Source organism: Paraburkholderia sp. CI2, assembly GCF_014201055.1.
Classification (GTDB): Bacteria; Pseudomonadota; Gammaproteobacteria; order Burkholderiales; family Burkholderiaceae; genus Paraburkholderia; species Paraburkholderia tuberum.
The window spans coordinates 57672-115342 of record NZ_JACHDL010000009.1 but is presented as its reverse complement, the minus strand read 5'-3'; the positions used below and the strand labels follow the sequence as shown (position 1 = coordinate 115342).

45 protein-coding genes (2 of these 45 cut by a window edge) are annotated in these 57671 nt (G+C 61.8%); 19 read left to right on the top strand and 26 right to left on the bottom strand.

Annotated features, from left to right (window positions below; translation table 11 throughout):
* From HDG32_RS15010 to HDG32_RS14995, 4 genes are all read right to left on the bottom strand, one after another.
* Positions 1–236: the 5' end (the start) of an ABC transporter ATP-binding protein gene (locus tag HDG32_RS15010; protein ID WP_184068285.1), read on the bottom strand. The gene continues 895 nt to the left of window position 1, outside the view; only the first 236 of its 1131 coding nucleotides appear in the window; the start codon lies at positions 234–236; the stop codon falls past the left edge of the window.
* A gap of 69 nt (positions 237–305) precedes the next feature.
* Positions 306–1136: a carbohydrate ABC transporter permease gene (locus tag HDG32_RS15005; RefSeq protein WP_184068281.1), complete on the bottom strand. Its 831-nt coding sequence runs from the start codon at positions 1134–1136 to the stop codon at positions 306–308.
* 3 nt (positions 1137–1139) lie between these two features.
* A complete protein-coding gene (locus HDG32_RS15000) occupies positions 1140–2057 on the bottom strand; it encodes a carbohydrate ABC transporter permease (RefSeq protein WP_244144714.1) in 918 nt (305 codons plus the stop codon).
* 60 nt (positions 2058–2117) lie between these two features.
* Positions 2118–3413, bottom strand: a complete 1296-nt coding sequence (locus HDG32_RS14995; RefSeq protein ID WP_184023555.1) for an extracellular solute-binding protein — start codon at positions 3411–3413, stop codon at positions 2118–2120.
* A gap of 246 nt (positions 3414–3659) precedes the next feature.
* Between HDG32_RS14995 and HDG32_RS14990 the strand changes: the two genes are divergently transcribed.
* Positions 3660–4736 carry a LacI family DNA-binding transcriptional regulator gene (locus HDG32_RS14990; RefSeq protein WP_311539890.1) on the top strand — a complete coding sequence of 359 codons (1077 nt, stop codon included), beginning with the start codon at positions 3660–3662 and terminating at the stop codon, positions 4734–4736.
* On the opposite strand, the gene HDG32_RS14985 is transcribed toward HDG32_RS14990, so the two are convergent.
* The 9 genes from HDG32_RS14985 to HDG32_RS14945 form a co-directional block, all read right to left on the bottom strand.
* On the bottom strand, positions 4715–5104 hold the full coding sequence (locus HDG32_RS14985; protein WP_090810623.1) for a type II toxin-antitoxin system VapC family toxin: 390 nt from the start codon (positions 5102–5104) through the stop codon (positions 4715–4717). The two genes, HDG32_RS14990 and HDG32_RS14985, sit on opposite strands and share 22 nt — an antisense overlap.
* Entirely contained in the window at positions 5104–5334 is a 231-nt protein-coding gene (locus HDG32_RS14980) for a type II toxin-antitoxin system Phd/YefM family antitoxin (protein ID WP_008921569.1), read from the bottom strand. The genes HDG32_RS14985 and HDG32_RS14980 overlap by 1 nt, the downstream gene beginning before the upstream one ends.
* 654 nt (positions 5335–5988) lie before the next feature.
* Positions 5989–7119, bottom strand: a complete 1131-nt coding sequence (locus tag HDG32_RS14975; RefSeq protein WP_184068275.1) for an ABC transporter ATP-binding protein — start codon at positions 7117–7119, stop codon at positions 5989–5991.
* Positions 7120–7231: 112 nt separating this feature from the next.
* A complete protein-coding gene (locus HDG32_RS14970) occupies positions 7232–8569 on the bottom strand; it encodes a GH1 family beta-glucosidase (protein ID WP_184068272.1) in 1338 nt (445 codons plus the stop codon).
* Between the two features lie 59 nt (positions 8570–8628).
* Positions 8629–9459, bottom strand: a complete 831-nt coding sequence (locus HDG32_RS14965; RefSeq protein ID WP_184068269.1) for a carbohydrate ABC transporter permease — start codon at positions 9457–9459, stop codon at positions 8629–8631.
* Positions 9456–10490: a carbohydrate ABC transporter permease gene (locus tag HDG32_RS14960; protein WP_184068266.1), complete on the bottom strand. Its 1035-nt coding sequence runs from the start codon at positions 10488–10490 to the stop codon at positions 9456–9458. Before HDG32_RS14960 ends, HDG32_RS14965 begins: the two co-directional genes overlap by 4 nt.
* A 129-nt stretch (positions 10491–10619) precedes the next feature.
* The gene (locus HDG32_RS14955) at positions 10620–11867 is read right to left on the bottom strand and encodes an ABC transporter substrate-binding protein (RefSeq protein WP_184068263.1); all 1248 of its coding nucleotides are present in this window, start codon (positions 11865–11867) and stop codon (positions 10620–10622) included.
* A 189-nt stretch (positions 11868–12056) separates the two neighbouring features.
* A complete protein-coding gene (locus tag HDG32_RS14950; protein WP_184068260.1) occupies positions 12057–13148 on the bottom strand; it encodes a LacI family DNA-binding transcriptional regulator in 1092 nt (363 codons plus the stop codon).
* 199 nt (positions 13149–13347) lie between these two features.
* The gene (locus HDG32_RS14945; RefSeq protein WP_184068257.1) at positions 13348–14502 is read right to left on the bottom strand and encodes a porin; all 1155 of its coding nucleotides are present in this window, start codon (positions 14500–14502) and stop codon (positions 13348–13350) included.
* Positions 14503–15346: 844 nt separating this feature from the next.
* On the opposite strand from HDG32_RS14945, the gene HDG32_RS14940 reads away from it, so the two are divergent.
* On the top strand, positions 15347–15655 hold the full coding sequence (locus HDG32_RS14940) for a BON domain-containing protein (RefSeq protein ID WP_090810637.1): 309 nt from the start codon (positions 15347–15349) through the stop codon (positions 15653–15655).
* Positions 15656–16026: 371 nt separating this feature from the next.
* Positions 16027–17181 (top strand): endo-1,4-beta-xylanase, encoded by a 1155-nt coding sequence (locus HDG32_RS14935; protein WP_260336474.1) that lies wholly within the window; start codon positions 16027–16029, stop codon positions 17179–17181.
* A gap of 113 nt (positions 17182–17294) precedes the next feature.
* Here the strand turns inward: HDG32_RS14935 and HDG32_RS14930 are convergent, their stop codons facing one another.
* The 3 genes from HDG32_RS14930 to HDG32_RS14920 form a co-directional block, all read right to left on the bottom strand.
* On the bottom strand, positions 17295–18860 hold the full coding sequence (locus HDG32_RS14930; RefSeq protein ID WP_184068251.1) for a carboxylesterase: 1566 nt from the start codon (positions 18858–18860) through the stop codon (positions 17295–17297).
* Between the two features lie 467 nt (positions 18861–19327).
* Complete coding sequence (locus HDG32_RS14925) at positions 19328–19546, bottom strand: YMGG-like glycine zipper-containing protein (protein ID WP_018422694.1); 219 nt, start codon at positions 19544–19546, stop codon at positions 19328–19330.
* A gap of 11 nt (positions 19547–19557) precedes the next feature.
* Entirely contained in the window at positions 19558–19935 is a 378-nt protein-coding gene (locus HDG32_RS14920) for a hypothetical protein (protein WP_184068248.1), read from the bottom strand.
* An 898-nt stretch (positions 19936–20833) separates the two neighbouring features.
* Here HDG32_RS14920 and HDG32_RS14915 point away from each other — a divergent pair.
* Together HDG32_RS14915 and HDG32_RS14910 are read left to right on the top strand one after the other, a co-directional pair.
* A complete protein-coding gene (locus HDG32_RS14915) occupies positions 20834–21277 on the top strand; it encodes a helix-turn-helix domain-containing protein (RefSeq protein ID WP_184068245.1) in 444 nt (147 codons plus the stop codon).
* A gap of 2 nt (positions 21278–21279) precedes the next feature.
* The gene (locus tag HDG32_RS14910; protein ID WP_184068242.1) at positions 21280–22605 is read left to right on the top strand and encodes a type II toxin-antitoxin system HipA family toxin; all 1326 of its coding nucleotides are present in this window, start codon (positions 21280–21282) and stop codon (positions 22603–22605) included.
* Between the two features lie 40 nt (positions 22606–22645).
* On the opposite strand, the gene HDG32_RS14905 is transcribed toward HDG32_RS14910, so the two are convergent.
* On the bottom strand, positions 22646–23323 hold the full coding sequence (locus tag HDG32_RS14905; RefSeq protein ID WP_184068239.1) for a FadR/GntR family transcriptional regulator: 678 nt from the start codon (positions 23321–23323) through the stop codon (positions 22646–22648).
* 220 nt (positions 23324–23543) lie between these two features.
* Between HDG32_RS14905 and HDG32_RS14900 the strand changes: the two genes are divergently transcribed.
* The 4 genes from HDG32_RS14900 (at position 23544) to HDG32_RS14885 (ending at position 28680) form a co-directional block, all read left to right on the top strand.
* Entirely contained in the window at positions 23544–25328 is a 1785-nt protein-coding gene (locus HDG32_RS14900) for a gamma-glutamyltransferase family protein (RefSeq protein ID WP_184023593.1), read from the top strand.
* 69 nt (positions 25329–25397) lie between these two features.
* Entirely contained in the window at positions 25398–26825 is a 1428-nt protein-coding gene (locus HDG32_RS14895; protein ID WP_184068236.1) for an MFS transporter, read from the top strand.
* A gap of 38 nt (positions 26826–26863) precedes the next feature.
* Positions 26864–27427, top strand: a complete 564-nt coding sequence (locus tag HDG32_RS14890) for a GAF domain-containing protein (RefSeq protein ID WP_184068233.1) — start codon at positions 26864–26866, stop codon at positions 27425–27427.
* Positions 27424–28680 (top strand): MFS transporter, encoded by a 1257-nt coding sequence (locus HDG32_RS14885; protein ID WP_184068231.1) that lies wholly within the window; start codon positions 27424–27426, stop codon positions 28678–28680. The genes HDG32_RS14890 and HDG32_RS14885 overlap by 4 nt, the downstream gene beginning before the upstream one ends.
* 98 nt (positions 28681–28778) lie before the next feature.
* On the opposite strand, the gene HDG32_RS14880 is transcribed toward HDG32_RS14885, so the two are convergent.
* The 7 genes from HDG32_RS14880 to HDG32_RS14855 all read right to left on the bottom strand — a co-directional run bounded on the left by HDG32_RS14880 (position 28779) and on the right by HDG32_RS14855 (position 35367).
* Positions 28779–29114, bottom strand: coding sequence for an RcnB family protein (locus HDG32_RS14880; protein ID WP_184068227.1), 336 nt, complete (start codon positions 29112–29114; stop codon positions 28779–28781).
* A 409-nt stretch (positions 29115–29523) separates the two neighbouring features.
* A complete protein-coding gene (locus tag HDG32_RS14875) occupies positions 29524–30714 on the bottom strand; it encodes an arginine deiminase (protein ID WP_409340033.1) in 1191 nt (396 codons plus the stop codon).
* A gap of 125 nt (positions 30715–30839) precedes the next feature.
* The gene (locus HDG32_RS14870) at positions 30840–32261 is read right to left on the bottom strand and encodes a basic amino acid/polyamine antiporter (RefSeq protein WP_184023610.1); all 1422 of its coding nucleotides are present in this window, start codon (positions 32259–32261) and stop codon (positions 30840–30842) included.
* Between the two features lie 527 nt (positions 32262–32788).
* Positions 32789–34132 carry an ATP-binding protein gene (locus tag HDG32_RS14865; protein ID WP_184068221.1) on the bottom strand — a complete coding sequence of 448 codons (1344 nt, stop codon included), beginning with the start codon at positions 34130–34132 and terminating at the stop codon, positions 32789–32791.
* A complete protein-coding gene (locus HDG32_RS14860) occupies positions 34129–34869 on the bottom strand; it encodes a response regulator (RefSeq protein ID WP_184005401.1) in 741 nt (246 codons plus the stop codon). Before HDG32_RS14860 ends, HDG32_RS14865 begins: the two co-directional genes overlap by 4 nt.
* A 7-nt stretch (positions 34870–34876) precedes the next feature.
* Entirely contained in the window at positions 34877–34999 is a 123-nt protein-coding gene (locus HDG32_RS36395) for a hypothetical protein (protein ID WP_260336473.1), read from the bottom strand.
* Entirely contained in the window at positions 34996–35367 is a 372-nt protein-coding gene (locus HDG32_RS14855; RefSeq protein WP_090810665.1) for a GFA family protein, read from the bottom strand. The genes HDG32_RS36395 and HDG32_RS14855 overlap by 4 nt, the downstream gene beginning before the upstream one ends.
* Positions 35368–35935: 568 nt before the next feature.
* Here HDG32_RS14855 and HDG32_RS14850 point away from each other — a divergent pair.
* Positions 35936–36979, top strand: a complete 1044-nt coding sequence (locus tag HDG32_RS14850; RefSeq protein ID WP_184068218.1) for a patatin-like phospholipase family protein — start codon at positions 35936–35938, stop codon at positions 36977–36979.
* A gap of 2 nt (positions 36980–36981) precedes the next feature.
* Positions 36982–38478, top strand: coding sequence for a GntP family permease (locus tag HDG32_RS14845; protein ID WP_184068215.1), 1497 nt, complete (start codon positions 36982–36984; stop codon positions 38476–38478).
* 123 nt (positions 38479–38601) lie between these two features.
* Here HDG32_RS14845 and HDG32_RS14840 read toward each other — a convergent pair whose 3' ends face one another.
* Complete coding sequence (locus HDG32_RS14840) at positions 38602–40005, bottom strand: replication initiation protein (protein ID WP_167368809.1); 1404 nt, start codon at positions 40003–40005, stop codon at positions 38602–38604.
* Positions 40006–41050: 1045 nt separating this feature from the next.
* Between HDG32_RS14840 and HDG32_RS14835 the strand changes: the two genes are divergently transcribed.
* Together HDG32_RS14835 and HDG32_RS14830 are read left to right on the top strand one after the other, a co-directional pair.
* Complete coding sequence (locus HDG32_RS14835) at positions 41051–42262, top strand: ParA family protein (protein WP_184068212.1); 1212 nt, start codon at positions 41051–41053, stop codon at positions 42260–42262.
* Positions 42259–43233, top strand: coding sequence for a ParB/RepB/Spo0J family partition protein (locus tag HDG32_RS14830; protein ID WP_184068209.1), 975 nt, complete (start codon positions 42259–42261; stop codon positions 43231–43233). Before HDG32_RS14835 ends, HDG32_RS14830 begins: the two co-directional genes overlap by 4 nt.
* A 2101-nt stretch (positions 43234–45334) precedes the next feature.
* On the opposite strand, the gene HDG32_RS14825 is transcribed toward HDG32_RS14830, so the two are convergent.
* A complete protein-coding gene (locus tag HDG32_RS14825) occupies positions 45335–47395 on the bottom strand; it encodes a triacylglycerol lipase (RefSeq protein ID WP_184068206.1) in 2061 nt (686 codons plus the stop codon).
* Positions 47396–48662: 1267 nt separating this feature from the next.
* On the opposite strand from HDG32_RS14825, the gene HDG32_RS14820 reads away from it, so the two are divergent.
* The 6 genes from HDG32_RS14820 to HDG32_RS14795 all read left to right on the top strand — a co-directional run.
* On the top strand, positions 48663–49637 hold the full coding sequence (locus tag HDG32_RS14820; RefSeq protein WP_184068203.1) for an efflux RND transporter periplasmic adaptor subunit: 975 nt from the start codon (positions 48663–48665) through the stop codon (positions 49635–49637).
* Positions 49634–52693, top strand: coding sequence for an efflux RND transporter permease subunit (locus HDG32_RS14815; protein ID WP_184068200.1), 3060 nt, complete (start codon positions 49634–49636; stop codon positions 52691–52693). Before HDG32_RS14820 ends, HDG32_RS14815 begins: the two co-directional genes overlap by 4 nt.
* Positions 52690–54186, top strand: coding sequence for an efflux transporter outer membrane subunit (locus tag HDG32_RS14810; RefSeq protein ID WP_184068198.1), 1497 nt, complete (start codon positions 52690–52692; stop codon positions 54184–54186). The genes HDG32_RS14815 and HDG32_RS14810 overlap by 4 nt, the downstream gene beginning before the upstream one ends.
* Before the next feature lie 141 nt (positions 54187–54327).
* Entirely contained in the window at positions 54328–55764 is a 1437-nt protein-coding gene (locus HDG32_RS14805) for a basic amino acid/polyamine antiporter (RefSeq protein ID WP_184068529.1), read from the top strand.
* 69 nt (positions 55765–55833) lie between these two features.
* Positions 55834–57261: a basic amino acid/polyamine antiporter gene (locus HDG32_RS14800; RefSeq protein ID WP_184068195.1), complete on the top strand. Its 1428-nt coding sequence runs from the start codon at positions 55834–55836 to the stop codon at positions 57259–57261.
* Positions 57262–57577: 316 nt separating this feature from the next.
* A protein-coding gene (locus HDG32_RS14795; protein ID WP_184068192.1) for a hypothetical protein crosses the window boundary here: on the top strand, positions 57578–57671 show its start. It continues 203 nt past the right edge of the window; only the first 94 of its 297 coding nucleotides appear in the window; the start codon lies at positions 57578–57580; the stop codon falls past the right edge of the window.

Here is a 57671-nt window from a genome sequence, read left to right as displayed (position 1 = left end):
GCGACCTGGCGTTTCGCGGGTTCGACGTTGTTCATCAGTTGACCGTCGATGCGCAGTTCGCCGTCGGTGATCGATTCGAGACCGGCGATCATGCGCAGCAGCGTGGACTTGCCGCAGCCCGACGGCCCGAGGAACACGCAGAATTCGTCCCTGCCGACTTCGAGGTTGGCGTCGCGGATCACCGAGTTACCGCTCGTATAGGACTTCTGTACGTTAGTGAGAGAGATGCTTGCCATATCGTTTATGCGAAGTTCGGTGTGCGGGCCACTTTGGTCCACACGATTCGAGGTGAGGTGCGATGCGGATCAGCCCTTGAGCGAGCCGGCCATCATCCCCTTGATCACGCGCTCCTGACCGAACGCGTAGGCAACGATCAGCGGCAACGACGTGAGAACGAGGACAGACAGCATCGAGGGTATGTTCGACGCGTATTGCCCCATGAAGTCCCAAATCGCGAGCGGCAGCGTACGGTGCTCGGCCGTCGACGTGAGCATGTACGCGAAGATGAACTCGTTCCACAGACCAATGCCGTTGAAGATCGTCACGGTGGCGAGCCCCGGTGCCGAAAGCGGGAAGAAAATACGCCAGAAGATGCGGAACGGACTGCAGCCGTCGAGCTGCGCCGCTTCTTCGAGCTCGCGCGGAATCTGGCGCATGAACTCGGTCAGGATGAAGATCGACACCGGCAGACTGAGGGCCACATAAGGGCCGAGCAGCGCGAACGCGGTGTCGTAAAGGCCGAGGTTGCGCGTGAGCAGATAGATCGGCACGAGCGTCGCATGCAGCGGCACGATCATGCCGGCGACCACCAGACCGAACAGCGTCTTGTTCAGCGAGAAGCGCAAGCGCGCAAACACGTAGGCCGCCATCGCACTGATGATGACGATCAGCAGCACCGACACGCCCACCGTGAACACGCTGTTACGGAAATAAGTGAAAAACGGCCCCTGCAGCACAGCCGCGTAGTTACCCCAATACAGGCGGCTCGGCGGCGCCCACACTGACGTCGCGAAGGTCTCTTCCTGGCTCTTGAAGCTCGATGCGACCATGAAGAGAAACGGAATCGTCGTGACGGCCAGCCAGATCAGTGCCAGCAGAGGAACCCCCACGCGGGGGAAGCGTAGTTTCTTGTTCATGGTTCAGACCTCGGTTGCATAACGGCGGGTGAAGTACATCGACACCGCCGCCACCGTGATGACGATAAGGAACATCGCCGAGCCGATGGTGCTGCCGTAGCCGAGTTGAAACGAACTGAACACCGTGCGATACATGTAGGTGGCCATCACCTCGGACGAGCCTTCGGGGCCGCCACCGGTCATGACGAAGACGAGATCGAAGTAACGCAGCGACCCGAGCACCGACAGCAGCACAGCGGTGCGCACCGTGCCTTGCAGGTGCGGCAGCTTGATGCGCCAGAAAATGGTCCACTCGGATGCGCCGTCGAGGAGCGCAGCCTCGTTGACCTCGGCCGGCATCGACGAGAGGCCGGCGAGAAACAGAATCATGTAGAAAGGCGCGTTCTGCCAGATGATCACGGCGATGGTCGCAGCCAGCGAAAAATGCGGATCGCCCAGCCAGTCCTTCGCGAGGCCATCAAGCCCGAATGCCTGCAGCGCGACGTTGATCGGACCGAAATTCGGATCGTAGATTTGCTTGAACAGCACACCGATCGCCACGCTCGACATCAGCAGCGGCAAGAAATAGAGAACCTTGAGCAAGCGCGAGCCACGACCGGCCTTCTCCAGCAGCACGGCGAGCGCGAGCGCGATCGGAAGCTGGACGACGATCGACGCGACAGCAAGAATCACGTTGTTCTTCAGCGATTGCCAGAACACCATGTCGTGCGCGAGCCGCGCCCAGTTCGCGAGCCCGATATAACGGGCAGTGTTGCCGAGGCCGTTCCAGTCGAGCAGCGACAGCCGCAGGCTGGAGACGAGCGGATAAAGCAGGAACACGGCCAGCAGCAGCAGCGACGGCGCAAGAAACACAACCGTGACGAGCGTTTGCGATGAAAATCTCAGCCGGCGTTCGGGTGTAGCGGAAAGTGCGATATTCACGGGCTTGTATGCCGACCGGCACCTCGCGGTGCCGGTCGGACTTTTCTTTAAGACTGGAGATCAGCCGCCCTTCTTCGAAGCGGCTTCCATTTGCTGCGCAGCAGCCTCGGGCGTCAGCGACAGACCGAACAGTGCTTGCGTCGTGTCCTTGTGCAATTCACCGAGGGCCGGCGGCAGTGCCTGGTCGTACCAGAGCTGCACGCTCGGAGCGGCGGCAAGCATTTGCTGCAGACGCTGCGTGAACGGATCGTCGATCTTGACGTGATTGACCGGCGGGAGCTTGTGGTCATCCGACGCGCGAGCCTGCATCGCCTGCTCGTCGGTCAGTGCCTGGATCAGCTTGAACGCTGCGTCCGGCGTCTTGCACTCGGTCGAGATGCTGAGGAAGCCGTCGCCGACCGTGCCGATCAGGTCGCGCGGATCACCCTTGCCACCCGGCACGCTCGGGAACGCGAAGAAGTCGAGATCCTTCGAGAACGTCGGATTTTCGTTCGCGATCGTCGAAGCTTCCCAGGCGCCCATCAGCTCCATGGCAGCCTTGCCCGTGTACAGCAGGCGGCGCGAGGCGCCCGAGTCGTAATCGAGACCGTTGATGCCCGGTGCGAACGCGCCAGCCTTCACGAGTTCCTGAATGCGCTTGCCGGCTTCGACGAACGCCGGATCTTCGAAGCCCTTGCCCTTGCCTTCGATCGCGTCCTTCACGACTTGCGGACCGCCGATACGGTCGACGAGGTACATGTAGTACATCGAACCGGTCCACTTGTTCTTGTTCGCGAGCGAGAACGCTGCAACGTTGTGCGACTTCAGCACTTCAACGACGTGCATCAGTTCATCCCACGTCTTCGGCGGCGTGATGCCGTACTTCCTGAACACTTCCTTGTTGTAGAAGATCACTGCGGCCGCCGCGTTTTCGGCGGCAACACCGTAGGTCTTGCCGTCGAACGTCGTGACATTCCATGACGCTTGCATGAAGCGGCTGCGGTACGCCGGATCCTTCTCCAGGTACGGCGTGAGGTCGGCGATCTGGCCGGATTTCACGTACTCGTGCAACCCGCCGCCGCCCCAGTTCTCGAACACGCACGGCGGCTGGTTCGCGCCGAAAGCGACCTTCAGCTTAGTCTTGTACGCCTCGTTCAGGACGTGCGAATTCTCGACCTTGTAGCCCGGAACCGCCTTTTCGAATCGATCCGACGCGTCGCGAATGATCTTGCTCGACGACGCATTGGTCTGCTGGTCCCATACCGTGATCGTTTTGGAGTCCGCCGCTACGGCGTTCGAAACAACTGCAGACAACGAAAACAGCAGCGCCGTCGCGCCGATGATGGACCGCGCTTTAAACAAAGCCGGGTACGCCATGGGTGTGTCCCCTCTTCTGGATTTATAAGAAATCACTAAAACATTAACGTTAGCCTTAACGTTAGTGAATGTTAGGTCGATGCGTGAAGTAAGGCTATGCGGGATTTTACCTGGTCCCGGCGGGGCTGCGACGCAACTGCCGGATAAGATGGACCGATTGTGGGAAAGCTGAAATATAAAGGGTTCTGCTAGAATAACGACTACATAAACGTTATCGCTAACGCGATTAGCGAGTCGACCCATCCAATGACCTCTCGCACACCTTCGACCCGCATGGCAAGACAGACCCCAACGCTTGAGCACGTTGCCAAGCTTGCCGGGGTGTCCCAGATGACCGCGTCGCGCGCTCTCAACGGCCGTCCAGGCGTGTCGCGCGAAACCCGCGACGAAGTCCTGAGAATCGCGTCGGACATCGGTTACGTCGTCAACCGCACCGCGCAGAAACTGTCGGGCGGCCGCAACGGCATCATCGGCATCATCACGCCGACACTCGACACGCAATTCTCCAGCGAACTGATTCTCGGCGCGGGCCGCGCGGCGCGTGGCGCAGGCTGCGAGATGCTGGTCTACACCGTGTTCGACGAAGATCGTCATACGCATCACGACCTGCTAGGGCTCATTCAGCAATTCTCCGACGGTATCCTCGCCATTCTTCCGCGCGAGTCGCTGTGCCTCGAGGCGCTCGCCACCGCGAAGGTACCGGTCGTCGTCGTCGATCAGCGCGGCACGCTGACGGGCTTCCCGTCGGTGTCGGTCGACAACTACGGCGGAGCCTGTCTCGCGGTCGAGCACCTCGCCGAGCTCGGTCACAAGCGCATCGCGTTTCTGGCCGGCGACGAAACGATCGAAGGCGTGCGCGACCGGCAACGCGGCTATCACGACACGCTGGCTCGCCTCGGCCTGCCGCGCGAAGACGCGCTGGTCGCCGCGGGCGACCTGTCGCAAATGATGGCGTTCGACGTCACGTTCGACCTGCTGAACCTCGCCGAGCCGCCCACCGCGATCTTCACGGCCAACGACCAGAGCGCGTTCGGCGTGATCGCCGCGATCCGCGAAGCAGGTCTGCGCGTGCCGGACGACATCTCGGTGATCGGCTTCGACGACATCCCGATGTCCGAGCAGTTTCACCCGGCGCTCACCACGATCCGCCAACCGTTCCAGCAAATGGCGCGCTCGGCGGTCAATACGCTGCTCGCGCAGATCGCCGGGATCGACGCCGCTTCGCAGCGCATCACGCTCCCGGCGGAACTGGTGGTGCGCAATTCCACCGGCCCAGTCCGCACCAGGCAGCGCCGCAGCCGTCACCAGATCGTTTCGACGTAAGTCGACGCGCGCACCTTCGCATCCGAAGTCACGAGCGCGCCGCCATGCGTGCGCGCGGTCGCGACGATCAGGCGTTGATGCAAGGCGAGCGTGGGCGGCAGCGTGGCCGCGCGAAACGCGATCTCGGTGTCGACCGGAATCATCCGCACGCCGTCGAGCGACAGAAACGTCGACATCCAGCTGCGCGCGTCCATCGACAGCCCGAGACTGCCGACCTTCACGAACTCCGCGATTTCGAACGCACTGATTGCCGAAATCAGGATCTCGCCGCCGGCGAGCTCCCGATCGATCGCATCGTGCGCGGCCTGGCTCAGCGCTTTTTGCCTGCCGAGCCAGCACACGAGCGCAAGCGTGTCGAGCGTGATCATTACTCGTCCTGCTCGGCAGTGACAGGCTGCAACGCGTGCTTCAGGTTGAAATGCGTAATCGACGCGCGCAGCAGTTCGAGCGGATTTTCCTGCTTGCTGCGATACGGCCGGATTTCGATGGTGGGTTGCCCGCGGTCGGTGACGACCACGGTTTCGCCCAATGCCTCGACCTGACGGAACAGCTCGCAGGCCCGGGACTTGAAAATGGCTTTAGATACTCGCTTTTCCATGACGCTCTCCACCCAGCAAAAATCCAACGGTATTTTTTGTATCGGGCCGGTGCGCCCGCAGGCGAACACCCGCGATGCGTGCCCGACATTCTTTATCAACCTTGCTCTCAGTCGTTGCTTCCCAGCCTACTGCCAGGAGCTCCCTCGAGCTCCAATCCAACTCGCGGCGACAACTACCGTAACCGCGACACAGCCTGCAACGGTCGCGCCAATTCCTGCGCGCAACCGCTGCACTTTCACCTAATCAATTGGTTTTACACAGACCGCTCTGGCCATACCGGGTCGTGGCGGATAGCCGCGCGCCGCGTCTTGGGTTTGAATGTTTTGCCCCGTTTTTTAGCTCTTCGAATAGATGCAAACGTCCCCGAACGTTACCCTTAACGTTAGCGGATGTTAATGGCGGACATTCGCCGCCGCCATGCGGAGTTTACCTAAGCTCCAAACCACTATCCGACCCCTCGACTGGACCCTCTAAATCAAGCCCGGCAAGGAGAAAGCTCCATGCAAGACGTCGAAAGTACTGCGTAATATTTAATGCGAACTGGCTAACGTCATCGCTGCTTGCGTCAGTCTTCGTCGTTCGATGCAGGGGGCCCGGATGAAGGCTCCTATCCGCCATCGGTGTACCGTTGGTCACCCGCCGACATCGGCCTGTCAAACCACCGCGCCGACGTCCTCGCCGACTTCGGGTCGCGCGAGGCTCACCGCCGCGCCATTCGCATCGAACAGCGTGACCGACGACGACGCCACCTTGATCCCGACACGCGCGCCGACCGCGTGCTGCGCGTCCTTCTTGTCGAGCTTCAGCGCGATCGCGTGCGCCATGCCATCGAGTCGAGCATGCAGGATCGAGACGTCGCCGAGATGCTCGACCAGTTCGACACGCGCGGCGAGACCTTCGTCGAGCGAGCCGATGCCCAGATGCTCGGCGCGCACCCCGAGCGTCAACTCGCCACTGACCGGCTGCGCCAGCCGGCCGGGCAGCACGATGCGCTGGCTCGCGCCGGCAAGCGCCACGACGGTTTGCGCATCGCTTCGCGACACCAGCGTCGCGGCCAGCATGTTCATCTGCGGCGAGCCGATGAAGCCGCCAACGAAGCGGTTCGCCGGCCGCTCATACAGATCGAGCGGCGCGCCGGTCTGCTCGATGCGGCCTTTGTTGAACACGACGATCTGCTGGCCCAGCGTCATCGCCTCGACCTGATCGTGCGTGACGTAGATCATCGTCGTGCCGAGTTCGCGATGCAGCTTCGCGAGTTCGATACGCATCTGCACGCGCAGCGCAGCGTCGAGATTCGACAGCGGTTCGTCGAACAGGAACACGCGCGGCTTGCGCACGATTGCCCGTCCGATCGCGACGCGCTGGCGCTGGCCGCCCGACAGCGCCTTCGGTTTGCGCTCCAGCAGATGTGTGATCTGCAGGATCTCGGCGGCACGGCCCACCGCCTCGCGCACTTCCTTTTTCGACTTGCCCGACAGCTTCAGCGAAAAGCCCATGTTTTCCGCGACCGTCATGTGCGGGTAGAGCGCGTAGCTCTGGAACACCATCGAGATGCCGCGGTCCGTGGGCTGCAGATCGTTGACGCGCACGCCGTCGATCAGAATGTCGCCGCCCGTCACCGACTCGAGCCCCGCGATCATGCGCAGCATCGTCGACTTGCCGCAGCCCGACGGTCCCACGAACACCGTGAACTGGCCGTCCGGGATGTGCAGGTCGATGCCCTGGATCACCTGCGGTCCTTCGCCATACGTCTTCGTGACGTTGCGCAATACGAGTTCGCCCATTTGATGCCTCCTCCTCAATCCTTGTACTTGCAGACCCCGCGTGACGCTATCCCACTGCCGTACTACTGTCGCGCCACGCGAGGTTCGATGCGCCCGTCGTCGGGCGTGCGCCTCAGCGCACGGCCGCGACGCCGGCGTGTTGCGCGATCACGTCGCGATACCACAACGCGCTGTCCTTCAGCGTGCGCTCCTGGCTCGCGTAGTCGACGTAGACCATGCCGAAGCGCTTGTCGTAGCCCGACGCCCATTCGAAGTTGTCCATCAGGCTCCAGGCGAAATAGCCCGCCACGTCGACGCCCTGTTTCACCGCGTCCGACAAGGCGGCGAGATGCAGGTCGTAGAAGCGCACGCGCTCGGCGTCGTGCACGCGGCCGTTATCGAGCACGTCTTTCGCCGCGCAGCCGTTCTCGGTGATGTAGATCGGCGGCAGCTTGTAGTCGGCGTTGATGCGCGTCAACAATTCGGTGAGACCTTGCGGATAGACTTCCCAATCCATGTCTGTGAAGCCGAGCGCGCCCGGCGGACGCTTCTCGCCCGATGCGCTCGCGAAGATCCGCGTGTAGTAGTTGACGCCGAGGAAGTCCATCGGCGTACCGATCACGTCGAAATCGCCGCTCCGGATCACGTCTTGCGGACCGTTCGCGCCATACCATTCCAGCGCCTCGGCCGGATACTCGCCCTTGAACAGCGGGTCCATGTACCAGCGCACGAACTTCGCGTATTCGAGCGACGCGGCGGCCTGATCTTCGGGCGCATCCGTCGCGCCATGCGCCGGCGACTGGTTCAGCACGATGCCGAGCGGCGCCTTCACGCCATCGGCGCGCAGTGCCTGCAACGCGAGACCGTGCGACAGCAGCAGATGGTGCGCGACATGCGCGGCCTTCTTCAGATCGGCGTTGCCCGGCGCGAAATAGCCGGTTGCGTTGCCGAGCCACGCGGTGCACCACGGTTCGTTGTGCGTCGCGATCGATCCAATGCGATCGCCGAGCACGCTGCCGATCTTGCGTGCGTAGTCCGCGAAGCGATAAGCGGTGTCGCGGCTTTCCCAGCCGTTTTGCGTATGCTGCAGCGACAACGGCAGGTCCCAGTGATACAGCGTTGCGAACGGCTGGATGTCGCGCTCGAGCAAACCGTCGACGAGGCGCTCGTAAAACGCGAGGCCCTTGTCGTTGAATGCGCCGCGGCCAGTCGGCTGCACGCGCGGCCAGGCGATCGAAAAGCGATAAGCCTTGACCCCGAGTTCGGCCATCAGGTCGAGGTCTTCCTCGACCAGGTGATAGTGATCGCATGCGACATCGCCGTTCTCGCCGTTCAGGACCTTGCCCGGCACGTTGCAGAACGCGTCCCAGATCGACGGGCCGCGGCCGTCCTCATGCGCTGCGCCTTCGATCTGGTAGGAACTGGTGGCGACGCCCCAGACGAAGTCTTCGTTGAATCGATACGTCGACATAGATGTTGTTGTCCTGAATGGTCACGCCTGCTAGGGCGTGAAAAATGAAAGAGAGAATCTCAAGCCTTGACCGCGCCGGTCGTCAGACCGTCGATCAGACGCCGCGAGGTGAATGCGAACAGCACCAGCAACGGCAGCACCGCGACCGCTGAGCCCGCCATCACCGCACCCCAATCCGAATTGGTCGGACTTTGCAGAATGCGCAGAGCGAGCGGCAGCGTGTACATCGACGGCGAACGCAGCACGACGAGCGCCGACAGAAAGTTGTTCCACGCCTGAATGAAGCTGATCAGTCCAAGCGTACCCAGCGCCGGTCCCAGCAGCGGCATCACGATGCTCCGGTAGATGCGGAATTCACTGCAGCCGTCGATGCGCGCCGCCTCGATCAGCTCGGACGGAATCGCCGCCGCGACGTACTGGCGCATCAGGAACACGCCGAGCGCGGCGGCCGCGCCAGGTACGTACAGCGCGCGCGGCTGATCGATCCAGCCGAGCAGGTTCATCGTCATGAAGGTCGGAATCATGCCGAGGAACGGCGGCACCAGCATCGCGGTCAGCGCGATCGCGAACAGCGTCTTCTTGAAGCGGAATTCGTACATCGCGAACGCGTAGCCGGCCATCGACGTGACGAGCAGCGTCAGCACGGTTTGCATCGTGGCCGTATAGAAGCTCCAGCCGAGATTGCGCCAGAACGGAATGTGCCGCATCAGCGAGGCCATGTTGTCGAGAAACGCGCTGCCGAACCACAGCGGGGGCGGCATCGAGAAAATCTCGGAACTCGTGTGCGTCGCGAACACGAACATGAAGTAGAACGGCGAGAACATCAGCAGCGCGCCGGCCACCACGATCGCGTAGCCGATATAACGGCCCTTGTTGCTCGACGATTTCATCGCTGTGTCTCCTCGTTCATGCCGCTGCGGTGAAAGATCCGCGTGTTCAACCACATCAACGCGCCGATCGAAATGAACAGCAGCCATGCGATCGAACTCGCGGTGCCGAAATCGCCGTCGTGGAATGCGGTGCGATACATATAGACGGCCGTCGTCAGACCGGACTGGCTGGTACCCATGCCTTCGTTCGGCAGCAGGATGAACGGCTCTTCGAACAGTTGCAGCCCACCGATGATCGACAGCGTGACCGCGAAGAAAATCATCGGCTTGATCAGCGGAATCGTGATGCGGGTGAACTGTTGCCAGCCGTTCGCGCCGTCGATGCGCGCGGCCTCGTAAAGGTCCTTCGGAATGGTTTGCAGCGCCGACAGATACAGCACCGTGTTCCAGCCGACATAGCGCCAGAAGATCACCGCCGACACCGCCGGCTTGACGTTCTTCGGGTTATACAGCCACTCGATCGGATGCGCAGGGACGATCCAGTGCAGGCCGGGCAGTTTGCCGAGCTCGGCGATCGCGAGGTTGATCATGCCGAAGTCGGTCGAATACAGCGACGAGAAGATCAGCGCGATCGCGACGCTCGACGTGATGAACGGCAGGAAGTACAGGCCGACCACCAGGTTGCGCCAGCGGCGAAACGCGGTTTGCAGAAAGAATGCGAGCGGCAGCGCCACCAGATGCTGCGGCACGCCGGAGATGATCGCCATCGACGCGGTGTTGTACAGCGACTTCCAGTACCACGGGTCGGTCAGCGTGAACGTGAAGTTCGACAGACCCACCCACTTCATGCTCGCGAGCCCCGCCGTCGCGTCCCAGCTCTGGAACGACAGGTACAGCGAAAACAGCAGCGGGAACGCCATGAATAGCGCGAACAGCAGGAAAAATGGACCGAGAAACAGGTAGGGTGCGACTTTCACCGGATCGAGCCGCGAAGTTCTGCGCGGCGCGGCGAACGGCGCGGGCGAGCTCAGCACGTCGCTCGCGCGCGCATCGCGGGCGACCTCCGGGGTCGTGGGCAGCGGGGTGTTCATCAATAGTTCCGTCCAGTCGGGCGTAGCCGGGATCGATGACCGGCCACGCTGTTTGCAGCAGACTTGCAGCGCACTGCGACACACTTCGGTCGCGGTACGCAGCGTGCCGCGACCTTGCATCGATACCGCTTAACGGCGGACCCGATGCGCGATCTGGTCCTGCGCTTCCTGGAGCGCCGTATGCACGTCTGCACCGTCGTCGACGACCTTGTCGAGCGCCGAGTGCACCGCTTCCTCGGCGACCTGGTCGTACTTGCTACGCTGGATCGCCGGGATGTGCGAGGCTGCGTCACGCCAGATCAGACGCGCTTTCTCGTTGCCGAGGAATGCGACCGGCTCCGCGAAAAACGTGTCGTTCTGCGCGGCAAGCAGCGCGGGGAATGCGTCGATCGAACGGAACGATGCGAGCTGCGTGTCCTGGCGCGTCGTCAGGAACTTGATGAATTCCCACGACATCGGCTTTTGCGTCGCCTTCGCCGGGATCGAGTAGAACGTGCCGCCGAACGATGCGTACGCGTTGTTCGGCAGATTGGCCGCGCGCCACAGACCCTTCGTGTCCGGGGCGATCCACGACGACAGGTGGCCACCGAGCCACGCGCCCATCATCTGCGTCGAGACGGTCCCGCGCTTGAAGCTTTCGGCCCATTCGTTCGACCAGGGCGTGATCTTCGCGTCGAGACCGAGGTCGCGTGCTTTCTTCGCGAGCTCGAACGCCTTCACGAAACGCGGCGACGTGACGACCGGATTGCCGGCCTTGTCGAAGTACACGCCATCGCCTTCCTTCAGGTCGGCGCGAATGTAGATGTCCTCGATATCGCGCGACGATGCCATCAGGTACGCACCCGTCGCCTTCTTGATCTTCACGCCCGCTGCCAGGTACGAGTCCCACGATTTCGTCAGGTCGGCTTCGGTCACGCCCGCCTTGTCGAGAAGGTCCTTGCGATAGAACAGCGTGCCCGGACCGATATCGGCCGGCATGCCGACGATCGTGCCGTCCTGCGTGGTCGCCTGTGCGAACGTGTAGTTGATGAACTGGCTTTTGTACTGGCCCGCGTTATACGGCGCCTTCGACAGATCTTCGAGACCGCCGCCCGAGGCGAAGCGGCCGATAAAGCCGACCTCCACCGCCATCACGTCGGGCAGATTGGAGCTCGTCGCGAGTGCGGTGGTCATTGCGTTGTGGTGATCGGCAATCGCGAGCGACGACACCTTGATGTCGACGTCCGGATGCAGCTTCTTCCACGCCGGAAGCGCGTCCTTGATTTCCTGATCCAGCTTCGGAAAGACCGCGACCGTCAACGTGGTGTTGGCGTGCGCGCCGACTGCGGCCAGGCTGAGCAGAACGGCGGCGGCAGAGCCTGAAAAGCGGAATTTCATTACTCGTCTCCTGAAGAACCCTGTTTGAATTGCATTCGATGAATACCCGGTTGCTGCGACCTTCTTCCCCTGTTGTCTTTGTTGCTGCTTTGCTTGGTGCTGCTTTGCCTGGTGCTGAATGCTCTGCTGAATTTCTGCTTGACTGCCGATACCTGAAAGCGCTTTCACGTTGAGGCGAAAAAACAGCCGCTACGTAGGCGTATCCCCCTGTTTTACCGGCGGCGTGATTCGCCGCGTGGTTTCACGCGTCACGAGCGTGAGCGGAATCGGGCTTAGCGCGATCGACTGCTTGCGGATCATCTGCACGATGCCCTGTGCGGCGAGGCGGCCGATTTCGTAAGTCGGCTGGCGGACCGTCGTCAAAGGCGGCGTCATGTACGACGAGGTCGGCAAATCGTCGAAGCCGACCAGCGACACGTCGTCCGGCACCCGCACGCCGCGGCGGAACATCGCGAGGCGCGCGCCGTACGCGGTTTGATCGTTTGCGCAGAACACCGCGCTGAACGATGGATGGCGCGCCATCAGGCGCTCCATCGCTGCGACGCCGCCCGTTTCGAGGTAATCGCCCTGCTCGACGAGATCGGCATCGAAACCGATGCCCGCTTCCTCGAGCGCGGTCCGGTAGCCGACGAGGCGCTCGATCGCATCCTCGTGACTTGCCGGCCCGGCGATGAAGGCGATCTCGCGATGGCCTTGCTCGATCAGATGATGGGTCGCGTCGCGTGCGCCCTGCATGTTGTCGATCGGCAGGCCAGCGAGCGTCGCGCTGTTTTGTACCGAGCGGCCGAGTACGAGCATTGGCGCGTGCCGCGAGTAGTCGGTCAACGTCGACTCATCGAGTTGCGCGTGCAGCAAGATGATTCCATCGACGCGCCGCGCGATGAACTGCTCGAGGCGCGCCTTTTCGTCGTCGATGTTCCAGCGGCTGCTCACGAAGATCGGCGTAAAGCCCGGCTCGTACAACGACTCCTCGATGCCGCGCAGCCACTCGGCGTAAAACGGGCTCGACACCGCCTGCGTCAATACGCCGATCGTTTCGGTCCGCCCGCTCGCGAGACTGCGCGCGAGCACGTTCGGCCGATAGTTGAAACGCGCGATCGCCGCTTCCACCGCCTGCTGCTTGGCGGGAAGCACGCGCGCAGAACCGTTCAGGATCCGCGATACGGTGCTCGGAGAAACACCAGCCGCGCGCGCGATGGCTTCGAGCGTCACGTTGGGCGCAGGGGGTACGTTGGATACCTTGGGCGCGCCGGGTTTATCGTTGGAGCCGTCGTGGGTCATGAGTTCTGCCTGAATCCTGTGATGAAAGCGCTTTCAGATATGAAGAGGCGCACTACGTCCGGTGATGAATTCGAAAAAAACAAAAAGCAGCCGATGCGACGAGGGTGGAGGAGGCGTCGCACCGGCCTCTCTATGAAAGAGAAATAAACAGTCCTTGAAACAAAGAGATCACTGCGATTGCTGATCAGGCAACCTCAACTCAGAACGAGGTCATGATCCCGGCGAACACGCCGGTCTGGCTATGACCATAGTTCGGGTTGCTGTTCGACGACGTGCCCGTCACCGCATCGAAGTTGTTGTTGCCGTACGGCCCGTTGCCGAGGTTCAGGTTCGATGTCGAGCTGTTGTGCACGTAGCCGGCTTCCGTGTACAGGAACGTGCGCTTCGACAGCGCGTACGTCGCGGCGAGCGTGAACAGCGTTGCATTGCCGTTGCCGTTGTTTGCGTTCGCGTGGTAGACCGCAGCCGTCACCTGCGTCGGCGTCGTGACTTGCCATGCGGCGCCGAACCATTCGTGGTTCACACTGGTCGGCGCGCTCACGCCGAGAGGCTGCGACGCATCGGTTACGCCCACGCTCGCGTTGGTCGCGTCAGGCGCGCTCAGGTGCTGGTAGCCCGCGTACAGCTTGACCGGACCTAGCACGTACGTGCCGCCGACAAGGGCCATCCGCGAAGCAGAGTAGACGTTGTTGAACGAGCCGTTGGCGCCGCGCACTTCGTCATAGATCACGCGGACGTCGCCGTTGCCCCACGTGTACACACCTTCGACCGCGTTCGTACGACCCTGGCCGGTCGGCACGCCAGCCGAGTTGACAGGCGCCGAGTTCCAGCTCGTGTTGTTGGTCAGCGAATACTGACCCTTCAGCACGAGGCCGCCGAACAGCACCGGCGAGTTGTACTCCGCGCCGTTGCTGGTGCTCGTCCAGTTGCGGCCGCGCACCAGTGTCGAGATCGCGTAGCGCTGCATCACCTGCGGGTCGGTGCCCCAGCTGTCCTGCGCCAGTTCGCCGGCGCCGAGGTTACCGATCTTGAACAAACCCCAGTGGTCGTTCGTCAGCCCCACCGTTGCGTGACGGCCGAACAGATTGCCCGCGGATGCACCGGTCATCGTGTTGAGCTGTCCTTCGAGCTGGAAGACCGTCTTCGTGCCGCCGCCGATATCTTCGGCGCCCTGCAGGCCGAACCACGAGCAACCCCAGTCGCCGCTTTGGGCTGACCACGCATGGCCGCCCGGGAGGCCGGTTTCAAACTGGATGCCGTTGTCGATACGGCCGTACAACGTGACACTGCTCTGCGCATGGGCCACCGTCGTCGCGGCTGCCATCACCGACACAGCAATAAGCTTCTTCTTCATTTAGATATCCTATATATATTTTGGCGTCTCCAAGCCGCACAGGACGCACGCGTTCTCACACGTTTCCCCTCTTGCCGAAATGTTCGCTACTTATTTGCTTCACATTTCGAGGCGATTATAGGAATGACCTTGCGCCGCGCATCAAACTAACTGCTTAGGGAAAACGCTGTTATCGATAACAGTTGCGCGCCGGACGATCCCGCAGTAGCGCCCTGCTTTGTGACCATTACGTGATGGTCACAAGCGTCGGAAATCCGTTTGAACTCATGCACCGAAACGATGCGCCAATCCGTCTCGCGCGTCGCTCAGCGCTTGCTTAACAAGGAAGACGCGCTCGAATGCAAGCAAAATTTCGCGCTCGATGTTGCGAAGATGCAACGAGCCGCCCCGCTTGCATTGCCGGTTTGGGCTTGACGAACTGGCGCAGGAGCCGCCAGCAGTGGTGGACATTAGCGACTATCATCAATGCATACGATGCCGGGCAACGAGCCGGGCTCAGCCGCGTAGCAGGCTGGGTGCAGGATTGTCGGCGCATCCGTCTGGCTCTCGCGCTCCATCACGACCGCTCCAACCAGCTCCCATCCCTCGGCTCTCGCTGTTCCCCCGCCACGCCGCACATGCGACGTCCCGTTCGAACACGCTGCCCTTGCAACTTTTCTGCGGGCGAAGGCACGACCGCCCATCGCCCCGACTGGCAAAACCTCGGCGCGCAGCCGCGATAACCGCGACGCGTGCAGTGGAAAGAGGATTTTGTCCAGTGCACTTCCGACGCCTCGCATCGAGTCGAACCGGAAGATTTGCCGGCGGATTTTGCCGGCACACCTTGGCACTCTAAGGAGGTATCGTGAAAACAGCCCTTGTTTCTACACTCGCGCTGCTGATTTCAAGCGCAATAGCGCCGGCGGCCCATGCCCAGGATTCGCAAGCCACCGACCAACAACTCGCCCATAGCGTGCGGGTCGCGGAGGCGCACAGCGGAGTCGGGATGTCACATGTGTTCGTCTTTGCCCACTCGGGGCGGATCACGCTGGTCGGATGGGTGCCCGAGCGGGACCATGTCGCGCGTGCCGAGCAGAGTGCGATGTCGGTTCCGGGTGTCACCTCGGTGGACAACCGGCTCTCGCCCGACGCTGGCTCGCTGAACGGGCATTGAAATCAAACTGAATCGCCGCGCGGACGACGATTGAAGCAAACCCGCGCGTTGAACGGATTCGGTTTTCCTGTCTCGCCAGTTGGGATTCAGTGACTGGCGCCCTGTTTCGCGCCGTTAGCCGCGCGGCGGTTCCGTGCAATCCCCATCTGAAAGCGCTTTCAACCCACGCCGTGTCAAGCCGGTCGACTCGACGCTGATTCACCATCCATGTCTCGTCGATATGTCAGGTAAATCCCTCATAGCGGGGCTGACAGAGGCTGCTTAACATCTTCTCTGTTACCGGTAACGGTAAGCATAGTTAGAGAAGACATCCGAACCGGCATTCCGTCACAAGGAGACCAGGAGTGCGTCCTTTGAGGACTTCAATGCGCATGCTCTGCGCAGCCGTCGCCGTTTGCGCGCTCGCAACCGCAGGCTGCGCGCACAACCAGGCCGCCGTCGCTCATGACGGCCAGCCGCTCGCCGCGGCGCCCGCTGAGGCGCTGCCGCCGTTGCGCAGTGTGATGGCCGCGCACTTCAAGGTCGGCGCGGCGATTGAACCTGATTCAATCGACAGTCCCGCCGACGCGGCGCTCGTCGCCGCCCAGTTCTCGAGCCTGACCGCCGAGAACAAGATGAAGCCGGGCACGATCGGCGTCGCGGAAGGCAAGTACAACTTCGAACCGGCCGACAGGATCGTCGCGTTCGCGCAAGCGCACGGCATTGCGGTGCGCGGGCACACGCTCTTGTGGCACTTCAAGGCCGGCGACTGGACCGAGGCGCCGGACTGGTTCTTCGCCGGCGATCCGAAAGATCCGCTCTATCACGATATCGTCGCGAAGCGGCTCGATCGATATGTAACCGACGTCGTCACGCACTTCCGAGGCAAGGTCTACGCGTGGGACGTAGTCAACGAAGTGATTAGCGACGATCCGCATCAGGTGTATCGCGAAGACAGTCCGTGGTACCGGACGCTCGGCAAGGACTACATCGCGATCGCCTTCCGCGCGGCGCGCGCGGCGGACCCGAGCGTGAAGCTCTATATCAACGAGTACAACACCGACGATCCGCGCAAGCGCGCAAAGCTGCTCGCGGTGATCCGCGATTTGCGCGCGCAGGGCGTGCCGATCGACGGTGTCGGGCATCAGATGCATATCAGCGTAAATTGGCCGCCGCTGCCGAACATCAAGCAGGCGTTCGACGACGTCGCCGCGCTCGGCCTCGAAAACCAGGTGACCGAGCTCGACGTGAGTCTCTATGCCGATCCCGGTGAATGCTGGAGCGATCCGCATGCATGTCTGCCGGACCTCGGGCATCCAGTGCCGAACGACATCATGCGCGCGCAGGCCGAGCGTTATCGCGCCGTGTTCGCTCTGTTCGAGCAGGAGCCGAGCATCAAGGCGGTCACGTTCTGGGGCTATTCGGACAAGCACACGTGGCTGACGTCGACGCCGGTGCCGCGCAACAACCTGCCGTTACTGTTCGATGCGAACCTGCAGCCGAAAGCGGCGCTGTGGACGATCGTCGATTCGTCGTATCAGCCGTAACGTCGATCTTCGAGCCGAAAAGCAGGCGGCCCGCGGTAGGTGCGGGCCGTCTGGTCACATCTCGCGAGGGTGGCAGTGCAATTGCCGTCAGCTTGATTCAAAGCATCGAGATTTCAAGGCTCGTCCGAGCCGACCTGCTCGAGCGCATTCAGATTTTCGGCGAAATCGTCGGGCGAACCGTCGGCGGTTTCATGCGTGCGCGGCGGTGACTTGACGACCGGCGGCGGCATCTTGCCGATGCCTTCGTCGATACGCTGCAGCAGATACGGGAAGAACGGATTCGACGCGATGCGGAACATCGAATCGAGCGTCAGAATCAGTGTGCCGCGTTCGCCGCGCGGCGCGAGCGTGCCGAGGTTCTCGTTGAAGTTCTCCGAATCGTCCGGCGCGATGCCGTACAGCGCGTCGGTGATCGGGAATGGAATCGCGACGTGCGACAACGAGAAAATATCCTGCGGATAGTCGATATCCAGCGGCTTGACACGCGTTTGCACTTCGCCCGCATAAACGCTGCGCTCGACAGTACGCGCTGAATCCGGCGACACGTTGGCGATCACCGTCGTGCGATAGTTTTGCGGACCGATGCGCAATAGGCGCGAGAGCGCCGTGTACGACGCGGAGCGCAGGAAGGTCCTGAAGCGCACGCTGCGGTTCACGTCGAACAGCACGATTTCGCTGCCGTTCTCCGGCAGCTTGTCGTAGAGCGCCGACATCACCGCTGGCGTGCTGACCGTGAAATCCGTCACCGACTGGAACGTCAGGATAGGCGGCAACTTATCGAGCCGGTTCTCGCGCTCGAGCCGCGCAATCTGTTCCTGAATCACGCTCGTGAGGAGAAAGGACTGTCGCGCGCCATTCACAGGAAACGAGTTGTACTTGAACGGGTTGAACTCCGGCACGATGCCGAGCCACGCGGCGCGCGCGAAGGCCGGCAGCACCGCGGGCAATCCGGCGAGACCGGCAAAGCGTGCGTAACGCGTGACGCCGATCATCGGCGAGATCAGCACGACGCGCGTCGGACGCGCGAGCGCGGGATTCTCGATCGCGTCGAGCGCATATTGCAGTGCGAGCGCGCCGCCGTTCGAAAACCCGACCAGCTCGATCGGCTTGTCCGGCCCCACGCGACGGCGCGCTTCACGCACCGCGAGCCGAGTGGCCGCGGTCCAGTCCTGCCAGTGCACGTCGACGAGCCCCGCCGGCACCGTGCCATGTCCGGGTAAGCGGATGCCGATCGCGACGAAACCGCGATCACGATATCGACGCGCGATATGCCGCATGCTGTACGGCGCATCCGTCATGCCGTGCAGCAGCACGACCGCACCGACGGGTGGCCCCGACGGCTCGAGAATGTACGAGTGATTCCAGTTTTCGGCGAAATGCCACGGAAAAATCGGCGAGCCCTCGTAATAGCGGTTCGCCGGAATGCGCTCGGACGGCCGCAGCTTTTCAACGACATTGACGCGCACGTCGTCGAAAATCCGATTTTCCGCCTTGATGTATGCGTTCCAGTCGGCGGTGTCCATTTCCTCGACGGTCATTTCGCGCGGCACATAGGTGTGCCATACCGACAGCTCCGGCCCGCGCTGCGAATACCACGCGCGTAGCCCCAATGCGAGCACCGCCAGCAGCACCAGAACCCATGCACTTATCTTTATCACCTTCAGTGACGTGCGCAGCATTCGTGTTCTCTTGATGAGATGAAGGTTGCACCGCGCGCAGACTGCTCTCTGCGTGGTGTGCGCATGCCGCCATCGCGGCGGCTTCCGATGTGGATATCCTAAGGGCTTTTAATCACCGGTTCAAACTTTGTCGGCCGGGCGGCCAACGCGACGTCGACAGCGGCTCGAGTATGAACGGATTATTTTCATGACAAACTGGGGATGCGCGATGTCGCGAGCGCGAATGAATTCGCCCCATTCGCTTCGCTACTTGACATTCGACGTGAGGAAAATGGCACGGAATGCATACGGCGTCGCGGGGAAGGGAGAGGTGCCTCATGGAAGAACGGTCCTTCAGCGACGCCTCGGAAATCGCTTCACTCGACGGCCGTGGAATGCCTGATCAAGGCCTGATCGGGCCGTGCGCTTCAGTAACGAAACCGGGACGTGACCCAGATCGCGCCCCAGCCTTGCCTGCTCGCCGGTAATTACTGACGGCCGCGGATATTGCCGGCCACGCCGCCCGCCGCGCCGCCGATGATCGCGCCGGTCCACGCATCGCCGCCAGAGATCGCCGCGATGCCCGCACCGGCGCCCGCGCCAAGTGCCGCGCCGCTCACCGTTCCCTGCGTCTGCGGGCTCATGTCCGTGCAACCGATCATCGCAGCCAGTGCGCCAATACTGACGATCCACCCAAGTCGTTTCATGATCGTTCTCCTTACTGATTTTTCTTCAGGCCGGGCACGACCATCTGGAACCAGAGGGTCTCGATCACCGGGTGTTGGATCATCGTGGGATTGGCGGCGTAGTAGCCGTCGAGGCCTTGACGCACGCTGTCCAGTGTCTGGCCTTGCATGCCCTTGCCGAAGCGCTGTGCGATGTCATTGCTGTTCGCCGTGTTGCCGGCATAGGCGCGCTCGACGTCGATCAAATTCGAGATGCCGACCAGATACGCTTTCTTCTGCTCATCGGTCGACTGCATCCATTGCTGGCCTGTGACAATTGGAATGCTCTCCGCACGCGCGACGTTGCCCATCATTGCCAGCGATAGAAAAGTCAGAGATAACAGCGTTCGCCATTGTGGTTTGCTTGCCATCACATACTCCAAAGAAGTTATGTTCTCCAGCGGCCCGCCGGCGACCGCATCCGGCGGCGTCGATCGCGTTATTTGGAAGAATGGTCTGTGTGTCTCGTCGAATCTCCTTTCAGGTTCACCGGTCGGCGTGGTTCGCCGGTTCGGCTTCTATTGGCGTTGGGTCGTATCAGCGAATAGACACCTTGATGGCAGAAAAATCTCGTGGCGGATTGGAGTGATTTGCACACATGCTGTGTGCGCGCAACGATTGGACTCGTGTTGGCGTCGCCGCGTAATACACGCTATAGAGTCTACAGCCTTTTCTGTAATTTCCAAGCCCGTTTCCTCTCGATGCGCGGCGCGTGACATTTGTGTCAAATTTCATTCAGCGAGCGAAAGGATACGATGCAATGCGCGTCAACACTCGTCAGTTATCCTGCGCTCGATTTGAGCGCCCGTGATATTGCTAGCGATTCGTTATCGACGGCCATTCAGTGTTCTGGCCGCGCAATGCGAAAACAGCTTTTGTTTTGCCTGAATGTTCGGCTTCCTGATTAGATCGTCAATCGAAAACGATTCGGATTTATCTATTTCCGGTCGAGGCGTTGCTTCTTCTGGTGGCAGCACCAACCAGCAGTGAAACAGATGCGATTTTATGGTTGCATTTGTCGATCATCTTTATTTTCGGCGGATCACATGTTGCCTGCGGCGGAGGGGCTGCGCAGCAGCGAAGGGGGTGGCGGTGTGCGGTTGACCGTTAGTTGCGTGATGAGTAGCGTGACGGGACGCCGTTTCAAATGCGTCCGTGCTCGTCATTAACAGTCTCTAGCTTGTATTTGCTAAATACAGAGTATAGACTGTATCTGTTATTTACAGGTTTTGGGCTGTTACGCCGCCGCAGCCGAACCGGAGATCGACCGTGGACTACGCCATCAAGACACTGAGCCAGCTCAGACCGATCCTGCAGGGCTTCAGGAAGGCCGCCGGCCTCACTCAGGCCGCGATGGCCGCGCATCTCGGGGTCACGCAACAGACCTACGCGCAACTCGAAGCGAATCCGGCGACCGTCAGCGTCGAACGGCTCTTCAGGGTGTTGCGGGTCTTGCAGGTCGATCTGAAGCTCGCGCAGAGCGGATCGACGCAAAGCGTGGCCGTGGAAGACGCCGCGCCGGCGCCGAACCGCTCCCGCCGCGCCGGGAGCGGAACGCCGGTCGCCGGAACGCCGGTCGACGCAAAAGGCAACGCTAAACGCGCCACGCGCGTGCCGCTCAAACCGGGACCGTCGGCGCAAAAGCCCAAAGCGGTCAAACCCGCCAAGGCAACCAAAGCGGCCAGCACCAGCAAGAAACGGGAGGACTGGTAAGCATGGCGCGCAGCACACCGAACCGTCTGAATCTGTGGATGAACGGCCTGCGGGTCGGCGCCTGGGAAACGACACGCAGCGGCGAACGTCTGAGCTATGCCGACGAATGGATCGACGATCCGCAAGGACGTCCGCTATCGCTGTCGCTGCCGTTCACACCGGGCAATCAGGCGTATCGCGGCCAGATCGTCGCCGACTATTTCGACAACCTGCTGCCCGACAGCGAACCGATCCGGCGCCGCATCGCCGCGCGCTACCGGACCGGCAGCGCCGCGCCGTTTGCGTTGCTCACCGCGCTCGGCCGCGACTGCGTCGGCGCATTGCAACTGCTGTCGCCGGACGAAGAGCCGAGCGATCTGACGAGCATCCACGGTCGCGAACTCAGCGACAGCGACATCGCGGCGTTGCTACGCGGCACGACGACGGCGGCGCCGCTCGGGCAGCACGATCCGCTCGAAGACCTGCGTCTGTCGATCGCCGGCGCGCAGGAAAAAACCGCGCTGCTCCGTCATCGCAATCGCTGGCTGCTGCCCGAAGGCAGCACGCCGACCACGCACATCTTCAAGCTGCCGCTTGGGCTCGTCGGCAACATGCGCGCCGATATGCGCACGTCGGTGGAAAACGAATGGCTGTGCTCGCAGATCGTCGCGGCCTACGGGCTGCCCGTCGCGCGTTGCGAAATCGCGCGATTCGATGAGCAGAAGGTATTGATCGTCGAGCGCTTCGATCGCCGTTTGTCGAGCGAAGGCACGTGGATCGTGCGTCTGCCGCAAGAGGACATGTGCCAGGCCACTGGCACGTCGGCGCTGCACAAGTACGAGTCCGACGGCGGTCCGGGCATCGAGGCGATCATGGAGATACTCGCGAGGTCCACGCGCGCGACGACGGACCGGCGCAACTTCTTCGCGACGCAGCTGGTTTTCTGGCTGCTCGCCGCGACCGATGGCCACGCGAAGAACTTCAGCATTGCGCATCTGCCCGGCAATCGCTACGAATCCACACCGCTTTATGACGTGCTGTCCGCGCATCCGATCATCGGCAGCGGCGCGGGGCGCCTCGCGGCGCAAAAAGTGAAACTGGCGATGGCGGTTCGCGGCAAGAACGTCCACTACCTGCTCAATCAGATCCAGCGCCGGCATTGGGTGGCCGAAGGACAGCGCGTCGGTTTTTCCGCCGCGGACGTCGATACGCTGATCGATCAGTTGACCGCGCAAACGGAGACGGTGATCGACACAGTCTCGTCGCAACTGCCCGCCGACTTTCCGCTGGACGTGGCCGATGCGGTCTTCGACGGCATGCGCCGGCTGAACCGGAAGCTTGCGCAGTAAAGCGCCGCCATCCCGATCGACGCGCGGCACCACGGCAGCCTCACGCACGCCGCGCCGCCGCACCATCGGTCTTCGCCGACGCACGCCACTGCACGCTCAGCAGATGCTCGCGCATGCATTGCGCGGCCGCATTTGCATCGCGCGCTTTCAGCGCATTGACGATCGCCTGATGCTGTTGCGCGAAAAACTGCCGCGTCTCCTGCGCGGACGTTTTCTCGCGCACCTCCGGCTTCACCCGCATACCGTTGATCACCTCCATCAACGCAATCAACGCGGGATTACGCGTGGCATGTCCGATCAGCAAATGAAAGCGATGATCCCATTGCTGCCACTCGTCGTCGTTTTTCGCGGCGGCATTTTTGCGTGCGCATTTCTCCAGTTCCTGCAGGTCGTCGCCACTCGCTTTCGTCGCGGCCAGCGCGGCCAGCGCCGGCTCGAACAGCAGCCGCATTTCGGCGATATCCGCGGGACTGGTGCCGGCGCGCAAGCCGCGCAGCGTCGGCGCAAACTTCAGCGGCCGCGCGCCCAGATAGGTGCCGCGGCCGACGCCGCGCCACACGCGCCCCGATGCCTCGAGCGAAGCCAGCGCCGCGCGCAGCTCGCGGCGGCTCACGTCCAGTTCCTCGGCGAGCTTTCGTTCGGGCGGCAGCGCGTCGCCGTCCTTCAACTGATGATCGGCGATGTAGTCGAGCAGCGCATCCAGTACCGGTTTGTCCATGTTGTCCACCGAACCAATTTGTATTGGTCCAAACGATACCAGAATCGCGGCGGCATGACATACCAGCACCCGGTGATTTTTGATTCGCTATACTGGGTCGCATGTTGATGGTTAACACCGGGTGCAACCCGGCTTCGTTAGTTTTACGCTTTCATTTTTTCCAATTGAACCATTTCATATTGGTTCCGCCATTCGGACCGTCGTCGCCAAGGAGTCGCGCATGTCGTTTACAACCCGTCCAGAACTGATCGGCACCTTCGGCATGGTGGCCTCGACGCACTGGCTCGCGAGCGCATCGGCGATGGCGGTCCTCGAAAAAGGCGGCAATGCGTTCGACGCCGCCGCCGCGGCCGGCTTCGTCCTGCAGATCGTCGAGCCGCATCTGAACGGTCCGGGTGGCGAGCTGCCGGTGGTGTTCTACAGCGCGCGCGAAGAACGCGTGCGCGTGCTGTGCGGACAAGGCGTGACGCCCGCGCGCATGACGATCGAGCGGATGCGCAAGATGGGGCTCGACGTGGTGCCGGGCACGGGCCTGCTGCCCGCGGTCGTGCCGGGCGCATTCGGCGCGTGGATGGCGCTGCTGCGCGACTATGGCCAGTTGCCGCTCGAAGAAGTGCTGAGCTATGCGATCGGCTACGCGGAAAACGGCTATCCGGTGCTGCCACGCATGGCATCGTCGATTCTCGCGATTCAGGACTTCTTCCGCACCGAATGGACGACCTCGGCCGAGCAATGGCTGCGCAACGGCGAGGCGCCGATGCCGAACCAGTTGTTCGCGAATCCCGCGATCGCCGAAACCTACAAGCGCATCCTGCGCGAGGCAAATACGCGCAGCGATCGCGCCGAGCAGTGCGAACGCGCGCGTGATGTCTTCTATCGCGGCTTCGTCGCCGACGCGATCGACCAGTACTTCCGTTCGACCGCCGTGCTCGACACCTCGGGCCTGCGCAATAGCGGTCTGCTCGATGCGGGCGATCTCGCGCGCTGGGAGCCAACCTACGAAGACCCGGTGTCTTACGACTATGCGGGCATGCGCGTGCACAAAACCGGCCCGTGGGGCCAGGGCCCGATGTTCCTGCAACAGCTCGCGCTGCTGAAGGGTTTCGATCTCGGCGCGATGGACCCCCTCGGGCCCGATTTCGTGCACACGGTGATCGAGTGCTCGAAGCTCGCATTCGCCGATCGCGAAGTGTTCTACGGCGACCCGGCGTTTTCGCATGTGCCGATGGACGTGCTGCTCAGCGACGCGTACAACGACGAGCGGCGCCGCCTCATCGATCCGCGCCGCGCGTCGTTCGAATTCCGTCCCGGGCTGCTCGGCGACAGCGAGCAACGCGCCGCGCGCATCGTCGCGAATGCCGGGCGCGAGCAGGCCGGCGGCTTTGGCCAAGGTGAGCCGACCTTCGCGCCGCTGCCCGAATTGCGCGGCGATACCGTGCATCTCGACGTGGTCGACCGCTGGGGCAACATGGTGTCGGCTACGCCGTCGGGCGGCTGGCTGCAGGCGTCGCCGGCAGTGCCGGGGCTTGGCTTCAACGTCACCACGCGCGCGCAGATGTTCTGGATGGAAGAAGGCCTGCCTTCGTCACTCGGCCCGGGCCGCCGGCCGCGCACCACGCTGTCGCCGACGCTCGTCACGCGCGACGGCAAACCGTACGCGGCCTTCGGCACGCCGGGTGGCGACCAGCAGGATCAGTGGTCGCTGCAGCTGTTCCTCAAGCACGTGCATGGCGGCATGAACTTCCAGGCCGCCGCCGATGCGCCCTCGTTCCAGACCGCGCACTTCCCCGGCTCGTTCTATCCGCGCGCGATGCAGCTCGGCAAGATGTCGGCCGAGTCGCGCTTTCCGGACAGCACGCTCGCCGAACTGCACGCGCGGGGCCACGACCTCACCGTCGCGGAACCGTGGGCGCTCGGCCGGGTCTGCGCGGTCGCGATCCGCAACGGTTTGATGCGAGGCGCCGCTACACCGCGTCAGATGCAGGCCTACGCAATCGGCCGATAAGCGGCCCGAAGCATCCATCAGCGCAGAACGCGCGGCCTCGCCGCGCCATTTCCTTCAGGAGAAGTTGCCGTGTCCGCCGTCGCCGCCCGTCTTGAAAGACTTCCCCTGTCGAGCTTTCACCGCAGACTGCTGCTGATCGGCGGGCTGGGGTACATGTTCGACGGGCTCGATTCGTCGTCGCTCGCGTTTCTGCTGCCGGTCGTCAGCAAGCTGTGGCAATTGACGAGCGCTGAGACCGGGCTCGTCGCGAGCAGCACCTATATCGGCTACTTTTTCGGCGCGTTCCTGTCGGGTGTGCTCGCCGACGTGATCGGCCGGCGCCGCATCATGATGAGCGCGCTCGCCATCTATTGCGTCGCGTCGCTCGCGAGCGCGACCGCGCACGACTGGCACACGTTCTTCGCGCTGCGCGTCGTCGCAGGCTTCGGTTCGGGCGCGGAGACGGTCGTGATCGCGCCGTTTCTCGCCGAGTTCGTGCCGCGCCGCTATCGCGGCATTTTCTGCGGCGCGCTGGTCGGCTTCATGTCGTTCGGCTATCTGACCTCGTCGATTCTCGGCTTCGCGGTGGTGCGCAACTTCGTCGACGGCTGGCGCTATCTGGCCGTGATCACGTCGCTGCCCGTCGTGATGCTGCTGTGGTGGCGCCGGACGCTGCCGGAATCGCCGCGCTGGCTCGAAAGCCAGGGCCGCGCGGCCGAAGCGAACGGCATCGTCGGCCGCATCGAAGCGGCGTTCGTCGAGCGCGGCATTGCGCTTGCGCCCGTGACTGCGAACCACGCGCTTCACGCGCTGCCCACGCCGGCCTCGACGCCGGCGCGCGCCAACGCGTGGCGCAACGTGCTCACGCTGTGGTCGCCGCGACTCGCGCGCACGACCGCGGTCAGCTGGCTGATGTGGTTCTCGGTCGCGTTCGCGTACTACTCGTTCTTCGCGTGGATCCCGAGCCTGCTCGTCAAGGAAGGGCTGACGATGACGAAGAGCTTCGGCTATTCGATTGCAATCTATGGCGCGCAGATTCCCGGTTACTTCTCGGCGGCGTGGCTCAACGAAAAGATCGGCCGCAAGGCGGTGGTCGCTTCCTACATGCTGTTCGGCGGCATCGCCGCGATCACGCTCGCGTTTTCTCATACCGGCATACAGATCATGACCGCGGGCATCGCGCTGTCGTTCTTCATGAACGGCGCATTCGCCGGCGTCTACGCTTACACGCCGGAAGTGTTTCCCACCGCGGTACGCACGACGGGCACGGGCTCGTCGTCATCGTTCGGCCGCATCGGCTCGGTCAGCGCGCCGATCCTCGTCGGCCTCGTTTATCCGCTGTCCGGTTTCCTCGGTGTATTCGCGATGACCACGACGGTGCTGGTGATCGGCGCATGCGTGGTGTTCTTCCTCGGCATCGAAACGCGCAACCGCTCGCTCGAAGATATCGAGGCGAGCGAACTCGAACCGGCTCGCGACGCGCGAGGCCAGCTGAACTCCACCCGCATGCACGGCTGAACGCACTGCGACTTTTCACACTTTCCGATGCAAACGCGATGCAAATGATGCAAGGCAACCTGACCGAACCCGCACCGCACGATACGCAGATGCTGGATATCGCAGACCTCGAGCGTCTCGCGCTGGCGATGCGCCTGAAGAATCAACCGCTCGAGCTGTTCCGCGCGGTTCACGCGGTGGCGGCAAAGGCGATAGGCCTAAGCCTGTTCACGATCATGTCCTACGATGCGCGGCGTCACGAGGTCGAACGGGTCTACACGAACATGCCGGACATCTATCCACTGGGCGGCCGCAAAAAGAAGCAAGGCACCGCGTGGGCGCGACAGATACTTCAGGATCTGAAGCCGTTTCGTGCCGCCACGTCGCAAGGCATTCGCGAGGCCTTCGACGATCACGCGGTGATGACAGGTATCGGTCTCGGCTCGATCCTGAACATTCCGATCGCCTATGATGGCGTGTGCATCGGTACGATGAACCTGACCCACAAGGAAGGCTGGTACACCAGCCGTCATGAAAGCATAGGCCTCCTGATCGGCGCCTTCCTTGTCCCCGTTCTGCTCAAGCAGAATACGGCATCCCCCGCTTGCGCCGCCCGTTCATGAAAACACCATCCGACCTGCAAAACTATCGAGCGGTGACCCATTCCGCCGTCTCGCAAGGCCGCTGGGTGCTGGTCTTCGTGCTCGCCTACCTCGCGCTGATCGCCGATGGCGCCGACGTGATGATGTACGGCCTCACCCTGTCGCGCATCAAGGACGACTTCGGGCTGACCAATGTCGAAGCGGGCGCGCTCGGCAGTCTGACCTTGCTCGGCATGGCGATCGGCGGCATTGTCGGCGGCTGGGCGAGCGATCGTCTCGGCCGCGTGCGGGTCATCGCATGGGCGCTCGCGCTGTTCTCGCTCGGCGCGGGGATGCTCGGGTTCACGCACAGCTTCGTCGAATTCGCGGCGGTGCGCTTTATCAGTTCGCTCGGCATTGGCTGCATGGTGCTGGTCACCACGCTCGTAGCCGAATATGTGCCGACCGAACGGCGCTCGCTGGTACTCGGCATGCTGCAAACCGGCATTTCGGCCGGCTATATCGTCGTGATCGCACTCAGCAACTGGATCCTGCCGCAGTACGGCTGGCGCACGCTGTACTACGTGTCTGCCGTGCCGGTGCTGCTCGCATTCGCGATCAAGTTCGCGGTGCCCGAACCGGCCGCATGGCTCGCGAGCCGGGCTGCCGACCATGCGAGCAAAACGCGGCTCGTCGACAATCGCTACGCGCAGATTTTCCGCGACCGCCAGGCGCGCACGATGTTCATCCTGTGGACCTTCGCGTCAGTCTTCGTGCTGTCCGGCTTTTACGGCCTGAACAACTGGCTGCCGACGTATCTCGAGAAGGAATTGCACATCAAGTTCAGCTCGCTGACCGGCTATATGATCGGCACATACGTGGTCGCCTTCATCGGCAAGATCTTCGCGGGCTGGCTCGGTGACCGCTGGAGCCGGCGCGGCGTGTACGTGCTCGGCTGTATCGGTGCGGCACTCTTTCTGCCCGTGATCATTTTCTGGCACACCCACGACAACATTTCCACGCTGATGCTTGTCTTCGGCTTTCTGTACGGCGTGCCACTCGGCACGATCGGCACATTCATGTCGGAGAGTTTTGCGACGTCGGTGCGCGGCACCGCGGTGGGCGGCTCGTATAATCTCGGGCGCTTCTGTTCGGGGGCGGCGCCGATCGTCATCGGTTTTATCGCGACGCAGTTCTCGATCGGACTTGGTTTTCTCGTGGTCGGCGCGGTGTTCTTTTTGAGCGGCGTGACTGCATTGTTCGTTCCCGACCGGCTATACGACACGCAGCATTAAATCGACGCGAAAATGACGAAATCATGGCGTGTCGATGAATGGCCCAGGTTCCGGCGCTAAAACTGGTCGCCGGATAGCCCGGGCACCACGAGGAAGCATTACTGCGTTCCGGCGACAATGTCTGAAATGGTCCAGTTGTTCGTCGTTACGAGCACATAGTCGCCATTGACACCCAGCCATTTGTGCCCGCGCGGCGGCGCGTTGAGGCCATGTCCGCGCCAGTCGTCCATCATGAAGTTGTAGTTACGGTATTCGGCCGGCACACGTTGACCTTTATGCCAGTCACGGTGCGGAATCGTCGGCATCACCTGCTGACGGCCCGTACCGGCCATCTGGCCGCCGCCCTCGTCCTTGGGGGGCCCAGCCGCAATCGCGAGCGCGGACAAACCGGCAAATGACAAGGCGACGAGTTGCGCAACAAAGCGATTATTCATATTCGAACCTCCGTGCGGTGGAAGAAAGCTCCGAGCATTCACGCGATTGACGTGAAACGTGATCGTCCAGCTACTCGCAGATTCATTAACTCGAACTTCATTGCAGCGATCGCTGGTCTATCGAATGTAATCCTTGCAAATCGCGAGATATCAAATTCGATAATTCAGGCGCGAAGTCGTTAAAAAGTATAGTAAAAGGAAGTTCGACTTCAAGCCGGACCTGCCCACCACTACCGCGTGCGTCAACCCGGCGATTAGCGGGGCGATTCGATTCGTCGCGTCGATCATCTGGACGGATCGCGCCGTTCCTGGCGGCGGCGGAAGCGCACGCGGCGCTGTCGCCCGCTCGCCACTTCAGCGAGCGGGCGACACTTTGCCAGTCACCGGCCAGATTGATTCGCTTGACTGATCAATAGTCGACCGCATCGCGGATGATCGGGCAGGTCATGCAGTGACCGCCGCCACGTCCACGGCCCAGCTCCGCACCGACGATCGTAATCACCTCGATGCCCTGCTTGCGCAACAGCGTGTTCGTGTACGTGTTGCGGTCGTATGCATAGACGACGCCCGGGGACGCGCACACGAGGTTCGCACCGCTATCCCACTGCGTGCGCTCGCGTTGATAGTCGCTGCCGCCCGCCTCGACCACGCGCAGATGCTTCAGCCCGAGCGCCTCGGCGACGACGTCGGTGAACGGCTTGTTTTCGGCGTGCAACTCGACGCCGCTCGGATGGCTGCTCGGCCGATACGAATAGGTGCGCGTCTTCGCCATGAAGTCCGGGGCGACCAGTACGCAATCGCGATCGGCGAACGTGAACACGGTATCGAGGTGCATTGCCGCGCGAATCTTCGGCATCGCCGCGACGATCACGCGCTCGGCCGCGCCCTTCTTGAACAGCGTTGCCGCCAGTTGACTGATGGCCTGCCGCGAGGTGCGCTCGCTCATGCCGATCAGCACGGCGCCCTTGCCGATCGGCATCACGTCGCCGCCTTCCAGCGTGGCGAGACCGTGGTCCTGAGTCGGGTCGCCCCACCACACGTTGACCTTGCCCGCGAAATCGGGGTGGAACTTGTAGATCGCCGTGGTCAGGATCGTCTCTTCGTGGCGGGCCGGCCAGTACAGCGCATTCAGCGTGACGCCGCCATAGATCCAGCACGTCGTGTCGCGCGTGTACAGCGTGTTCGGCAGCGGCGGCAGCAGATATTCGGTGCCGCCCGCCGCTTCTTTCGCGACCTCCAGCGCCTTGCCGCCGTGCGCTTCCGGGAAGTCGTGAGTGGATAGCCCGCCAATCAGCGTTTCGGCAAGCTTGCGATTGTCGAGCCCTTGCAGATAGCTTCTCAATTCATCGATAAAGCCGAGGCCGACCTGATTCGGCACCACCTGGTTGTCGAGAATCCACTTCTTGCCTTCGGGCACCGCGACCGTTTCGGCGAGCAGATTGTGCATCTCCACCACTTCGACGCCGCGGTCGCGCATCTTCGTGACGAAGTCGAAGTGGTCGCGCTTCGCGTTCTCGACCCACAGTACGTCGTCGAACAGCAGTTCATCGCAATTGCTCGGGGTAAGACGCTGATGCGCGAGCCCCGGTGCGCAGACCATCACTTTGCGCAGCTGCCCGACTTCCGAGTAGACACCCAATTCACCCGCTTTCGCGTCCGTGTTCGCCATGATGATCTCCTGAATGCCAATGTTGGCCCGCTCTGTTCAATCGGATTTCATTAAAGCTAAATCGCGATCCTTCCGGTTACGAGGCCATAGATGCCGATGATCGCGCCAATGATCGCAACGATAAAAATGATCCAGTCGGAAACGATGAAGACATTCTTGTTCTGCTCGCGCCGAGCCCAGATATAAAGCGCCGTTCCCGGCGCATACAGCACGGCGGAAAGCAGAATGAATTTCAGGCCACCCGCCCAGATCATGAAGACCGTATAGATCGAGGCGATTGCGGCCATGATGAAGTCACGCCGGCGCTCGTCGGCGCGCACGTCGTAACCGTCGCCGCGATTCGCGTTCATGCAGCCGAACACCGCGACGAAGAGGTACGGAATCAACGACATCGCGCTCGTCAGATTCAGCATCAGCGCGAACGCATCGCGCGAGAAGTAGGTGCTGATGACGAGCAGCTGCACCACGATGTTGGTCAGCCACAACGCATTGGCAGGTACCTTGTTGGCGTTTTCCCTCGCGAATACGGCGGGCATGTCTTCGGTCTTTGCCGCCGTGAACAACACTTCGGCGCAGATCAGCGACCAGGCGAGATAAGCGCCCAGTACCGAAATCAGCAAACCTATGCTGACGAAAACCGCGCCCCAATGACCGACCACCGCTTCGAGCACCGCCGCCATCGACGGCTGCCGCATGGCCGCGATGTCGGCGCGCTGGAGCACTGCGTAAGGCAGCATCGTCACGAGCACCATCAGCGAGGTCACGACAACGAAGCCGAGAATCGTCGACTGGCCGACATCGGAGCGCTTCTTCGCATAACGGGAATAAACGCTCGCCCCTTCGATACCGATGAACACGAACACCGTGACCAGCATCGTGGCCCGCACCTGCTCGAGGATATTGCCTTCGAGTCCTCCGCCGTAGAGGTTGGCCTGGAACAGGTCCAACCGGAAGCCGAAGATCAGGATCACGATGAACACCAGAATCGGAATGACCTTGGCGACCGTGACGATACTGTTGATGAAGGCCGCCTGCTGCACGCCCTTCAGGATCATGAAATGAAATAGCCAGATGCCGATCGATGCAACGACGATCGCGACGACCGTATTGCCGTCGCCGAACACGGGAAAAAACGCGCCGAGTGTCGACTTGATCAGCACCCAGTAAGAAACGTTGCCGATACAGCTACCGATCCAATAGCCAAATGCGGAGAGAAAGCCCGGATAGTCGCCAAAGCCTGCTTTCGCATACGCAAACACGCCGGCGTCCAGTTCGGGCTTGCGTTCCGCCAGCGCCTGAAACACGCGCGCCAGCATATACATGCCCGTGCCCGCAATCAGCCAGGCAATCACGGCACCCACCGGACCGGTGGCATTGGCAAAAGTGCGCGGCAGGGAAAAGATCCCGGCTCCGACCATGCCGCCCACCACCATCCCGGTGAGTTGCATTTTTGACATCTTTTGTGGAGTGGACGCCATTCGGATTCCTTTTAGTTACCTTTTTAACAAGGATCTGTAATCAGATTCGAACGAAACGTGTCTCTCGGCCAATCTTGCTGTTGATCAGCCGCGCTACTCTGCAACCACCACACGAAAAGAATGGTCTGTCCGTTGGCGTTTGTCAATTTATCGAAGACAAGGTAACGGACTGTGGCTCGCTATGCGATCGAATCCATCGATGCTGCGTTGCCGAATCTGGTTGAATTTGCGAATTAACAATTCACCACGCATCTCAATCGCTCGCATCGATAAGTCGCTTTGAATATCGATGATTTAACAACGATGCGACCTGCCGCATCACCGCACCGGTTTTCTCAAATGATGGGGAATCGCTGAAGCGAGCTGAACCGGTGGCCGTTCAGAACTACTGAGAAGCGCCAGAGTCACAGTTCGAAATGGCGCGCGGGGGTCATTAATAGTCCAAACCCAATGACGATTTCGTAATGGCGCGCTTTGTGAATTTTTCTGACGGAATCGCCCGCGTCTCCGCGCCGCAAGAGGTCCAACTATGATTCGCGCAACTTCCTCAACGTCAGCCGCGCTTCGAGACCGCCGCCGACGCGGTTGTGCAGCGTGAGCGTTGCGTCCATCGCGAGCGCGAGTTGCCGCGCGATCGCGAGCCCCAGACCCGTGCCGCCCGTTTGACGATTGCGCGATCCTTCGAGCCGCACGAACGGCTCGAACACCGTCTCCAGCGACTCGACCGGAATGCCGGGACCGCGATCGAGCACCGACACGGTAGCCTCGCCATCGCGCAATGCCCCGATATGGATCTGCGCGGCGCCGCCGTACCTCAGCGCGTTATCGACCAGATTGCCGACGATGCGCTTCAACGCCTGCGGACGCATCGTCAGCGACTGGCCGAAGTGGCCCTGCAGTGACACTTGCTGACCCGCGTCGACGTAATCGCACACCAGGCTGTCGAACAGCGCATCGGGATCGATGCGGCGCGGCACCTCGGTCGTGCCATGCATCGTGCGCGCATAGGTGACCCCTTCCTTGACCAGCGCCTCCATTTCCTGCAGATCCTGGCGCAGCTTTGCGGCCTCGCTGTCGTTGTCCATCGTGTCGACACGCAGACGCATGCGCGTGATCGGCGTCTGCAAATCGTGCGAAATCGCCGCGAGAATCTGCATGCGCTCGGTCATGTAGGTGGCGATCCGGTCCTGCATCGCGTTGAACGCGCGCGCGGCGCGCGCCACTTCGGACGGACCGGCTTCGCGCAGACGCGCGGCCTTCAGGTCGGGGCCGAGCGTGTCGGCCGCGACTGCGAGCTGATTGAGCGGGCGCGTCGCGAGCCGTACCGCCAGCCAGCAGCAGGCCGCGAGCACGAGCAGCTGCAGCGTCAGCACGAGCGGCAGCCAGCGCGACAACGGGGCGCCGGGCATCGGCCGCAGGTCAATGGTGAGCGGCGTGCCGTCGCTCAGTTTCAGATGCACCTGCAGACGCTCGCGATCGCCCGGCACTGCGTTGACGGTCAACGGATAACGCGTGCCGATGCCATCGCCGATCGACTGCGCGACGCGCGCCGACAGGCTCGCGTCGACCGGGGTGCCTGGCACGCCCGGGCCGAGCACGAACTCATAGCTGCGCCGCGCGAGCCGCGGCAGCCACTGGGCGCGCTCGTCGGGCGGCAGATGATCGAGCAGCGCGACCGAGCTCGCCACCTCGCGCTCGATGTAGCCCATCATGATGTTGGTCATCGTCTGGTCGCGCTCGGTCATCGTGAGCCAGAACGACAGCGCCTGCGCGAGCGCGAGCCCGACGAACAAAATCACCGCGAGCCGCGCAAACAGCGTGCGCGGCCAATGCGGCCAGCGCAGCAACGACGGTGATGGAGATGCGCTCATTCCGGATCTCCGATCGCGGTCACGGCCGCTGAAAACACATAGCCCTCGCTGCGCAGCGTCTTGATGTAGCGCGGCTCGCGCGCGCCGTCCCGCAGGCGTTGACGCAGGCGGCTCACCATCAGATCGATCGAGCGGTCGAACGGATCGGCCTGGCGTCCCTGGGTGAGGTTCAGCAACTGATCGCGCGTGAGCACGCGCTGCGGATGATCGAGAAACACACGCAACAGACGGTACTCCGCGCCGCTCAACGCCACCTCGGTTCCGTCCGCGTCGAGCAGATGGCGCGCGGTCGTGTCGAGCCGCCAGTCGCCGAAGCACAGCATCGGCGCCGACTCCGTCACCTCCATGCCGGGCGGCAGCATGCGCGCGCGGCGCAGCACCGAACGGATTCGCGCGAGCAACTCGCGTGCGGCGAACGGTTTGGTCAGGTAATCGTCGGCGCCCATTTCGAGGCCGACGATCCGGTCCGCTTCCTCGCTGCGCGCCGTCAGCATCAGGATCGGCACTGTGCGGAACTTGCCCGCGCGCAACTCACGGCACAGCACGAGGCCGTCTTCGCCGGGCAGCATCAGGTCGAGCACGATCAGGTCGGGCGCGCCGTTCTCGAGCGCGGCGCGCATCTGGCGGCCATTGGCCGCGAGCGAGACACGCACGCCGTTTTTCTCGAGGTATCCCGCGAGCAGTTCACGGATACCGCGATCGTCATCGACGATCAGTACGTGGTCGGAGGTTTCCATCGACGGATTATCTGCTGCGGCGTTTGAGTTGCACGTCGCTCGACTGGATCAATGAACACTGCAACGGATGCGCGAGTTCGGCCGTGAAGCCGCCCGCCACGAACACAGCGATGGCAAACAGGCGTTTCATGCGTCCTCCAGCACGGAAAGACTCGCGCCATCGGCCACGCCGGCTTCGAGCGCGTAAGGATCGACCCCGTCGAGGCAGCCAATATTGACGCGCCATTGCTGCGGATCCTTGCGCGTCTGATGAAAAGGATAGATGCCGCAATGCTTGCAGAAGTAGTGTTTCGCGACCTTCGTGTTGAACTGGTATAGCGTCAGCGAATCCTCGCCACTCAGAATCTTCAACTGACTGGCGGGAAAGAGCGGTGTCATCAGCGCGCCCTTGCGGCGGCACAGGCTGCAGTTGCAACGACCAGCCGGAACGATTTCGGTGCGAACTTCGAACTTGACGGCCCCGCAGTGACAGGACCCTTGCAGCAACCCGGCGTTCATGATGCTCTCCGTGATTTGACGATGCCTGCTTTATAGCCCGGTTCATCAGTCGAATTATGTCGTAATGTATCCGGCGGCCGAGACGATACATTACATTGCAATACGCCGCGGCGATTAGCGCAAGGCGAAACAGCGAAGATATACACGCGAGTTAGCATTTAAGCGGCACGCGCAAACGGATAACGCAGATTGCATGATTGCCACCGCATTATCGCGCTCAACCGTGCAAAGATACTCCGCCTATCCATGTTTATGTGAGCGGCTTATGTAAGCGGCGCGACGCGGCGCGCCGGCCGGCCTCCCTACACGCTGTTTTTGACCTCGGCGTGACCAGCAAGCGGGCGATGACGGCCACGAGCCGGTTGCTCGCAAGCTCTGTGAATCAAGTTGAATACGCTTGACTTTTAGTCACCGGCCACTTCCAATACCAATGGTGCAGTGCGATGTTTCGCCTTTGAAACACGCCTCACGTCATTCGGTAGTTCACAGCATTGGCCAGCAGTTCATTCGTCCGCCGTGCATGCGGCGTCAGCTAGCGAAATGGAGCACTCCTCACTACGGAGTCGTCTTGGCTGCAACAAATAACCAACCCACCCACCGCGAACCCGCCCTTATCGACCTCGCATTGCAAGGCGGCGGATCGCACGGTGCTTTTACATGGGGCGTCCTCGACCGTTTGCTCGAAGAGTCGTGGCTGCAGATCGAAGGAATATCGGGTACGTCGGCTGGCGCGATGAACGCCGCGGTGCTGGTGAGCGGCTATCAGGCAGACGGCGCGGCCGGCGCGCGCGCCGCGCTCGAAGCCTTCTGGCGGCGAGTATTCGAAGCATCGGTGTACAGCCCGTTTCGCCGAACCCCGTTCGACGTGTTGATGGGCCGCTGGACGCTCGACTACTCGCCGCTCTTCATCGCGATGGACCTCGCGGCGCGCGTGTTTTCTCCATACGACCTGAACCCGCGCGGCGTACATCCGCTGGCGAAGATTCTGCAGGACTCGATCGATTTCGCGCATCTGCGCGACGCGCCGATCAAGCTGTTCATCACCGCGACTCGCGTGCGCACGGGCCAGGCGCGTGTGTTTCGCAATGGCGACCTGACGCCTGACGTGCTGCTCGCCTCCGGCTGCCTGCCCACGCTGTTCCAGGCCGTGCAGATCGACGGTGAAGACTACTGGGACGGCGGCTATGCCGGTAATCCGACCATGACGCCGCTGGTACGCGAATGCACGTCGAGCGACACGCTGCTGATCCAGGTCAATCCCGTCGTGCGGGACGAAACCCCGCGCACCGCGCGAGACATCATCAGTCGCCTGAACGAAGTTGCCTTCAACGCGCCGCTGCTGAAAGAGCTGCGCATGATCGCGCTGCTGCGCCGCGCGGCGGACCCCGGCAGCGACGAAGGCCGCCATTGGGCGGCGATGCGCATCCATCGGATCGCGAGCGAGCTGATGACCGAACTCGGCTACTCGTCGAAGCTGAACGCCGAGTGGAGCTTTCTGACGATGCTGCGCGACGAAGGCCGGCGTGCCGCCGACGCGTTCCTCGCCGAGCACGGCGATTCGATCGGCGTGCGCTCCTCGCTGGATCTCGACGCGTTGCTCGACGGAGTCTGACCATGGAAGTCATCACCCTGTCACCGCTCGCGATCGGTCTAGGGCTTTTCGGCATGCTCGCGAGTCTCGCGGTGCTGATCGGCTTCGCGTACCGCGGCTGGACCGTGCTGCTGCTCGCGCCGTTCGCCGCGATGCTGGCCGCCGCGATTTCGGGCGAACCGATTCTCGCGCATTGGACCCAGACCTTCATGCTCAGCACCGCGCGCTTTCTCGCGCAGTTCTTTCCGTTGTTCCTGCTCGGCGCGCTGTTCGGCAAGCTGATGGAAGACAGCGGCTCCGTGAAGGCGATCGCCAGTTACATGACGGAGAAGCTTGGCGCGCATCGGGCGATTCTCGCGGTCGTGATCGGTGGCGCACTCGTCACCTATGGCGGCGTCAGCCTCTTCGTGGCGTTCTTCGTGCTCGCGCCGATGGCCACCGCCCTCTTCCAGGCCGCCAATATTCCGCGCCGTCTGATGCCGGCCGCGATCGCGCTCGGCACGTCGACGTTCACGATGTCCGCGCTGCCCGGCACACCGGCTATCCAGAACGCGATCCCGATGCCGTTCTTTGGTACGACGCCGTTTGCGGCGCCTGGGCTTGGCATCATCGCGAGTATCGTGATGGTGGTGTTCGGGCTCTGGTGGTTGTCCTTGCAGCAATCGCGCGCGAAGGCGGCCAATGAAGGATTCGACGGACTCAAGGCGGCGGTGAAATCCACCGGGGCGCCGGCCAGCGACAACCTCGTGCGCGAGCGCGCAAGCGTATCGCAGAGTTTCGATCCGGAGGAAGCGAAGCGCGGGCATGTCAGCGAGAGTCTGCCCTCGTTCGGCGTCGCGCTCACGCCGCTCGTGCTCGTCGTGCTGACGAACTTCGTGATGAACGTGATCGTGCTGCCGCGCATCGACGCCGACTATCTGGCCGAGGTCCGTTGGGGCGAGACGTCGCTTGCGGCGGTCGGCGGTGTGTGGGGCGTGTGCGTGGCGCTCACCGTCGCGATCGTCGTGCTCGTGCTGCTCAATCGGCATCGCCTGCCAGCGCTGCGCGAGACGATCGATGCGGGCGCGAATGCATCGGTGCTGCCGGTGCTCAGCGTCGGCAGTCTGGTCGGCTATGGCGCGGTGATCGCCGCGCTGCCAGCGTTCGCGCTCGTGCGCGAATGGGTGCTGAGTATCGGCGGTGGTCCGCTCGTATCGCTCGCGGTCGCCACCAATCTGCTCGCGGCGCTGACCGGCTCGGCCTCGGGCGGTCTGACCATTGCGCTCGACGCGCTCGGCAGCACCTATCTGCAACTGGCCGCGCAATACGGCATCGACCCGGCGCTGCTGCATCGGGTCGCCGTGATTTCCTCAGGTACACTCGACAGCCTGCCGCATAACGGCGCGGTCGTGACGCTGCTTGCCGTGTGTGGGTCGAACCACCGCGAAAGCTATCGCGACATCGTGATCGTCGCGATTCTCGGCGCGTTACTCGCGCTGGTGGTGGTGATCGTGCTGGGCTCGCTGTTCGGGTCGTTCTGAGCGTTCTGAGCGCTGAAGTAGCAAGGGGTCTTGCACTGACGTTGCTATCCGTCAGTGCAAGACCCCTTTCTATTTGCCGGTCGGCTCAGTTTGGGCTGCTTTGCAGCCGATTTCCGGCTCACTTCACGCCGCCGCGCGCGCCGCATTCATCCGGCCGAACACGAACTGCCCCAGATACCAGACCAGCTCGGTATTCGCGAAAATCGCATCTTCGGTGACCGTCGACGGTTCGAGCTTCATCCGACGCAGCATCAGCTTGCCTTCGCGCGACGTCGTCCACGCATGCATCAGTTCCTTGCGCGTCTTCGCATCGGCGGCGTTGAAATGGTCGCGGCCCTTGCGCGAATCCTCGTTCATGCGCGCGCGCACTTCTTCTTCGCGCGTCGCGATGCTGTGCGCCACGGTCTTTCTCGTTTCGGTCTTGACCGCCTGTTCCTGCGTTTCGTCGGCGAGCAGTTTGGCCTGTACGTCGACCATCGTGCGCTCGGCGTCGGAGATCTTCCAGTTGTCGCGTAGCGCGCGCATCAGATAGCCCGCGGGGCTCTTCTTGACCTGGCCGCGCTTGACCCTGAAGCGCGTGTATTCGACGGCCTGCTGGATGCGTTCGTCGGTCCAGAGTTCGCGGTTCTCCGAAATCTCGCTGAACTGCTTGGTCGAGAGCCCGAATTCGTCGGTGAGAATCTTGTACAGATGGCTCGCGTCGGCGAGGCTCGCGAGTACCGCGTCGGCTGTGTCCTTGCGCTTGAGCAGGAAGCGGATGCGGTCGATTTTCTTCGACGTCGTGGATGCAGTCCGCGTCTCATAGGACATCTCGACGTCCGACACTTCGTTGATCTCGCGCACCGCCGGCTCGAGCCAATCGCGCTTGAAGTATTTGAAGATGGCGGCATTCGCGCCCATTTTGCCGGGCCAGTTGCGCATTTCCTCGAGCTGGATCCAGTCGGTGCGTCCCGCGGGGACGTTGGGCAAAACTTTGTCGTAGATCGCGCGCGCGAGACTGCGCGTGAACGCGGTGGAAATGCGCAAGCTCAGCCAATGCGATTTCTGCGGATCGCGGATATGCGGCACGAGCCGCGGATGGACGTCGAAACGCATACGTCCGCGATGAAAACCGACCATGCCGATCAACTGAACCTGCACCCACAGATCGTTTTCGTTGGGATCGCGGTCCGCGGGCGTATTCGTCACGCGAACTTTCGCGTTCTGAGCTTCGTCGGCGATCGTGCGCAAGTGCTTCAGGTTGCGGCTGTCGTAACGCATCAGCCACTTGAAGTAGTTGAGTTCGACGTCGTACTGATCGCGCTGCTCGGGCTCCTGCGCGACGATGAAGTACGCGGCATCGAGAAAGCGCCGCGCCGGCAGCCCCATATTGACGATTTCGGTGAAGAAATCGTTGCGCTGATAACCGATCTCGCGATTGGCCTCGTTGATGCGCAATCCCTGATCGAACATGTCTTCGAACAGCGCGAGCGCCATCTGGCGTGACGTCGCTTTCGACCTGCCCTCTTCCGGATTGTCCGCGGCCATGTTCTTCATCCACTTTTTCGCTCCCGGGACTGTAAGCATGCGGTGGTGAGCTGTCAACACACAGAACCTCACCATCAAACGACCGCGACGGAGGCCGTTTCGGCGTCCCTTCCGCGTTTCGGCACACAGAACCTCACCATGTTCACAAAGAACCTCACCTTGCGGGCGGGCGTTCGCGCGGCAAGGCCTTATGCGACGGCCCTTTCAATCTCGTTCCCAGTAGCTGCACAACCCACCTCACCTTCGCGATTTGACGCAGTGGCAAACACATCGAACCGCACCTTGGTGGGGAATCGGTCTCACCTTGCTGCACAACCAACCGCACCTCTGAGCACAGCGAACCTCACCTTTGACACAACGCACCTCACCTTTTGGAACTTAAGTGCTTGAACGGATTGAATAGTGTTTGGTTGCGTTGGTTTGTGGGTTTGTTCTCGGTTTTAAAAAAAACCTACCAACCTGGCACACAAATAAATGCGGCTGAAGATTGCGCGATGCAGCATGGTGAGGTTGATTGTGCGAAACGTTGAGCGGGCTTGGAAGGGCTGCTGCGAAGGTGAGGTTGGTTGTGCTGCTACGCTGATTGGCAACCCTTGGTGATGAGCTGAACCTCTGGCTGACGGCCTGGCGCCGGTGTGTCGCCGTTTCTGTGGGTGAGGTTGATTGTGCATTTGCGTTCTAAGTGCGGGGAGCGCTCGCAGGGAGGTGGCGAAAATCTAACAATGGTGAGGTCGGTTGTGCAGAAGATCGCCGGACCGGTCTTTCAGGAAATGAGAAAGTGCACAAATGACCTCACCAAGTGCCTAAGTCTCGAGCAGGAGTGCCGACACTGCTACCCAGATTGCGAAGAAAGGTGAGGTCATTTGTGCCTTCGAGGACGCAGTGTTTCGAGGCTCGTTTAGTTTCCACTGCGATTCCGCAACCGAAAACGGTCTGGAAATACAGAAATTTGCAGAAAATCCACATAAAAACAGTAATTTAAAAAGCTATTTTCAAGTATTTCCTGTATTCTGAGGTTTCTGGAATTTTATGGAAAAACCTCAGAATGGTCAGAACGAGCCAACTTCCTGCCGTAGACAGAACCGTTCACTTTGAGCAGATCAGTGAGTTCGCAGAAAAAGTCACCATTTTCACTAATGAGCTGCGTGACACGATTCTGGCTCCGCGTCCTCGAAAAACGGCTCCCGTTTTCAAGACCGGCGAGATTGCCGAGATGTGCAACGTCTCACACTCGCAGGTTCAGTATCTCGCGACAAAAGGCGACGGAGAACTGCCTTCGGGCACGGCGGCAGGCACGGGCCGTACCCGGACCTTCACGCTGGAGGAGGCGCGGATCTGGGTACAAAAGATTTCCGACATCTACCAGACTCCACTGGTCACGCGCCTGAAGGAGCCAGACGGGAAGATCATTATCACCGCGCAGCTCAAAGGTGGCTCCGCCAAGACGACGACGACGATGTGCCTCGCCCAGGGGCTGTCGCTGCGGGGACGCAAAGTGTTGGTGGTTGATCTCGACCCGCAGGCGTCGCTTTCGGAACTGTGTGGACTGTACGCGGAAAAAGACGTGACGCCTGAAGACACAGTATTGCCGTACGTCTACGACCAGGACATCGAAGGTGGCCTCGTGGGGCGGGTCCAGTCGACGTACTGGGATGGCATCGACGTGATTCCTGCGCACACGGAACTGATTGGAGCAGAGTTCCATCTGCCGGCGATGCAAAAGATGCGACCCGGTTTTCGCTTCTGGACCGTGCTTCGTCAAGGGCTCGAGCCGCTGCGCAAGAAGTACGACTACATTCTCATGGATACGTCGCCGTCGCTGTCGTACCTCAATCTGAACGCGCTGATGGCCGCGGATGCCATGGTGATGCCGATGGTGCCGGAAAACCTGGACTTCATCAGCTCGCTGTCGTTCTGGCGACTTTTCTCGGACGTGTCCAAAAGCTTTATCAAATTCGAGACGGACAAGAAGTACGACTTCGTATCGCTGGTGTTGTCGCGGGTCGATTATGGGCGGAACTCGTCGGCGCCGATCGTGCGTGCGTGGGCGCAAAGCGCGTACGAAAACTGGCTGCATTCGATCGAGGTACCGGCGAGCTCGGTGATGAGCACCGGGGCGTTGGCGTTCTCGACCGTCTTCGACATCAGCAGCAATCACAGCGCGGCCAAGTCGTTGCAACGCGTGCGGCAACCTCTCGTCGACTACTGTCGCTGGATCGACGAGATCTATTCGGAAAAATGGAGGAACGCGCAATGAGCAATATGCGAGAACAGTTGCTGGCCAAGACGTCCGGCATTCGCAAAACTTCGTCGATCAACGAAGACGAGGTGAAGCGCAGCAACCGCACGCAAACGGCGCCCGGCCTTGCCGGCGCGCTGGCCGTTGCGCAAATTCGCGTGCAGGAACTGGAATCGACTGGCGTCGCATCGCAACTGGCAGTTGCTGGCATCTTGCCGAACCCTTGGCAGCCGCGTCGCGTGTTCAACGAAGCAAAGTTAGCCGAGCTTGCGGAGTCGATCCGGGAAGTTGGACTGATGCAGCCGATCGTGGTCCGTCGTGTCGCGGACGACTATCAGATCGTCGCCGGCGAACGACGCTGGCGTGCGCACAAGATGTTGGGGCTGGACACGATCAAGGCCGTGGTCGCGGATTGTTCCGACTCGGATATGGCCGTGCTCGCAATGGTCGAAAACATTAGCCGCGACGACCTTGCTGACTATGAAATCGGCGTGGCGATTCGTCGATCGGAAACAGAGTTCCCGAATCGCAAACGACTGGCGGAAGCGATGGGATTGTCGCGGGCAGGTCTGTATCAGTTCTTGTCGTTCGACAATCTGCCGGACTTCATCAAGAAAGATCTCGATATTCAACCGCGACTATTGGGCGGGACTGCGGCGCAAGCAATTGCAGCGGCTATCAAAAAGCATGGCGAGGATGGCGTTAAAGCCGCTCGCGAAATTTGGCCTCTGTTGGTGAGAGGCGAAATGGATCAGGGCAAGGTCGCGGCGGGAATCACCGCCCTGGCGACCCGGCAGACGACGTCGGGTGGTACCAGCGGACGCAGCATCGAGAAATTTTTCGCGGGACGAGAGCACGCTGGGAGCATCACCAAGGATGTGAGTAACTTCACGATCAAGATCAAGACCGGAGTGATCACCGAGGCGCAAGAAGTTCAGATACGACAGTTGATCGGACAGATGTTCCAATCGCAGCCGAAGACGAGCTAATCGGTGGTTCGGTTGTAGTGTTAAAAGGCCCGCTTAGTGCGGGCTTTTTTTGGGTCAATCAAATCGGTCCACCTCGAAGAGTGTCTAGAGTCTAGACACTCACTCCGCAGCCCTACCTTTGCGCCATCCGGTGTCTATCTAGACTCTAGACACTCTTGACGACGCACCCCCGATGCCGATGAAAGCGTGCCGCGTCCGCGCGAACGCACATCCTTCGTGCCTTGCACGACCCGCGGAGCGATTCGCGCAGTATTGCGTTCGCAGCGATCTCGCAGGCACCTGCGGCGGGTCAGCCGCTCGTCATGAGCGAGACAGCCAATGACTGGGGATTTCTGATGCATCCATTGAGCCGGGTTCGGCTGCTTCGTTGACGGTCGCATTACCCGGAGCACATACAAAATCGCACAGGCGACATATGACGGACGGGATGGAGGGCCAGCCCTCTGTCCTATAAACGTACCATCCACGGTCGTTCTCAACTCAACGCCGCATCAGCGCGTTTCCCCGAGACGACTCGACTCCGCTATCGTCGGTTCCAATCTTCTCAATGAGAAAGGCCGCGGCCCTTAGTGCGCGACGTGCATTGCACATGGTTGTCCATGAACAGCTGTGTTCATGATGGCGCTGTCGGCCGCAGCAAACCTGGGCGTAGATCGTCGACGTCTCGCAAGGATGCTTCACTCTGTCGGTGTACCTCAGGCAATGAACGCGCGCAGCGTTGAGGCCACCACTTATCGACCGCAAAGTCAGCAGTCGTTCTGCCGGAAAAGCTGTTCCGTACGATTAGCGACGAAAGCGGCACGAACAAACGCGCAACGGAAGGCTGTGAATGGGGCTTGCCTCAGCGAACAGACGACATGCGTCAAGATCCGGCGGGAGCCAGTTTTTACTGGGACGTCGCGTTAAGGGATCCCGAATCATGTATCGCGCGTTCTCTCAAACGATGCAGTCGCCGTTCCGCAAACGGTGTTCGCCACGGCGCAAGCTTGTCCTCAAATCAGATCCCGTTGCTGACCCAGCGTCTCGATCGACGACAAGAAAGTCAATCGCGAACGCGTGCCGGCCGCGATGAATTTGGCTGTAATCGCGTTAAGCCAACATCCCACCGTCGTCAGTGAGAGGGCACTTTAAAGATAGTTGATGTCGGCCGTCAGGCCTACCGATCTACTTACCCGCCGGGGAGACACCCAGGTAGACGTATTCGAAGGGATGCATCGCGACCGCGCCGATCATTTTTGGGCAAGCACCGGAGTAATGAGTGACTCGACCGCAACGAATGATCTCCGTCCGATCGTATGTCACGCCACCCGGATGGGCCTGCGTTAGACCACTCGTTCAGCGCGAAATCAACATCGCTGCTCTCAGATCATCCGCAAGAAATCCGTCGGACGATGGACGGCAGGATAGGTGAGGGCAAGCGCCCAAATCTCCCGAACGTAAAGAGTCTCTCCCGGCCCGCCCTGTGATATTGATTAGCAAGACGATCGCGCATCCGCAATGCGAGCGACTGTCAGTCGCCACGCGTGTGGCCAACTTGAACTTCAGCACATGCAGCAGTCGCGCATCGGCAACCTAACAATATACGGGGGCAGAACATCCGGTCGACTTTTGCGAACTAAATATCGAAAAACAAATGACTCTTAGCCAATACGAGCGAGAATTTTCGATTCTTCGGCCAATCTCGCCAACCGACACGGCGTGAAACATAGCGAAACGTCTTTTATGCGTGTCAACCTATTGTTTTGAAAGACTTTTTTCACCAATGCACGCCATTGTTTCACGCCAATCAGTCAAATTGGTGCACGATACCCCATCACTCCCACCAAACGGCGACAACACGCCAGAATGAACATACGTGGCCGCCAATTCGTAACATTTAATACGTAATTTGTAGCGAAAGAATTTCGAGCGGCCGTCGCGATCTTTCGAGCGTTCCGCTGACCTGACCGCTCATTCGAACCAATCTTCCGCGCCTGCCTCGATCACGCTGGCTTGATTCGGAACGCTGTACCAGTGATTCGATCAGAGCCCAGCAACAGCAAGCTCGTCAAGTCCGAGCCCAAGTCCGAGCCGCCGCAAAAGACAGCTGGCCCCTCCGCCATCACTTCGCTATCCGAGCCTCCCCGCAAACCTCCCCGCGCTGATCGATCTGCGCAATATCCTCATGCAAGATCCGCCGAATCTCGAGGATCGCCCGCGGCGTCTCCTGCACACTGTGTCCAGCAACAATCACCTTCTCCGACAGCGCGCCCGCGAGATGCGCGCTGCGATAAGGGACCACGCCATCATCGGAATCTTCGAGCGGCCCGTTTTCGCGGCGCCGTGCGATGATCGAATGGAAGCAAACCCGGGGGCTGATCGGCAACAGCGACGTCGCGCGAATCAACGGATCGGTTTCGCGCAGCTGTTCGATGCTGTTAGGCACATGGAAGGTCCGTCCCTGCGGTTCGATGTTCGTCGCCGTCTGCATCACTTCCTCGATCTCGTTGAGCAGGGCAAGCGGCAGACGCACGAGGTTGGCCGCCCAGCGCGACAGCCGGTTGCTCGCGAACGGCGTGCCTCGATGGGGGGCCGCGATAAATATGGCGCGCTCGATTTGCGGCATCGGCGTGAAGTTCAGTAGCCGATCGAGCCGCTCGTCCTCGCGATCGATATCGGTGCCCTCGGGCACGTACTTGTCCTCGAACGTCGCCCAAAGCGCGTCGCCGGAAGTCGACACGAGCAGCCGCGCCAGAACGCCGCCCATGCTATGACCAATCAACACCATGCCATGCGACGCCGGCGCCGTACCGTCTGGATCGAAGTGCGCGAGCGTCTGTTGCGTGGCGCGGCGGATGCGCGCGAGGTTGACCAGAATCGGCACGTTGGTCGGGTAGTAGACCTGCCACACCTGGAAATGCTGGCGAAGCACTTCATCGCCCTGAATATCGTTGGCGACGTTGACCCATGCCTCGGGGCTGCTCGCGAGGCCGTGCAGCATCAGAATGATCCGTCGATTGGGATCGAACGGTTGCATCATGTAGATGCGGGGCGTATCGATACCGTGTGCGCGTCCAAACAGCGTGCGCAACGATTGCCCGGCGAAGCCGGAGCGCGCGAGCCAGATGCCGTAGCCCGCGCTGAAGTTGGCCGAAAGTGGCACAGTCTGGCCGTGTCGCTCGACACTGTCTTCGCGATACGGATCATAGACGGACAGCACGACCTCATGCGCGGCAAGCACCTGTTCGAGCGTGCCCTGGCTGAACCAGATCAACGCGGTGACGTTCGGCGACGGCATCTCGCGGAAAAAGCGCGACGCCGGCCTTGGCCGACCCGCGGCTGCTGACGACACGCCGGGGTTGAACGGTGCGCTCGCGGGACCATCGACGCGGGCGGACACACGCGAGTCGGCGCTGGCATTGCCACTCGCATCGACGTCATCTTCTGGCGGCGGCACGTTCATCACAGCAACGAGTTCCGCCCCCAAACCATCGCGTCGATAAATGCTACGTATCCCCGCGAACGACAGCCGCGACGCCGGGATGACTTCGCGCGGTTCGCGCACGCCTTCGGGTAGCCGGGTTCGGCTCAGGTCGAGATGGATGGACCAGCCTGCGATGTACTGCGTGCCTGGCACGCCGTTGCCGGCATCGGTAGCGAGCGCGCCGCGCAGAAACAGCGCGTGGGCAAGTTCCTGCACCGCGTAGTTGTAGTAGTCACGGACCTGGGTCTGACGATCTTCGAATGCACGTTCGCCAGCAGTGCGTTCACCGAGGAACAGAAACGCATACGCGAATCGCGCGGCCCTAAGCCACAGATCGAATTGCGCGTCGCTCCAATCGCTGGCGTTGGCCGGCGTGTTGGTGATGGCCATCTGCAACGACAGTTCGGCGAGGCTCGACAATCGCCGGTCGGTATTGATTCCGCCGACGGTCGAGATCGTATTGATGCAATCGAGCGGCTCACGTTGGCAGGTGTTCCCATCGAGTGCCGCGATGTGCAGCGTGTCTCGCGTCGCGGCGCTCAGACGGCCGGTCGACAGAATGTCGCCGCGGCGCATCGCGATGTACTGCTCCGGGCCTTGCGAGCTGACGGTCACCATCGCGCAACCGCACAGAAGACCGCTGGTGAGCAGCGCGAGTGCCGCGCACCGCGATGTCCACGATGCGAGCGAGCGCGTCATGATGCGTCGAACCGGTTCGTGCGAGAGGGCAGCCGCGCTACGCCGATGCAAGCGATGAACGCTGGCGGCGGCCCGCGACGTTGCAATTGCCAACTTTCTTTTCACGCAGAGTTGGGTCACAAGGCCGTTGCCTCGCGCATCGAATCGATAACGCTGAGAACGAGTTACCTGTCCGCTGAGTACTCTACGCCCGACGAATTGCTGATGCAACCAACGCCGTCACCCACAGCGCGCCTGGCTTCAATGAGAGAGTATCCCGATCTAACAATCACGGCTGCTCCATCGGCGAAACGAAGATTCCTCGAAACCTATAGCATTTTTCCCCCATGGCATTTCGTGACTGGTACAGCAGAATAGCCATGCTTATATTTCATCAACAGAAGCCGAAGCAACCATAGAACGAGTCGGTATGACCGTAGCAAGTCGCGAATCGATTGACGGCTTGCGCACTGTTCGGCCATGATGCCTGTGACGAACTGAAAGGGGGCAATGACGCACGCATGACACGGGCAAACCACCAGTGAACTGCGCGAAGTCATGAACGCCTATGACGGCTTTGATATACCGCTTAAGGTAAGCAATCGATACGATCGTGCTGCGCCTGCGAGGCTCTTGACAACGAATTGTTTGGGAACTTTAATAATTTTGCAGCAAGGTTCAATCGAAGGGATCTGATTCAACGCTGCAATCCGCCCGCATCTTCATTCGTCTTCAGGTTTTGCGGAATCGTCGTGCATTCCATACAGGGCGGATTCGTCAATCTCCTCAGTCTTGCTTCGGCATGGCGAAGCAGTTTGGCAGTTCGACAGGATGCCTGATGAACGGAGCCGGAATGACGACACATGGGTTGCGGCTGTAGTCTGGACGGCCACAACACCATTGTCGCCGATACACTGGTTTGAACGACGTTGCCGGTCCGACAGAAGGGATGCCGCTGTTCCTCGAGTCTGACCTGGCCGTGGAAGTCGAAGCGGATGCACCCATCGGTCCACTGTTATGGGCCCCCTATGAATTGCTGAGCAACCTGTAGGGTCTCGTATTCGCCGGCCCGTGAGCTACGTTGCCGCCGGGCTTACGACATGGGTTGCGCCAGCAGTCAGCCGAGAACGTCATGAATGCAAACCGCTCCGATGCACCGCGGCCCCGCCGATCAGGCGGAATCGCACTGACCGGCGCAGTGTCGTGCGCGTTGACCTGCGCGCTTGTCGCTTCACTGTCGGGCTGCCAAAGGCAGACCGAAACACAGAGTGGCGATACGAGGCCAGCCGTGCAGCTCACCAGGGTCGAACCGGCCGACGCTTCCGCCATTCGCATTTTTACCGGGCGGGTCGAGCAGACCAGCATCTCGCCGCTCGCGTTCGAAGTATCGGGCCGCGTCGTGCAGATCGCGGTGCTCGAAGGCGCGTCGGTGAAACGCGGGCAACTGATCGCGCGGATCGACGAGGAACCCTACAAGCTGCAACTGCAACGCGCGAACGCGCAGTATCAGCAGCTGAGCGACAACCTGAAGCGCCAGGCGGTGCTGCGCAAGGACGGCATTCTGTCTCAGGCTGCTTATGAGCAGCTCTCGGCTGCCACGGACGCCGCACGCGCGTCACGCGACCTGGCGAGCCGCGACCTGCGCAATACCCAGCTCGTCGCGCCATTCGACGGCCGGATCGCTCGCCGCAACATCGAGATCCAGCAGCTCGTGCAGGCTGGGGCGCCCGCGTTCAATCTGGAAAACATCGGCCGTGTCGATGTCGGCGTCGATCTGCCTCAGAGCATTGCCGAACGGCTGTTCGTCGACAAGACGCTGAGAGCCGAGGCGTGGCTGCCCGAGCGGCCGCAGAACCGCTTCCCGCTAGTGTTCCGCGAACGGACCACGCAGACCTCGCCGACTTCGGCGGCCTACCGGCTCGTGTTCTCGATCGAAGGACCGCAAAGCGCGATGCTGTTCCCCGGCATGGCGATGCGCGTACAGATTTCCGAAACGGCGCGTCAGGTCGCGCAAAACGACAACAAAGGGTACTTCGCGATTCCGATCGCCGCGGTGTCGATCGGCGCGGACGGTCAGCGCAGTCTGTGGCGCTACGACGCCGCGTCCGGCCGTGTGCATGCGGTGCCGGTCAGCGTGCGCGAAATTCGCAACGACGATGTGGTCGTCGCGGGGGCGGTTGCGGCGGGCGACCGCGTGGTGGCCGGCGGCTCGCAGTTCATGAAAGAGGGAATGGCGGTCCGTCCAATGGATGCGCCTCAATGAATCTCGCGCGCCCCCTTATCGAAAAGCCGCTGATCGCGTGGGTTCTGACGCTCATCTCGCTGTTGGGCGGGATCTTCGCGTACTACAACATCGGACGGCTCGAAGACCCGAAGTTCACGATCAAGACCGCGGTCGTCGTGACGCTGTATCCGGGCGCGAGTGCGCACGAGGTCGAGCAGGAAGTGACGGACCGGCTCGAAAGCGCGATCCAGCAGATGCCGCAGGTCGAGAAGCTGACCTCGCGTTCGACACCGGGCTACTCTGAAGTCCGCGTCGAGATTCGCGACCAGTACACGTCGGCACAATTGCCGCAGGTGTGGGACGAGGTGCGCAAGTCGGTATCGGATGCACAGCCCCGGCTTCCGCCGGGTGCGGGACCGTCACTCGTGGTCGACCGTTTCGGCGACGTCTACGGGATGTTCTACGCGCTGACCGGCGAGGGCTACACGCAGGCGCAACTGTATGAGTACGCGCGCGAACTGCGCCGCCAACTGCTGACACTAGGCGACGTGTCCGACATCGTGATCGCCGGTGAGCAGCAGGAGCAGATCTCGGTCGACGTCGACCAGTCGCAACTGATCGCCAACAACCTGTCCACCGACGATCTTGCGCAGACGCTGTTCGTGCAGAACGAGGTTCGGCCCGCGGGCCGCGAACGTGTCGGCGACCTGTCGTTGCGGATTGCGCCGACCGGCTCGCTCGATTCGCTGCAGGCCATTCGTTCGCTGCCTGTCAACATTACGCCCGGCCCGCTGCTGCTCGGCGACATCGCGCGCGTAAGCCACGGCTACGCGACGATTCCGAACCAGGTCATTCACTATAACGGCCAGCCGGCGGTTACGATCGGTATCAGCGCGCGGCCGCGCGTCAATGTGGTGAGGGTCGGCGAGGAGATCAAGGCGAGGCTCGCCGAACTCGAGCGTAACCGCCCGATCGGCATCAAGCTGCACTCGCTTTACGATCAGCCGCAGGTCGTCGACGAGAGCGTGCGCGGCTTTATCTTCGACGTGTTCCTGTCCGTGGCGATCGTCGGTGTCGCGCTGGGCATTGCGCTCGGCTGGCGCGCGGGCATCGTGCTGGGCGTCGAGCTGTTCCTGTCGATCCTCGGCACGCTGCTGGTCATGTACGCGGCAGGCATCGAGCTGCAGCGTATCTCACTCGGCGCGCTGATCATCGTGATGGGCATGCTGACCGACAACAGCATCGTGGTGGTCGAGGGGATGCTCGTGAAGGTTCAACGAGGCAAGTCGCATCTCCAGGCGGCGACCGAGATTCTCAAACAAAGCCAATGGCTTCTGCTCGCGTCGACCATTGTGGGGATTCTGGCTTTCTCGGGCATCGGCCTGTCGCCGGATGCGGTCGGCGAATTCTGTGCCTCGTTGTTCGCCGTCGCTGCGATTTCGCTGCTATTCAGCTGGGTGATCGCCATCGCCCTGACACCGCTGTTCGGCACGTATCTTTTCAAGCCCGCGGACATCATCGATGACGACCCGTTCAAGTCGAAGCTGTACAAGCGTTACGGCGAGCTGTTGTCATGGGTCACCCGACAGCGCGTGTTCGTGGTCATCGGCCTCGTCGCGCTGACCGTGCTGGCCGGGTGGGCGTTCCGTTTCGTCGAGCGGAGCTTCTTCCCCGCGTCGACCACGCCGATCTTCTATGTCGACATGCGTTTGCCGCGCGGCGCCGATATTCGCGCGGTCGTCGAAAAGAGCCGCGAGGTGGAGAAGGTGCTGCTCAAGCATGCGGACGTCACCAACGTGCAGACGTATATTGGCTCGGGCGCGACGCGTTTCTTCCTCGTCTACGATCCGGAGGGGCGTGATCCGTCGTACGCGCAGTTCATCGTCGGCGTGAAGGACCAGGGCCTGATCGACGACATGATTCCGGAGATCGAAGCGGATCTGAAGAAGCGCTTCCCCGAACAGCATTGGACGGTCACGCGGCCGAACTTCGGCCCTGGCGGTGGCGCGGCCATTCAGGCACGTTTCTCCGGACCCGACCCGATCGTGCTGCGTCGCTTGTCTCAGGAAGCACAGAACGTGCTGAAGGCCGACGGCCGCATCATCGCGATTCGCGACGACTGGGAGAACCCGATCAGCATCGTGCGGCCGGAATTCGACGAATCGCGGGCGCGCTCGCTCGGTGTGACGCGCCGTCAGGTTAGCGACACGATGGCTTATGCAACCGAAGGCCTGCGGGCGGGCATCTATCGCGAAGGCGATCAGCTACTGCCGATCGTGCTGCGTTCGCCCGACTACACGCGTGGCGTCGCGGGTCTGCAGGACCTGCAGGTGTTCAGCGCGGGGCTGCGCCGTTACGTGCCGCTCGGCGACGTGGTCAACGGCTTCACGGTCGGTACCGAGGAAGGCCAGATTGCGCGCGAAAACCGGATTCGCACGCTGACGGTTTCGGCCAACCCGATCTATGGGCAGAACAGTGTCGACGCGTTCAACCGCATACGCTCCAGCATCGAGAACATCAAGCTGCCACCGGGCTATAGCTTCGAATGGGGCGGCGAGCACGAATCGTCGACGCGCGCGCAGCAGAGCCTGTTCCGTCAACTGCCGCTCGGCTTCATCGGCATGGCGCTGCTCGTGCTGATGATGTTCGGACGCCTGAAGCCGGCGCTCGTCGTGCTGCTCGTCGTGCCGATGTCGATCGTCGGCGTCACGCTCGGTCTGCTGCTATTTCGCGGCGCGTTCGGCTTCATGGCGTTGCTCGGTCTATTGAGTCTGATCGGCATGCTGATCAAGAACGGCGTGGTGCTCGTCGAAGAGATGGATTCGCAGATCGCCGCGGGTGTGCCGCGCATGCAGGCGGTGACCCACGGCGCGATGAACCGTCTGCGGCCGGTGATACTGGGGGGCGGTACCACGGCGCTCGGCATGGCGCCGTTGTTGTGGGATCCTTTCTTCAAGGACATGGCGATCACGATTATGGCGGGCCTTGTTTTTGCCACCGTGCTGACGTTGGTCGCCGTGCCGGCGCTGTATGCGATGCTGTTCTCGATCAGGCAGGCGGAATGGGAGCCGGGTCGACACCCGGAAGAAAAATGATCCGCGCGCGCCCTTATCTTCTCGCCCTCGCGGCCCTGCTGCTCGAAGCCGGCTGTACGGGTTCATTGCAGCTGCAAAAGCCCGCCGCGTTTCCGCCGCAGTATTCGGAGGCGCAACCGGGCGTGGCGACACCGATGTCCGAGCAGCAGCTCGCGGCATGGTGGACCCAGTACAAAGACCCGACGCTGAACAAACTGATCGATCTCGCGCTCGCGCACAACTTCGACATCGCGACCGCTTACGCACGGGTCGATCAGGTGCAGGCCGGGATCCGGCTGGCTCGCTCGCAACTGCTGCCGTCGGTCGGTGCTGGCGTGAGCGCTGCGAAGTACCACGGCGGCGAGACGCAGCTCGAATTCGCGGAATTCCTCGGCATCAACAATACCGATGCGCAGTTCTGGCGTGTCGGCTTGCAGGCGCAATGGGAGATCGACCTGTTCGGTCAGGGACGCGCAAGGCTCTCGGCGGCACGCGAACAGGCGCGCGCAGCCGCGGGCGACGCGGAGGCGGTACGCCTGAGCGTGGTGTCGGGTGTCGCGGATCTGTACGTCACCTATCGCGGGCTGCTGCGTCAGCGCACGATTTTGCTGCAGAGCCGCGCGATCGCGGACGACTTCGTCAACATCGCCGAGAAGAGCTTCAACGCGGGTCTAGTGCTGAGTACGGACATCGAAGCAGCGCGCGCCGGCCGCGCGCAGGTCGATGCGCGTTTGCAGGACGTGGACAACGGCATCGCGCAGACACGACTCAATTTGCAGAATCTATGCGGCGTGCAGCCCGCGGAATTCGCGGGGATTCTCGATGAAAGCGACACGCTGATGACCGCGCTGCCGCATATCGAGCCCGGCCAGCCGGTCGACCTGCTGATGCGGCGCCCGGATCTGATCGCGGCGCAGGCACGCGTGAATGCGGCGCTCAGGCAGTCGGATGTCGCGCGGCTCAACTACTGGCCGACCATGTCGTTGAGCGGTTTGCTTGCACGCAATGGTTGGGAGATCGCGGGTCAAGGCCTCGGGCCCAGCACGTTCTGGCTATTCGGCGCGGCGATGGCGCTGCCGCTGATCGACTTTGGCGCGCGGCGCTCGCAGGTGGAGTCGTCGGATGCGCAGGCGCAGCAGGCCATGTTGAACTACGAAAAGACCGCGCTCGGCGCGTTCTATGACGTCGACCGTGCGTTGGCGCGTTTGAACCGGCAGGACGAGTTGTTCAAGGCACGCAATGAAGAAGTCATGCGTCGCACCACGCAGTTGAGCCAGGTGCGACGTCGCTACGAACTCGGCGATACCGGCCGCGTCGATATCGATCAGGTGCGGGTTGCGCTGCTCGAAAGCCAGTCGTCGCAGGCGAGGGAAGAGGTCGGCGAACTGCAGGCACAGTTCGCGCTGTTCAGGGCGTTGGGAGGCGGCTGGTTGGCCAATCCGCCAGTGGCCTCGAATACACGAGCGCCGACGGAACCCGCGCCCGCCACCGCACCGGCACCGGCCGCACAGTGAACGACCAGGAGGAGTGCGGTCCGGTACTCGCAAGGCCGTTGGCTTCAGTCGGGGAGGACTGACAGGAGATGCGCAATGCACGCGTACCTGCTCCGCGTAAGTCCCTGTCTGGAAGAAATCAGCTTCTCTGAAGGGTGGACGATGGCAAGCCAGGTCGAGACGAAACTGTCGTTGCCCGCATTGACCGCGATGGTCGTCGGCTCAATGGTGGGCGCAGGGATTTTCTCGTTGCCGCGCAATTTCGCGCGCGCGACCGGACCGTTCGGCGCGGTTATTGCATGGTGCGTGGCGGGCATCGGCATGTATGCGCTGGCGCGCGTCTTTCAGGCGCTCGCGCAGCGACGGCCCGAGCTCGATGCGGGGGTGTTCGCATACGCGCGAGCGGGCTTCGGCGATTATGCGGGCTTTCTATCGGCATTCGGCTACTGGATGGCCGGCTGCTTCGGCAACGTGTCGTACTGGGTGCTGATCAAATCGACGCTCGGCGCTTTCGTGCCGGCCTTCGGCAACGGCAATACGGCGACCGCGATCATCGTGTCGTCGGTGGGCATCTGGCTGTTTCATCTGGTGATGCTGCGCGGCGTCCAGCAGGCCACGATGATCAACACGATCGTAACGGTCGCGAAGTTGATTCCAATCGTGCTGTTCATCGTGATGCTGATCGCGTTGTTTCGCGCCGACATGTTTCGCGCGAATCTGTGGGAACGCAGCGATCAGATCGGCAAGGGCTTGTTCTCGCAGGTTCGCGCGACGATGCTCGTCACCGTCTTCGTGTTCGTCGGTATCGAAGGTGCGAGCGTGTACTCGCGCTATGCGAAAAAGCGCTCGGACGTCGGCGCCGCGACGATCACCGGCTTCGTCGCCGTGCTGTGTCTGCTGGTGCTTGTGACGCTGCTGCCTTACGCGACCTTGCCGCGCGCCGATATCGCAGTGATGCGCCAGCCGTCGATGGCCGCGGTACTCGGCGCGCTGCTCGGCCCATTCGGAGTCGTGTTCGTCAGCGCCGGTCTGATCATTTCGATCCTCGGCGCGTACCTCGCATGGTCGCTGATCTGTGCCGAGGTGCTGTTCGCCGCCGCGCGTCTCGAGACGATGCCGCGTATCTTCGCGCGACAAAACGAGCGCAAGCTGCCGGTCGCCGCGATCTGGCTCACGAGTACCGTGGTGCAGTGTTTCGTAATCAGCACGTACTGGTCGACCGATGCGTTTGCGCTGATGCTCAATCTCACGAGCTCGATGGCGCTGATTCCTTATTTTCTCGTGGCCGCATACGGCATCAAGGCCGCGCGTGACGATAGTGGACAGAATGGCGGCACCTTGAGCGGCGCGTTGCGCACCGAGTATTTCATCGCGATGTTCGCGACGTTGTATACGGCCTTTCTGCTGTTCGCGGGCGGCCTGAAGTTCCTGATGCTATCGGCGCTGCTTTATGCGCCCGGTACGGTGCTGTATGTGGTGGCCAAACGCGAGCGCGGCCAGCGGGTGTTTTCGAAAGTCGAGTGGGTCATCTTTGCCGTCGCCGCCTGCGGCGCGATTGGCGCGCTGATCGGCCTCGCGGCCGGCACGATCGTCATCTGAGCGGTCGATCATCGTAGTCGCACGAGCGCGGCTCGATCGGAACGTGTTCGCGGGAGAGCGATCGCAGCAATGGACAAGCGCGTCAGACTTTCAGCGCCGGGCCTGATGGCGATGGTGATCGGCTCGATGGTCGGGGTGGGCGTCTTTTCGCTGCCGCAGGCGCTCGGCAAATATACCGGCGTAGTCGGTTCGTTGATCAGCTGGACCATCACCGGCTCCGGCATGCTGATACTCGCGCTGATCTTTCAACGGCTCGCATGGCGCAAGCCGGAACTCGACGCTGGCGTCTACACGTATGCGCGCGTCGGGTTTGGACGCTACACGGGATTTCTGTCGGCGTTCGGCTACTGGTGCGCCAGCTGTCTCGGCAACGTGGCGTATCTCGTGCTGATCAAGTCCGCGCTCGCGATCGTCGCGCCTTCATTCGGCGCTGGCAATACGTTTAGCGCGATCGTAAGTTCCTCGCTGATGATCTGGGTGTTTCACTTTCTGATACTGCGCGGCGTGAAGGGCTCGTCGGTAGTGAATGCGTCGATGACGGCCGCCAAGTTGTTCGCGCTTGGACTGTTCGCGGTGCTCGTGCTATCGAGTGTCAAGTGGCAGTTGTTCGTCGCGAACCTGTGGACCGTTCCCGAGCCGTCGGCGACCGGTCTGTTCGGCGAGGTGCGCAAGACGATGTTGGGCACGGTATTCGTGTTTCTCGGCGTCGAAGGCGCGAGTGTCTATTCACGGCATGCACGCGAACGGCGCGACGTCGGGGTCGCGACCGTACTCGGCTTTCTCTGCGTGCTTGCGTTGATGGTCATGGTCACGTTGTTGTCGTATGGCGTGTTGCCGCTCGAGCAGTTGGGCACGCTGAAAAATCCGTCGATGGCTGGCGTGCTGAGCGCCGCGGTCGGCGCCTGGGGCGCGGTCGTGGTCAAGCTCGGTCTGTTGATATCGGTACTCGGTTCTTATCTTGCATGGACGTTGCTCGCCGCCGAAATTCTGCACGCGGCGGGCAAGAGCCGCACGATGCCCGCGTTTCTCGGGCGAGAAAACCGCCACCACATACCGGTCGCCGCACTGTGGATGACGAGCCTCGTGATTCAGGCCTTTCTGATCGTGACGCTGTTTTCGAAAGAAGCGTTCACGCTGGCCAAGGAGTTCACGACGTCGATGAACCTGATCCCGTATCTGCTCGTCGCCGGCTATGGGTTGAAGCTCGCAGCGAGCGGCGAATCGTATGCGGGGCAGCCGTGGTCACGGCGCATCGATTTCATGCTCGCGCTGCTGGGCTGCGGCTACGCGCTCTTTCTCGTGTACGCGGGCGGCCTGCATTATCTGTTGATGTCGACCGTGCTTTATACGGCGGCGACCGTGTGGTTTTACATCGCCGAGCGTCGCAAGGGGAAACGGCCTGTGTTTGCGCTGCTCGAACGCTGGCTGTTCATTGTAGTTTTGCTTACCGGGCTGGTCGCGTTCGTCGATCTCGTGCGCAATCATTTTGCGGCCTAAGGCTCCCGCTCCCGCTCGCGCGCCGCGCGGCTCACATGATCGCGGCCTGGCGAATGCAGCGGATGAAATAGTCGGCCGGGCGCGTGTGAATCGCGCCTCCGCGCTGCATCAGATGCAGTCTCGCCGTGCGCGACGTTTCAATGAAATCCAGCTTTTTCATCTTCAACGATCAGGCACTGCCGATCGGCGCCGCCTACTGGGCCACGCTCGTCGAGCAATACCTTACAGCCTGAACTTCGCCAATTCGCGTTTCGCCGACCCGGCGTGCTGCCGGGCCGGCGGCCAGACTACGTCCATATCGGGGATCGGCCTGTGGGTGCTCGGCAATCCGGCTGGCTTTCTGCTGCGGCTCGAAGGATTCCCGCGCGAACTGCGCGGGCGATCGCTCGGGATCATCTATAGCGTCGGCG

Bases quoted from the DNA above. Each gene is read 5' to 3' on its own strand.
- HDG32_RS15005 (WP_184068281.1), bottom strand. From the start codon at position 1,136: ATGAACAAGAAACTACGCTTCCCCCGCGTGGGGGTTCCTCTGCTGGCA.
- HDG32_RS14995 (WP_184023555.1), bottom strand. From the start codon at position 3,413: ATGGCGTACCCGGCTTTGTTTAAAGCGCGGTCCATCATCGGCGCGACG.
- HDG32_RS14990 (WP_311539890.1), top strand. From the start codon at position 3,660: ATGACCTCTCGCACACCTTCGACCCGCATGGCAAGACAGACCCCAACG.
- HDG32_RS14985 (WP_090810623.1), bottom strand. From the start codon at position 5,104: ATGATCACGCTCGACACGCTTGCGCTCGTGTGCTGGCTCGGCAGGCAA.
- HDG32_RS14980 (WP_008921569.1), bottom strand. From the start codon at position 5,334: ATGGAAAAGCGAGTATCTAAAGCCATTTTCAAGTCCCGGGCCTGCGAG.
- HDG32_RS14975 (WP_184068275.1), bottom strand. From the start codon at position 7,119: ATGGGCGAACTCGTATTGCGCAACGTCACGAAGACGTATGGCGAAGGA.
- HDG32_RS14970 (WP_184068272.1), bottom strand. From the start codon at position 8,569: ATGTCGACGTATCGATTCAACGAAGACTTCGTCTGGGGCGTCGCCACC.
- HDG32_RS14965 (WP_184068269.1), bottom strand. From the start codon at position 9,459: ATGAAATCGTCGAGCAACAAGGGCCGTTATATCGGCTACGCGATCGTG.
- HDG32_RS14960 (WP_184068266.1), bottom strand. From the start codon at position 10,490: ATGAACACCCCGCTGCCCACGACCCCGGAGGTCGCCCGCGATGCGCGC.
- HDG32_RS14955 (WP_184068263.1), bottom strand. From the start codon at position 11,867: ATGAAATTCCGCTTTTCAGGCTCTGCCGCCGCCGTTCTGCTCAGCCTG.
- HDG32_RS14950 (WP_184068260.1), bottom strand. From the start codon at position 13,148: ATGACCCACGACGGCTCCAACGATAAACCCGGCGCGCCCAAGGTATCC.
- HDG32_RS14945 (WP_184068257.1), bottom strand. From the start codon at position 14,502: ATGAAGAAGAAGCTTATTGCTGTGTCGGTGATGGCAGCCGCGACGACG.
- HDG32_RS14935 (WP_260336474.1), top strand. From the start codon at position 16,027: ATGCTCTGCGCAGCCGTCGCCGTTTGCGCGCTCGCAACCGCAGGCTGC.
- HDG32_RS14930 (WP_184068251.1), bottom strand. From the start codon at position 18,860: ATGCTGCGCACGTCACTGAAGGTGATAAAGATAAGTGCATGGGTTCTG.
- HDG32_RS14925 (WP_018422694.1), bottom strand. From the start codon at position 19,546: ATGAAACGACTTGGGTGGATCGTCAGTATTGGCGCACTGGCTGCGATG.
- HDG32_RS14920 (WP_184068248.1), bottom strand. From the start codon at position 19,935: ATGGCAAGCAAACCACAATGGCGAACGCTGTTATCTCTGACTTTTCTA.
- HDG32_RS14910 (WP_184068242.1), top strand. From the start codon at position 21,280: ATGGCGCGCAGCACACCGAACCGTCTGAATCTGTGGATGAACGGCCTG.
- HDG32_RS14905 (WP_184068239.1), bottom strand. From the start codon at position 23,323: ATGGACAAACCGGTACTGGATGCGCTGCTCGACTACATCGCCGATCAT.
- HDG32_RS14900 (WP_184023593.1), top strand. From the start codon at position 23,544: ATGTCGTTTACAACCCGTCCAGAACTGATCGGCACCTTCGGCATGGTG.
- HDG32_RS14890 (WP_184068233.1), top strand. From the start codon at position 26,864: ATGCAAATGATGCAAGGCAACCTGACCGAACCCGCACCGCACGATACG.
- HDG32_RS14885 (WP_184068231.1), top strand. From the start codon at position 27,424: ATGAAAACACCATCCGACCTGCAAAACTATCGAGCGGTGACCCATTCC.
- HDG32_RS14880 (WP_184068227.1), bottom strand. From the start codon at position 29,114: ATGAATAATCGCTTTGTTGCGCAACTCGTCGCCTTGTCATTTGCCGGT.
- HDG32_RS14875 (WP_409340033.1), bottom strand. From the start codon at position 30,714: ATGGTCTGCGCACCGGGGCTCGCGCATCAGCGTCTTACCCCGAGCAAT.
- HDG32_RS14870 (WP_184023610.1), bottom strand. From the start codon at position 32,261: ATGGCGTCCACTCCACAAAAGATGTCAAAAATGCAACTCACCGGGATG.
- HDG32_RS14865 (WP_184068221.1), bottom strand. From the start codon at position 34,132: ATGAGCGCATCTCCATCACCGTCGTTGCTGCGCTGGCCGCATTGGCCG.
- HDG32_RS14860 (WP_184005401.1), bottom strand. From the start codon at position 34,869: ATGGAAACCTCCGACCACGTACTGATCGTCGATGACGATCGCGGTATC.
- HDG32_RS36395 (WP_260336473.1), bottom strand. From the start codon at position 34,999: ATGAAACGCCTGTTTGCCATCGCTGTGTTCGTGGCGGGCGGCTTCACG.
- HDG32_RS14855 (WP_090810665.1), bottom strand. From the start codon at position 35,367: ATGAACGCCGGGTTGCTGCAAGGGTCCTGTCACTGCGGGGCCGTCAAG.
- HDG32_RS14845 (WP_184068215.1), top strand. From the start codon at position 36,982: ATGGAAGTCATCACCCTGTCACCGCTCGCGATCGGTCTAGGGCTTTTC.
- HDG32_RS14840 (WP_167368809.1), bottom strand. From the start codon at position 40,005: ATGGCCGCGGACAATCCGGAAGAGGGCAGGTCGAAAGCGACGTCACGC.
- HDG32_RS14835 (WP_184068212.1), top strand. From the start codon at position 41,051: ATGGTCAGAACGAGCCAACTTCCTGCCGTAGACAGAACCGTTCACTTT.
- HDG32_RS14830 (WP_184068209.1), top strand. From the start codon at position 42,259: ATGAGCAATATGCGAGAACAGTTGCTGGCCAAGACGTCCGGCATTCGC.
- HDG32_RS14825 (WP_184068206.1), bottom strand. From the start codon at position 47,395: ATGACGCGCTCGCTCGCATCGTGGACATCGCGGTGCGCGGCACTCGCG.
- HDG32_RS14815 (WP_184068200.1), top strand. From the start codon at position 49,634: ATGAATCTCGCGCGCCCCCTTATCGAAAAGCCGCTGATCGCGTGGGTT.
- HDG32_RS14810 (WP_184068198.1), top strand. From the start codon at position 52,690: ATGATCCGCGCGCGCCCTTATCTTCTCGCCCTCGCGGCCCTGCTGCTC.
- HDG32_RS14805 (WP_184068529.1), top strand. From the start codon at position 54,328: ATGGCAAGCCAGGTCGAGACGAAACTGTCGTTGCCCGCATTGACCGCG.
- HDG32_RS14800 (WP_184068195.1), top strand. From the start codon at position 55,834: ATGGACAAGCGCGTCAGACTTTCAGCGCCGGGCCTGATGGCGATGGTG.